Here is a 55,261-nt window from a genome sequence, read left to right on the forward strand (position 1 = left end):
GGCGCGCCCGCCGCCGGGCAGGCGGCCGCCGGGCCGGCGAGCGATGCCTATCCCCCGCGCAGCGCCAGGCGGAGCGCGGGGGTCGCCGCGAGGAGGAGCAGCCCCGCCGCGATCATGACGAGGCCCGCGACCGTCCCCTCGACGGCGCCCAGCTCGAGGGCGGTGGCGGTGCCCGCGCCGTGCGCGCCCATCCCGAGCAGCGCCCCGCGCGAGAGCGGGGAGCGGAGCGGGAGCCGCCGGACCAGCACCCGGCCCACCACGATTCCGACCAGCGCGGTGACGATCACGAAGACCGCGGCCAGGACCGGGGAGCCGCCGAGCGCGCTCGCCACGGTCATCGCGAACGGCGTGGTGATCGAGCGCGGCACCATGCTCGCCGCCTCGACGGCTCCCAGCCCGAGCGCGCGGGACAGCAGCGCCGAGCTCACCACCGCCACCGCGGAGCCGGTCCCGACGCCGGCCGCGAGCTCCACCGCGTGCCGCCGGAGGAGCGAGGCGTTCCGGTGGAGCGGGATCGCGAAGGCCACGGTGGTCGGCCCGAGCAGGGCCACGAGCCACCTCCCGCCGGCCATGTACGCGGCGTACGGCACCCCGGTGACGACCAGCAGCATCACCACCGCGGCGGGCACGACGAGGAGCGGCGACAGCCACACGGCCGGCCGGCGGCGGTACAGCGCGCGGGCCGCCGCGTAGAGCGCGCTGGTCGCGAGCAACCAGGCGAGCGCCCTCACCGGTCACCTCCGCGCCGGCACGAGACCGCGCACTCGACCGCGTACCCCGTCGCCACCATCACGGCCACGGTGCTCGCGGTCACCACCGCGAGCACCCGCAGCCCCTCGGCGCCGAGCAGCTCGGGGTACTGGACCGCCCCGACCGCCGCGGGGACGAAGAACAGCAGCATGTGGCGGAGGAGCCAGTCCGTGCCCGCCTCGAGCCACTCCGCGCGCACGACGCGGAGCTCCAGCGCGAGGAGCAGCAGCGCCATCCCCGACACCGGCCCCGGGATCGGGACGTGGAGGAGGGCGGAGAGGACGGTCCCTGCGCCCCAGAAGGCGGCCAGCGCGGAGACCTCGAGCGCGATGCGGAGAGCGGATGGCACGGCGGAGGAACCTAATTCGGCCGGCCGCATGAATGAAATGAATTCTATGGATAGAATCCATCTCGATCTGGAATGAGAGGGAGCGAGCCCGTGGAGCTGCGGAACATGGAGGTCTTCGTCGAGGTGGTGCGCCAGCGCGGCTTCACGCGCGCGGGGGCGGTCCTGCACCGATCGCAGTCCGCGGTGAGCAAGGCGGTGCGGGCCCTCGAGGACGAGGTCGGGGTGCCGCTGCTGGTCCGGGAGGGCCGGCGGGTCGAGCCCACCGACGCGGGGCGCGTGGTGTTCGAGCGCTCCGAGGCGGTGCTCCGGTCGGTGCGGGCAATGGACGAGGAGGTGGCGGACCTCTCGGCGCTGCGCCGGGGACGGGTCCGAGTCGGGCTGCCGCCGATGGTGGGCGCCGCCTTCTTCCCCGGGGTCCTGCGGGCGTTCCGCGACCGTCACCCCGGGATCACGCTCGAGCTGCGCGAGCAGGGGGCGCGCGAGATCGAGGCCGCGCTGGAGCGGCGCGACCTCGATCTCGGCGTGACGGTGCTCCCGTGCGACGAGGAGCTGTTCGATCCCCTCCCCTTCGTGCACGACGCGCTCGCCGCGGTGCTCCCCCCGACCCACCCCCTCGCCCACCGGAAGCGGCTCCGGCTCGCGGAGCTCGCGACGACGCCCCTCGTCCTGTACAGCCGCGACTTCGCCCTGCACCCGCGCATCCTCGACGCGTGCCGCGCGCGGGGGTTCTCGCCGCGCGTCGCGAGCGAGAGCGGGCAGTGGGACTTCATCGCCGCCATGGTCGCCGCGGACATGGGCGCCGCGCTCCTCCCCTGGACGATGTGCCGGCGGCTCGATCCCGGCCTGGTGCGGAGCGTCGAGCTCACCGACCCCACCATCGGCTGGAACCTCGCGCTCATCCGCCGGCGCGGCGCCCCCGCCTCGCAGGCCGCGCGCGCGTTCGTCGAGACCACGCGGGAGGTGCTCGCGGCCGGAGTGAAGAGCCGGTGACCTCCGAGCGCCTGCTGCGGCGCGTTGTCGCGGGGGTGCGACGATCCGTGGTAGGCATGCTCTTGGTGGACCTGATCGAGAGCACGCGGGCCCCGGAGCGCCGCCACCCGTGGGAGCGGGCGCGGTTCGCCTTCTTTCGCGAGGTGCTCGGAAGCGCGCGGCTCGACGCGGACGGGATGACCTTCCTCGACGTGGGCGCGGGGGATGGGTGGTTCGCGCGGCAGGTGGCGGCCACCGCTCCCGGGGTCGCGGTGCTGTGCTGGGACATCGGCTACGACGCCGCGGAGCTCGCCCCCGCCATGGGCGCGGGCGGTGCGGTCCGCTTCACGCCGGCGCGCCCGGACGGGCTGTTCGACGTGGTGCTCCTCCTCGACGTGCTGGAGCACGTCCCCGAAGACCGTGCGTTCCTGACGGATCTCGTGGCCACCAACCTGCGCCCCGGTGGACGGCTCCTGTTGAGCGTCCCCGCCTGGCGTTGCCTCTTCTCGTCACATGACGAGAGGCTCCGGCACCACCGGCGCTATACACCGGGCGATTGCCGGCGACTCCTCGCGTCCGCCGGCGTGGAGATCGAGCGAGCTGGGGGACTGTTCCACTCCCTCCTCCCCGCTCGCGCGCTCCTGGCGTCGGCCGAGCGTGTCAAGGTCGCGCGTCGCCAGCGCCATGCCGGCGAGTGGAGCGCCCCGCCGAGGCTCACCCGCCTTGTCGAGCGTCTCCTGGAGTGGGACACTGCCTTCTCCCTCGCCGCCAGCGCTCGCGGATGGGAAGTTCCCGGCCTGAGCTGGTGGGCGCTATGCCGAAGATCGTCCTGATCGTCCCCTGCTACGACGAGGCGGCGCGGCTGGATCGGGCCGAGTTCCTGCGGCTCGTCCGCGCTCGCCGCGATCTCGGGCTCCTGTTCGTGGACGACGGATCCCGCGACGGCACCGCCGAGGTGATCGAGTCGATGCGGGCACTCGAGGCGCGCGTCGCGCTGCACCGGCTCGAGCACAACCGCGGCAAGGCCGAGGCGGTCCGGCAGGGGCTCGCCGCCGCGCTCGAGCGCGGCGCCGAGGTCGTCGGGTACGCCGACGCGGACCTCGCGACGCCGGTGGAGGAGCTCCTCAGGCTCGTGCGCTCCATGGAGGAGAGCGGCGCCGCCGTCGTGCTGGGCTCGCGCGTCCGCCTGCTCGGGACCGCGGTCGAACGCCGGCCTTGGCGGCACTACCTGGGACGCGTCTTCGCGACGGTCGCGTCGCTCGCGCTCCGCCTGCCCGTGTACGACACCCAGTGCGGCGCGAAGCTGTTCCGCCGGACGGAGGCGCTGGCTCTGGCGATCGCGGCACCGTTCCGCTCGCGGTGGGTGTTCGACGTGGAGCTCCTCGACCGGCTCCTCTCCGGCTCGGGCTCCGCCCCGCCGCTCCAGGCGAGCGACTTCCGCGAGGTCCCGCTCCGCGCCTGGCGCGACGCCCGCGGCTCGAAGCTCGGGATCCGCGCGATGGTCCTGGCTGCGATCGAGATCGTCGGCATGCTCCTGCGGAGCCGGCTCCGCCGGCGACGCGCGGCGGTGGGGACGGAGCCGCACCTGGGCGACGACGTCGCGTGAACGCGCCGCCAGCGGTCCCGATGACCGCGTTCACTCCCCCGGCCGGGGATCGCGAGGCCGCGGCGGCACGATCGGCGGCGCAGCGATGGTCGGCGCGATGCGCTCGAAGCGGTCGTCCGCCGGCGCCCCGGCCTCGAGCGAGCGCCACAGCCACTCGACGGCGCCCTCCGCCGAGAAGCGGCCGGCGATCCCCGACGCCCGCAGCCGGACGCGCCGCTGCGCCTCCGGGGTGGTGAGCTCGGCGACCGTGGCCCGGAACGCCTCCGGGTCGTACGGGACCACCGCGCCGATCCCGTGCGCGGCGACGAAGCGGGCCGCCGCGGTCTTCGGGCTGCCGAGGACGATCACCGGCGCGTGCGCCGCCGCGACGGCGAAGACGATCCGGCTCGGCAGGCTGAAGCGCGAGATCCCCGGCCGGTCGTCCACCTCGTCGAGCGTCCCCGACGGGACCACGACGAACGGCGCCGCGCGGAGGCGCTCGACGAACTCCGGCTCGGGGAGCGCTCCGACCGCCTCGACGCCGTCCGCGGCGAGCGCGTCCCGGTCGAACCCCTCCCAGAAGGTCGCGAGCCCCGCCGGGCTCGACCAGTCGAGCCGGACGCCGGTGCCGCGCACCGTGCGCCGGAGGTCCTGATACCAGCGCGCGCCCCAGATGTTGCCGATGACCATCGGCCGGCCCGTGACCGGCACGTCCTCGGCGCCGGGCGGGCGCACGCGGTCGGCGGCGACCAGCGGCGGGGCGAGCCAGACCGGGCGGCGGTACTTCTCGGCGTACGCGTCCCGGAGCTCGGGCGAGATGGCGAACGCCACGCCGCTCTTGGCGAGCAGCTCGGCCATCAGGTCGTCGGGGATGGACGGCTCGAGGATGTTCTGGTCGTCCATGATCCACGTGACGAGCGGGGCGCCGCGCGCGTCGTGCAGCGCGATCGCCGTCATCACGTCGTCGGGGTAGTACGGCACGCAGAGGACGCGGCGGATCCCGACGCCGCGGAGGGCCCGCGCCACCCGTCGGCGCGCTGCGCCGCGGGAGCCGCGGCGGTGCCGCACCCGCACCGCGCGCGCGCCGAACTCCTGGCGGCCGCCGTAGTCGTCCCGGGACCGGACCGCGACCACGTCCTCGCCCGCGCCGAACAGGGTCCGGAGCAGCACGCCCACGCCGTGGCGGTCGTTCACCTCGCAGTGGCTGACGATCGCGTCGAGCGGCCGGCCGGGACCGCGCGCCGGACCGAGGCCGAAGAGGGCGGCGAGGCGACGGAGAACTGGGTGTCGCGGCGCACCCTGAGTGTGGATTTCGGTGGTGATTCGGCGAGTCATGAGTGCGGCCCGGGCTCACGCGGAGCTGAAGCGTACCAGTCCATGCCCGAGGCACTCAAGGAGCTTCCGGGACGGAGCGCCCCTAAACGCGACGCGGCGATCGGCGACTCCGCCGTCGAGATTCTCCTGCGTGCGCGCGCGTGACTTGCATCCCCCCGAGAAGAGCGCAACCGCGAGCGTACCGACGGTATAGTGACCGAATGTCTTCGACCGTTGTCGGTGCTCTGAAACGATTCTTCCCGTCGAAGCGTCCCGCGCCGACGCCAGCGCCCGGCCCGGATGACGTTGCTCGCAGGCTCGGTGAGGCGCTGCTCGAGCGCATGCAGGTCGACGCGTCCGCGCAGCCCGATCGCCTCGCGTTCGTGGAGGTGTCGAGTCTCGCCGAATATCAGGAATATCTCGGCAAGGCGGGCCCGGCGCTCCGGAACCGTGCCACGCTCGAGCGTCTCCTCGCCGCCCCCGGCGTCCCGTTCGAGTATCTCGGGTACGACGCTTGCGTAGGACAGTTCGTGGAGTACCCCGTCGATTTCGACTATGCGTGGCAGCGCGACGACGACGGGCTGCTTCTCCCGAACTACCGCGAGCGCCTGCTGAGTCCCCTCACGAGCCTCAACTGCAGACAGAGGGCGACGGTGCTTGCGTTGCGCCACCTGCTCGAGGAGCGAGATCCTTCCACGATCGCGATCTACGCCACCGAGGCGACGACGCCGGTCTTCGGTTTCCTCCAGCGCGTTTACCCGAAGCTCACGGGGAGCGAGTACCTCGGCGCAGACGTTCCGTCGGGGAGCATCCGGGACGGCGTGCGGCACGAGGACGTGACGCGCCTGACGTTCGCCGATGCGTCATTCGACGCGGTCGTCACGTGTGACGTGCTCGAGCACGTCCCCGCCTACGAGGACGCGCTGCATGAGTTCAGGCGTGTCCTCGTACCGGGCGGGTTCCTCCTCGCCACGGCCCCATTCCGCGCGGACCGACACGACCACCTCATCCGCGCTCGGCATTCGCGGTCGGGGGATATCGAGCACCTCGAGCCCCCCGAATACCACGGCGACCCGGTGAACCCCGCCGCCGGCATCCTCTGTTACCAGCACTTCGGCTGGAAGATCATGGAGGATCTCCGCGCAGCCGGCTTTCGTAGCGCGCGGGCGCTCCTCGTCTGGTCGTACTTCCATGGCATCTTGGGCGGGAACCAGATCCTGTTCCACGCGGTCGCCTGACCGCTCGCGGCCCGCCAGATCCGAGCATCGGCACCGATATTCCCGGTCGCGCTGGCCTCGATCCGGAGGCCTGTGACCGAGCGTCCACGTCATCGCACGAGTCGAACAGGGTCCGGAGCAGCACGCCCACGCCGTGGCGGTCGTTCACCTCGCAGTGGCTGACGATCGCGTCGAGCTGAGGGGTGGCGTCACGCAGGCGGTCGGCGCCGCCGAACCCCAGGAGCGACGTCAGCCTCCGACGGAGCGCCGCCAGCGGCGCGCCTGCGATGCGGACTGTTTCGGTGGATGGGTGGGTCATGGATCGGCGCGGGCGCCCGGGGCTCGCGCGGCGCTGGAACGTACCAGCCTGCCCGTGGGCGCTCAAGGAGCGCACCGCGGGACACGAGCTCGAGGAGCATCGCGCGCGCTGCGATGAGCTCTCATCCGATGCCAGGCCGCACCCCTGTCGAGATCCACCGGCGCCATGGAGCTCACGAAGCTCGTCCCGCCTCCCCCCAAGCCACGGGTTTCCCAGCACGTGCCGACGGATCCCATGGCAGTATTCACTCCGTGCTCAATCGCTCCGGCATCGCCAGCGCGCTCGCCCTGACCATCGCCAGCGTCTTGTGGCTCCGCGCGGTCAGGGATCCTCTTCCGCCGCGCGGCCCGGACCTGGCAGATGGCCTCGATCCGAAGTTCGAGCTCCTTCGCAAGGCGCTGCCCGACCACGCACGCGTGGGGGTCCTCTTGCCGACGGACACGATCTCCTCGATCGCGGGGGACCCAGCGCCCTACTATCTCGCGCAGTACGGGCTCGCGCCGCTCCTCGTTCATCGCGTCATCGTCGGCGATTGCGTGAGGGACGGGGCGAAGGCGTGCGGTGCCGACCGACTCGACTTCCTAGTCGAGGGCCTCGGCGGCCCACGGCAACCAGAGGTTGCCGGGCTGAAGACGCAGCTCCGACTCGGTCCGGTGGCGGTGACGGAAGGGCTTTCCCTCAGTCGGAGGCAGCCATGACCCGCGTCCTTGCAGTGGCGGCGGCCGTGGCGCTGCCCACTGTTGCGGCCTGGCCGCTCGTCTCTGGGCTCTGGGCTGCCGGCCGGCCTTGCGCGCTGCAGCGCCTGGGCAAGGTCGCCGCCGCGGCGATGGCGGGACTCGGGATCGTGTCGCTGGCGTCGTTCTTCTGGCTCCTCGCGGGCGGGACCCTCGGCCGCAGCTACGTGGCCGCCGAGGTGCCACTCCTCATGCTGCTCTGGCTGGCGCTCACCGCCTGGCGCCGGCGGGTGACGCGACGAGAGCAATCGCAGGCCTCCGCGGCACGAGAGCCCGTGCTGCCCTCCGGCAGCGTGGTCTGGAACGTCCTCGCGACCGCGCTGGTCGGAGTCGCCCTCGCGTTCGCGCTCTGGCGCCTGATCCGCATCGGGGCGGACCACCCGCACGGTGGGTGGGACGCGTGGGCCATCTGGAACCACCGTGCCCGCTTCATCTTCCGGGCCGGCGAGGATTGGCGCGAAGCGTTCGTCCCCGAGCTGTCTTGGAGCCACGTCGACTATCCGCTTCTCCTTCCGCTCTCCGTCGCACGGATCTGGGCATATGCCGGCGAGACGACGCTCGCGCCTGCAGTCGTCGCGGCCCTTTTCACGCTCGCGGCGGCCGCCACGCTCGCCGCGGGGGTGGCGGCGTCCGCGGGACCGGTCGCCGGCGCCACCGCGGCCATCCTCCTCCTCGGCACCCCCGGCTACGTCCACATGGGCGCTTCCCAGTACGCCGACGTTCCACTCGGGGCGCTCCTCGTCGTCGCGCTGGTGGCTTTGCTCGAGGCCGAGCGGACCGGTTTCCCCGGGCGAGCGCGGGCCCTCGTGCTGGGCGGGCTCTTCCTGGGCTTCGCCGGCTGGACCAAGAACGAGGGGCTCACGGCCGCGGCGATCGTGGTGCTGGCGCGGACCCTGCTGTCCTGGCGCGTCCGCGGGCTCGCGGCCTCGCTCCGGGAGCTCGTTCCCCTCGCGGCCGGCGCGGCGCTTCCCGCCGCGGCGTGGCTCGCCTTTCACTGGAGCGTCGCGCCACCATGGGCGGAGGAGTTCATCGGCCAGAACCGCACGGCACTAGCGCAGCACCTCATGGACGGTGACCGATGGAGCCTCATCCTGAGTGGGGTCGCGAAGGTCCTCCCCGGCGCGGAGCTCCACCTCCTCGCCGTGGCCGCGGGCCTCGCGATCCTGCTCGGGGCCCGCCCCCGCGGCGTCCTCCGGTCCCCGGCATTCGTCTCGGCCGCGCTGCTCTATGCGGCCGTCGTCGCCGGGTTCCTGGTGACGCCGAAACCGCTCGCGTGGCACCTCGCGACGGCCGCGGATCGGCTCGCCATGCAGCCCTGGCCCGTCCTGCTGCTGGGACTGCTCGCATCCGCGGCCCCGGAGGCGGGGCGGGCCGCAAGGGAGAGCAACCTAGAATGAACGCATCGATGGTGAACCCCGCTCCCCGATCGCGAGCGCGGCCTCCGGGCGCTCGGCCGCGGCCCCTCGCGCCGCTCGAACGCACAGGCTCGGCAAGCGCATGAAGGTCTGCCTCGTCACCTACGGCACGTTCTTCGATCCTGCCGCCGTCGTCGCCGGCAACAGCGTCCGCGCGTACTACCTCGCTCGGGCGCTCGTGGAGCGCGGCGTCGAGGTCGTCCACCTCTACCCCGACGTGCTCGCGCGGCACGCCCGGGCCGATGCGGCGGTGCCGGCGGGGATCCGCGTGCGGACCTACCGGGACGGTCCGGACCTGCTCGCCGAGATCGAGCGGGAGCGGCCCGCCGCGGTCCTCGTCGGGTACTGGGAGCTGCTGGAGCATTTCCCCGAGCGGTACGCGTTCCCCATCATCGTGGACGTGGTGGCGCCGCGGATCCTGGAGAACCTGTTCGAGGACCGCGATCTCACGGCGGAGGCCGATCGCCTCGTACGGCTGTATCGCCGCGCCGACCTGTTCCTCGCCGGCAACGAGCGCCAGCGCCACTTCCTCCTGCCCTGGCTCATCCTCGCCGGCTTTCGGTGCGCGACCGGCGCGCCCGTGGCGGTCGTGCCCATCTCCACCGAGCCGAGGGCGGCGGAGCCGCGCGCGCCCGGGGACGGCGAATGGCGCTTCGTCACCGGCGGCGTGAGCTGGCCGTGGCGACGCACCGAGGCCTACTTCGAGCCGCTCGTCGCCGCGCTCCCACAAGGACCGGCGCGGCTGGATCTCTTCGAGGGGCGATACGTGTACGGCGGCGCCGACGCACAGCCGCGGCGCTGGAGCTCGGAGCGGGTCACCTCGCACGACCTCCTCCCGTACGGCGAGATGCAGACGTTCCTCGCCACGACCGGCCACGTCGGGGTCGAGCTCGCCGACTACAACCTCGAGCGGGAGTTCAGCCAGTCGTTCCGTTCGGCCGACTTCCTGCGCAACGGGCTCCCGGTGCTCTGCAACAGGTACACGGAGCTCGCCGGCTGGATCGAGGCGTACGACGCGGGCTGGGTAGTGGACGATCCCGGGCAGATACCGGAGGTGATGCGCCGCATCTTCACTTCGCGCGAGGAGTGGACCACGAAGTCCCGGAACGCTCGCCGCCTCGTGGAGGAGCGGCTCCACTATGCGCGGACGATCGAGCCGGTCCACGCGTTCCTGCGCGAGCCGCGGCGACCGGAGCGCGGGCTGCGCCCGCTGCTCACGGCCTCGCTTTCGGCTCCCGAGCGCCATGCTCCGACGTTGCCTGCCTTCCCCTCTGTCCCGCTCCGTCGCCGCCTGCGCGGCGCGACCGCGTCCTTCTTGCGCGCGCTCCTTCCGACACGGAGCGACGCCATCCTGATGGTCACGCGGAGCGACGTCTTCCCGGCCGATCACGGTGCAGCGGTCAAGATCGATCGGACCGCCCGTGGGCTCGCCGAGAGCGCCTCGGCCGTGTATCTGGTGACCGACGATCCGAAGCGGTACCACCGCTACCAAGGCGGGCGTCACGACGAGCTGCGTTACCCGTGGCTCATCCGGAAGGTCACGCCGCGTCGGGAACGGGTACGCAAGCGCCTCCTCGCGGCGGGCCTCCCATCGGACGACGCCTTCCTCTATCACGCGGCGGTGGACTGGGGCTTCGTGGTCCGCGCGCTCTACATCGCCGTTCGCCACGGCGTGCGGCGGTACCAGGCGGAGTTCCCTGCGTACGCGAAGCCCTGCCTGCGCGCGCGACGCCTCCTCGGGGGCGTCGCCGCGATCGTCGAGCACAACGTCGAGTACCAGCGGATCGCGGCGCAACACCCGGATCTCCCGGAGAGCGTTCGTCGTTGGCTCCGGGGGCTCGAGCTCCGGCTCTGTGACCGCGTCGACGTGGTGGTGGCGGTCTCGAACGATGACCGGGACGCCCTGGTCCGCGACGGCGTACCGCCGGAGAAGGTCCGCGTCATCCCTCACGGCGTCGATCTCGCCGCGTTCGAGCGCGCGGCGCGCCTCGACACGCGGCGCCTCCTTGGGCTCCCGCCGGACTGCCCGCTCCTCGTCTACCACGGTACGTATCAGTACCCGCCGAACCTCGACGCCGTGCAGGTCCTCGCCGACGAGATCCTGCCGCGCCTGCACCAGCGGGGGATCCGTCCGAAGGTGCTCGCCGTGGGTCCGTTCCCGCCCGCCTCGTCGCCGCACGCGGACATCGTGTTCACCGGCTCGGTGCCCGAGGTGGCACCCTACCTGCTCGACGCGGACGTCGCGGTGGTGCCGCTCCGCAGCGGCGGGGGAACCCGCATGAAGGTGCTCGACTACTTCGCCGCTCGCGTCCCCGTGGTCGGCTCGTCGAAGGGGCTCGAGGGGCTCGCGCTCGTGGACGGCGAGCAGGCGCTCATCCGCGACGATCCCGACGCGTTCGCCGCGGCCGTCGCGGAGCTGCTCGGCTCGCCGGCGCGACGTGCCGCGCTCGCCGAAGCGGGGCGCAAGCATGTCGCGGCGCTCGACTGGTCACGGATCGCCGAGCGATATCTCGCCGAGTACCGCGCGCGAGAGATGTCCGGCGCGACGGCGAGACCGCCCGCGCGATCCGTCGAGAAAGGCGGTGCCGGCACGGCGGCAAGCTGAGGACAGGGCGCGGGCCAGGCGGGGCCAGCCCGACGCCCGTGAAGACGTTGGGGGGGGGACAATGAAGGATTCGTCGAGCTTTCCAGTCGAGAGCATCGTGCTGGACGTGCCGGAGCGTCTCTCCGACGTCACGTCGTGGCACGGCCACATACCGTTCGCCTTCTGGTGCGTCGAGGCGCTGCGCCCCCGGGTGCTGGTGGAGCTCGGCACGCACCGCGGCGACAGCTACTCCGCGTTCTGCCAGGCCGTGCAGCGCCTTTCGCTGCCCACCTCCTGCTTCGCGGTGGACACCTGGGCCGGCGACCCCCATGCCGGGTTCTACGGTGAGGAGATTTACAAGGAGGTCCGTCGGTACCACGACGAACGGTTCGGGTCCTTCTCGAGTCTCATCCGCTCCACCTTCGACCAGGCGGTCTCGAGCTTCGCGGACGGGTCGATCGACCTCCTCCACGTGGACGGATTGCACACCTACGACGGAGTGAAGCACGACTTCGAGACCTGGCTCCCCAAGCTCAGCCCGTCGGCGGTGGTGCTCTTCCACGACACGAACGTCCGCCTCCCCGAGTTCGGGGTGTGGCGGTTCTGGGACGAGATCAGCGGCCGCTACCCGCACTTCGCCTTTCCGCACTCGCACGGCCTCGGCGTGCTGCTCGTGGGAGGGGCGCCTCCGGAGAGCGCGCTCCGGCTGGCGTCGGCGTCGCCAGAGGACGCGGCCCGGATCCGCGCGACGTTCGCGCAGCTCGGTGGCCGGATGACGGACATCGCGGAGCGCCGTCGGCTCGCGCTGGAGTTCGCGGCACTCCGGCGGACGGTCGAGCAGCAGTCTGCCGCGTCGGAACACTGCGTGGACTCGTGCGCCCGGGCGCACGCCGAGCACGCACGGCAGTCCGCCGCTGCGCGGGACCGCATCAAGGCGTGCCAGCAGGCGCTCGCCGAGACGCGGCGGGATCTCGCCCGGGTGAACACGGGGCTCGATTCGCTGCGGGAGCGCACCGAGGCGCTCCACCCGGTCCGCGGGCGACCGCGATGGCGCACCGCGCTCGAGCGCGCCGCGCAGGCCCTCGCCTCGCACGGGCCGCTGCGCATGGTCCGACTCCGGAAGTACTCGGCCCTGATCCGCTCGTCGGGCCTGTTCCAAGCCGATCACTACATCGCGCAGCTCCAGCTTGGCGACCGCGGCCGCGCGCGAAAGGATCCCGTCCGGCACTACCTCGTGCATGGCGCGGCTGCAGGCGTCGAGCCGAACCCGTTCTTCGACACCGCCTGGTACGTGGCACGTCACCCCGAGGCGGGCGCGCCGGGGAAGAACCCGCTCGTCCACTATATCCGGAACCAGCGGTGGACGGATCCGGGCCCGGGGTTCGACACCAAGTACTACCTCGATCGCTATCCGGACGTCGCCGCCTCCGGGGCGAGCCCCCTCGCCCATCACCTCGCTCACGGCGTGCAGCAGGGTCGGATCACCACCCCGCTCCCACAGCCCTCGCGCGCGCTCGCTCTCTCGAACGAGCTCGTAGGGCGTGCGCCCCAGCTCGTGCCGGACCCCGGCCCGGGGCGCGTGCTCGTCTGTGACGTCTGGGTGCTGACGCCCGACCAGGACTCGGGGTCGGTGCGAATGTTCGCGACCCTGAAGCTGCTGCGGGCGCTCGGTCACGAGGTGACGTTCGTCTCGATGAGCACGGAGCCGAGGCCGCGCTACGCGAACGACATCCGCGATCTCGGGATCGAGGTCATCCAGGGGCTCGCCGATGCCTTCGCCCACCTCTCCGCCGAGGGGCACCGGTACCGGTTCGCGGTGCTCTCCCGCCCGGATGTGTACCTTTGCTTCCTGCCCGCGGTGCGGGCGTTCGCCGTGCACGCGACGGTCATCTACGACACGGTGGATCTCCACTGGGTGCGCCTGGAGCGCGCCGCCGCGCTGAGCGGCGACCCCTCGCAGCGCGCCGAGGCGGCGCGCTTTCGCGCGATCGAGCGGCTCGCCGCGAGCACCGCCGATCGTGTCCTCGCCATCTCGGCGGAGGAGCAGCAGACGCTTCGCGCCGAATGCCCGGGCGTCCAGGTGGACGTCCTCCCGAACATCCACGAATGCCGCCCGACGAGCCGCTCGTGGGCGGATCGCAAGGACCTGATGTTCATCGGCGGATACGATCACACCCCCAACGTGGACGCGGTGGAGTGGTTCGTCTCCGAGATCCTGCCGCGCGTGCGGCAGCGCCTCCCCGAGGTCGTCCTGCACGTCATCGGGAGCAAGCCGCCGGCCAAGTTGCTGGCGCTCGCCTCTCCATGCGTGGACGTCCTCGGCTACGTGCCGGACGTCGAGCCCTGGTTCGATGCGACGCGCGTCTTCGTCGCCCCCCTGCGCTTCGGCGCGGGCATGAAGGGGAAGATCGGGCAGGCGATGAGCCATGGGGTGCCGCTGGTGACGACCCCTATCGGCGCGGAAGGGATGCAGCTCGCGCATGGCGAGAACGCCCTCGTCGCCGGGGACGCCGAGGCGTTCGCCGAGGCGGTCGTTCGGCTGTACCAGGACGAGCTCCTGTGGGCTCGCATCGCGAAGAGCTCGCTTCAGCACCTGCAGCGGCGCTTCTCGGAACACGCCGTCCGGGACGCGCTCGCCGCGCTGTTCACCGTCGCCGAGACGCCCGCCGGAACCGTCGCGGGCGCCCCTGCGGAATACATCGTCTGATCGGACCAATCGTCTGATCGGACCATCGGGCCACGGAGCAAGCATGTCGAAGACGACTCCATCGCTCAGCGTCGTGATCTCCGCCGATGTGGGCGCCGAGCTCCTCCGGAGCAAGCTCGAGAGCCTGCGCGACCAGACGCTGGATCCTCGGGCGTTCGAGATCCTGATCATGGACGCGCGCGGGGACGAGGGCCGGCAGCTCGCGCGCTCGTTCGAACGCGCGCTGCCGCTCCGCGTCGAGCGCCCCCCCTCCCCTGGGCGGGCCGCCGCCCGCAACCACGCGACGCTCGCGGCGCGTGGCGAGGTCGTGCTCTTCTTCGACGACGAGGGCGTCGCCGATCCGGGCCTGCTCGAGGTCCACGTCCGCTCGCACCGCGCCGCGCCGGCGGTGACCCACGCCGTCCTCGGAGCGACCGCGGTCGCCCCCGCGCAGGCGACGGAGCCGCTCGCCCACTTCGTCACGCACGTCGAAGGCTTCCCCGTCTCGTACGCCAGCCTGCAGGACGGAGCCCCGCTCGACTTCACGTCCTTCTGGGGCGCACGGTGCTCCTGCAAGCGCGGCTTCCTCGTCGAGGGCGGGCTGTTCGACCCGTCGCTGCACGATGGCTGCGAGGACGTCGAGCTCGGGTACCGGCTCGCGGAGCGGGGGCTGGACCTCCGCTACTACGCCGGCGCGATCACGAGGCGCACAGGCCCGATGCTCCTCGAGGCCGAGCTCGCGCGGCGGCGCCGCCACGGCGCCGCGCGTCGTGCGCTGACGGATCGCGGCGGCGCGGAGGCGCTCCGCCGCTGGGCGGGGATCGCGGCCTCCGAAGATCTCTGGGCGAAGGTGAAGGATGTGCACCGCCAGCTCGTGCGCTCCGCGCTGGAGCTCGACCGCCTGGCGCGGCTGCGAAGCGCGGCCGGGCTCCCGATGGAGCCGTGGGATGTGGCGCTGCTGCACCGAGGATACTGGACCGCCCTGCGCATCGCGCATGCGCAAGGGGCGGTCACAGGAGAAGCGAAATGAGAGCGCGTCCGAGAGTCCTGCTGCTCAACAACTACCCGATGGAGAGCGCCCTGCGCGGATGGCGCGCCGGGACCTACCCTGGGCATCACCTCTGGGGCGCGGCCGGGCTCGACGAGCACGGCTTCGACGTCGTCATCCCGCCGTACACGGGGCTGCCGAGGCTCACGCGCTTCCTCGAGCCGCACACGCCGAAGACCTGGGGTGACCTCGATCAGCAGCTCCGCGCCTGGCTCCAAATCGACTGCGACGTCATCTACTCGGCGTGCCAGTACACGAGCGGGCTGCTCGCGCGGCTCCACACGCGCCGGCTGCTCCGGACGCCCGTCGTCGCTCTCGCGCATCACGAGATCGCGCACGATCGCGCCGGCGAGGCGTTCGTCGCCGGCCACACGCGCCTGCTGTGCCTCAGCCGCGAGGTGCAAGCGCTGCTCGCGGGACGGTTCGCCGTCCCCGAGGAGCGGACGCGCGTGCTGGACTGGGGGCCGGAGCTTCGCTTCTACGGTGAGCCCACCCAGGGGAACGACGAGCTCCCGGCGGAGCCGCTGATCGTCAGCGTCGGGAAGAGCTTCAGGGATCACGACACGCTGGCCTCGGCGGCGGACGCCGAGGGGCTCTCGACCCTCGTCGCCGGAACGCCACCTCGCCCACCGTTCGCCTCGAAGCACGTCCGGGTCATGCCCGTCTACGAGGCCGGCCCCCACATCCCGTACCCGGAGGTCCTGAGGCTCTGCCGTGGCGCACGCGTCCTCGCGATCCCGCTCGTGAACACCCCTGGCCTCGCGGGGCTGACGAGCCTCGTGGACGCGCTCGGGCTCGGCAAGCCCGTGATCATGACCCGGAACAGGCTCGTGGACATCGACGTCGAGGCGGAGGGGATCGGCCTGTGGGTCGAGCCCGGCGACGTCGCGGGGTGGCGAGACGCATTGCGCACGCTCGCGTCGGACGAGCCGCGCTGTCGCGAGATGGGGCGGCGGGCCCGCGAACTCGCCGAGCGCCGCTACAACCAGGACACGTTCACGGAGCAGCTCGCGCACGAGCTCTCGCTCGCCATCTCGGATCCTCGCCCCATCGGCCGGTGCTGAGCGGGCGAACGCCCCCGCACCCCCGCCCTCACCGCCGCGCGAGGTCGTCCGACCACGCGAGGATCTGCTGGAGGAGCCGGGGCAACGCGAACCGCTCCAGGACCGCGCTCCGTCCACTCGCGGCGATGACTCGGCCCTGCGCCGGATCTCTCCGGAGCCGCGCGATGGCCTCGGCGAGATCCAGCTCGTCCCGGTAATAGACGAGCTCCACGCCCTCCCGGAACAGCGCGTCCAGCGCGGGCACCCCGGTCCGGTTCGTGAGGACGCAGCAGCCGCAGGCGAGCCCCTCGAGCACGCGCGTGGGGTGGCTGCCGAACACGGACGGGAGGTTCACCGCGAGCTGATAGCGGTTGAAGTCCCGCGCGAGCGCCGACGGCTTCACCGGCTTCGGGGCGTACGGGATGAAGGTGACGAGGTCCCGGCGCAGGAGGTGGTCCAGGATCCGGCGCCGGTCCGAGTACTCGGCGTCGTGCGCGAACGCCTCGGTCTTCCCCCGGAAGAACGCGCCGGCGACGCGCTCCTCGTACGGCACCACGGGGCGGAAGAGGTTCGCGTCGGCGCCGAACGGTTGCCAGAGGCTGGGCCGACCGGCGGCCTCGATCAGCGGTCGGTCCGCCACGTCGGTGAACACGATCCCATCGCAGAGCGACGCGGCCGACTGGAAGGCCTGCGCCATCGCGTTCGTCCCGGTGAGGCGGCCGGCGTTCGAGATGGACTCCTGGACGTAGAGCACCCGCCTCGCCCGGGTCCCTCTCCACAGCGAGCGCCACCGCTCCGATCGGTGCAGCATCTGGGAGTGCCAGTCGAACCCGAGCAGCAGGAGCACCCGATCCGGTCCAGCGCACGCGAGGAAGTCGGCGAGCCCGTCGTCGTCGTCCACGTCCTCGGCGCCCCACCTCGCCCTCGGCCGGAACGCCGTCCCGAGGACGTGGAGCGCGCGGCCCGCGGCCACCCACCCGCCGGAGACCGCCCACGCGTGGCTGCCCGTCGCCTGCAGCACGACGGCCAGCCTGCCGTCCCGTTCGCCCCGGAGCGACCTCGCCAGGGCTCCGAGCCTGGACCGGACGCTCACAGGGTCGGCCACCCGGGCTCGAGCACCGAGCGACTGCGACCTGAGGGGCCCGCGGACATCGGCGCGGGCCCGCCGCGGCGCGCGTCGAGCGCGCCTCGCCTCGGACGGACGGAGGCGCGAGCATCGAGGAGCGTGCCGGGGGACATGGTTCTCCGAGGACGGGCCGCCATCCTACCCGCACGCTCGAACCCGCGACAATGGGATCGCGCGTGCACGGCCATCGCGTGCCGGAGCGCGGGCGCGAACGCCGCGCGCGCCGGCCCGGTCGTCGCGATACCGGTTGCGCGCGGTCGGACCGCCTGCGAAGGTTCACGGCCACCACTCCGATGAAGATCGCCTTCTGCGGCCACTCGTACCACCGGACCACCGGCTCCTCGGCCTTCTTCCGCGACCTGCTGCGCGAGCGGGCCGAGCTCGTGGACTTCTGGTACGACGGGTGGCGCACGGGGGAGCCGTTCGACGCGGCGCCGTTGACGTCGAGCGAGCTCGACGCGGTCGTCGTGTGGCAGGCGGAGCCGGTGGCTCGCCAGCTCGCCGCGGCGAGGCTCCGGAACGTCACCTTCTTCCCGATGTACGACGGCTGTCACGCGATGCCGGACTCCTTCTGGCGCGCCCTCGACGGCGTCAAGATCGTCTCCTTCAGCAGCACGCTGCACGAGCGGCTGCAGCGCCTCGGCGCGCGCGCCCGCTTCGCGCGCTACGCCCCGGACCCGTCGCGGCTCGGCCGGGCGAGCACGGCGCCGGAGCTGGCCGGCTACTTCTGGCAGCGGCAGCAGGACGTGACCTGGGAGACGATCCGGCCGCTCCTCGGCGACGCCCCGTTCCGCCCGTTCACGATCCATCGCGCGATCGATCCCTCCGCCGGCGCCTTCGTCGCGCCGTCGCCGGAGGACGTCGAGCGCTACGCGATCCGGACCACGGCGTGGTTCCCCTCCCGCGCCGAGGCAGTGGCCGATCTCGTCCGGCACAACGTCTACTTCGCCCCGCGACTTCGGGAGGGCATCGGGCTGTCCTTCCTCGAGGCGCTCGCGATGGGGTTCCTGGTGGTGGCGCCGGATCGCCCGACGATGAGCGAGTACATCGTGTCCGGCGTCAACGGCCTCCTCTACGACCCGGCCCGTCCGCGGCCGCTGGACTTCTCCCGGCGCGCCGAGCTGGGCGCCCGCGCGCGGTGGGAAGCCCTGCACGCCTGGCGGAAGTGGACGCGCTGCGCGCCCGCGCTCCTCGACTTCGTCTGCGCCCCGACCGCCGACGTGCAGCCGACCGCGCCGCTCGACGCCTTCGATCCGCTCGCGATCCCCGCCGCGCCGCGAGCCGCACGCGCGGCGCCGGGCGCGCTCCCGGCCGGCAGCGCGGCTTCGTCCGCTGCCGCGCCCGCCCCCGCCGCGACCGTACCCATCGTGGCCGTCCCCGGCGCGACCACCTCCGCCGCGGCCGACGCAGTCGCGCAGCCGGGAGCCGAGCCGCTCGTCACCGTCGCGGTGGTCGTCTCCAGGCGAGGCGACGACGCGGCGGCGCTCGCGGCCACGCTCGAGAGCGTCGAGCGCCAGGACCTCGCGCGCCGCGAGGCGATCCAGATCGACGGCGCGCCCGGTGCCGATCGCGCCGGCGCGCTGACCGCAGCGGCGGCCGCCGCCCGGGGCCGCTGGGTGCTCCTCCTCGACGCCGGCGACACGCTCGCCTCGACGGAGGCCCTCTCTCGCGCCCTCGAGGGCGCGCCGCCCGACGCGGACGCCATCCTCGGCCACCACCTCGAGCGGCACGCCCGCGGCGACGAGGCGCTCCGCGTCGCGGCCGACCTCGGCGACGCCTGCGCGCGGCTCCGCGAGGGGCGCGTGGACCTCCGCTGGCTCCAGGGGATCCCGGCCCGGCAGGCGACGCTCCTCCGGACGGAGTGGCTCCGCGCGAACCGGTCCGGCCCCGCCCTCGGCGGCGCGGCGCACGACGACCTGCTGCACCGCCTCGCCGCCGGCGGCGCGCGGGTGCACCACTCCGTGGCGGTCCTGGCGGTCTGCAAGCCCGACGCCCCCTCGCGACGTCGACGCGAGCGCCGCCTCGCCGAACGCCTCCGCGTGGCGCTCGCGCACACCGATCATCCGGCGGCGGTCGCCGCGGGCTTCGAGGCGATCCGGGCCGAGCTCCGGCGCCTCGAGCTGCCCAGGCTCTCGGCCGCGGCGCTGCTCCTGGAGGTGGGCCGGACGCGCGGCGCGTGGAAGGAGCTGCGGGGTCGGCTGAAGCGGTTCCTTCGCGGGGGCCGCCGCGTGTAAGATGCGCGACCTTCCTGCCCGGCATGCGCACCTCGGTCGTCCTCCTCACCTACGAGCGCCCCGACGCCCTCGCCCTCGCCCTCCGCGGGCTCGCCCGCCAGCGCCTCGCGCCCGACGAGGTGATCGTCACCGACGACGGCTCGTCGCCCTCGACCCGCGCGTGCGCCGTGCACGAGGCGCGCGACTTCCCCTGCCCGGTCGTCTTCCTGACCCAGGAGAAGCGGGGCGCCCGGATGTCCCGCGCGCGGAACCGCGGAATCGCCGCGGCGCGCGGCGACTACGTGATCTTCCTCGACGGCGATCAGGTGCCGGCGCGCGACTTCGTCGCCGACCACGTCGCCTTCGCCCGCCCCGGCAGCTTCGTTCAGGGCTCCCGGATCCTCGCGTCGGCGGAGACGACCGCGCGGCTCCTCGCCGTCGGGGGCCTCGACGTGAGCCCCTTCGAGCCCGGGCTCGAGCGGCGACGCCACGCCCTCCGGGCGCCGGCGCTCTGGTGGCTGTTCGGGTGGCGCCGGCGGAGCCGCCGGGGGCTGAAGAGCTGCAACTTCGCGTTCTGGCGCGACGACCTCGTGCGGATGAACGGCTTCGACGAGGACATGATCGGCTGGGGCCTCGAGGACGGCGAGCTCGCCGAGCGCGGCTACCACCTCGGCCTGTGGCGGCGCGATCTCCGGCTAGGCGGCGGGGTGATCCACCTCTGGCACGGCCCGCCGAGCGTGCTCTCCGCCGACAACCCGAACCGGCGGATCTACGACGCCACCCTCGCGTCCGGGCGCGTGCGCTGCGAGCACGGCCTGGACGCCCACCTGGCCGAGCTCGCTGGACCGCTCCCGGACCTGCGCGAGGAGGCGGCCCGGGCCGCCTCGCCTCGCTGACGGTCGCGTCAGGTCAGGCCGCCACCTCGCCGCGCTGGCGGGCCTCCCCCTCGAAGATCCGCCACAGGCGCGCGTACTCGCCGCCGCGGTCGAGCAGCTCCTCGTGGCGGCCGACCTCGACGATCCCGCCCTCCATCAGGACGACGATCTTGTCGGCGTTGCGGATCGTCGAGAGGCGGTGGGCGATGACGAGGGTGGTGCGGTGCCCCCCGCCCTCGAGCTCCATCAGCGAGTCGAGCGCGCGCTGCACCTCGCGCTCGCTCTCGGCGTCGAGCGCGCTCGTCGCCTCGTCGAGGATCAGGATGGGCGCGTCCTTGAGGAACGCCCGGGCGATGGCGATGCGCTGGCGCTGGCCGCCGGAGAGGAGCACGGCGCGCTCGCCCACCCGCGTGTCGTACCCCTGCGGGAGCTGCATGATGAAGTCGTGGGCCTGCGCCATCCGGGCCGCCCGCTCCACCACCTCCTGCGGCAGCTCGGGGCGGCCGTAGGCGATGTTCGCCCGGACCGAGTCGTTGAAGAGCACCGTCTCCTGCGTCACGACCGCGAGCTGCGACCGGAGGCTCGCGAGCGTCGCGTCCCGCACGTCCACGCCGTCGATGGTGATGCGCCCCTGGGTCACGTCCCAGAAGCGCGGGAGCAGGTTCGAGATGGTGGTCTTGCCGCCGCCGGACGGGCCGACGAGCGCGACGACCTCGCCCTTCGCGATGGTGAGGTCGAGATCGTGCAGGACCGGGCGATCCCCATAGGTGAACCCCACGCCCTCGAACCGGATGACGTCGTGGAACGGCGCGAGCTCGACCTTCCCCGCGTCGGGCACGGAGGACTCCGCGTCGAGGATCTCGAAGACGCGGGCGCCCGAGGCGGCGCCCATCATGGCGAGCTGGCCGACCCGCCCGAGCTGCTTCACCGGCTGGTACAGGAGCATCACCGCCGCCACGAACGAGAAGAACTTCCCGGCCTCGAGCTGCCCGGAGAGGATCTTGCCGCCCACCCACCAGATCGTGAACGCCATCCCCGCCGCCGCCATCACCTCCATGAGCGGCGAAGAGAACGCCCGGAGCGCGGTGATCCGGCGCTCGAACCGGAGCAGGTTCGAGTTGGCCTTGGCGAAGCGCTTCCGCTCCCACCTCTCCATCCCGAACGCCTGCACGACCCGGATCCCAGCGAGGGCCTCGAGGGCGATCTCCGAGATGATCCCGAGGCTCGCCATGGAGTCGCCGGTCGAGTGGCGCATCCGCTTGGCGATCCGGACGACCGGGAGGAGCGTCAGCGGCACCGCCCCGAACGCCATGATGGAGAGCTTCCAGTCGAGCAGGAAGCAGTTCACCAGCATGACGACGACGGTGATGCCGTCGCGGAGGTAGGAGGAGACCGCGTCCGTCACCGCGATCTGCACCATCTGCACGTCGGTGGAGAAGCGCGAGAGGAGGTCGCCGGAGTGGTGCTTCGAGTGGAAGGCGGGGGGCAGCCCGACGAGCCGGTCGAACAGCGCGCGCCGGACGTCGGCGACCAACCGCTGCGAGATCACGCCCATCAGGAAGAACTGCCCGAAGTAGGCGAGCCCCTTCACCAGGGCCACGCCGAGGATCACGAACGGCAGGATCGCGAGGAGCTGGTGCCGATCCACGGCAGCGAGCTTCGCGGCGAGGTCGAACCGGGCCGGGAGCATCCGCGCGACGGCCTGCATCGAGGAGGTCCGGCCCGTGAAGAGGAAGTCGAGCGCCGGGCCGAGCAGGTTCACGTAGGCGGACGTCGCGCTCGCGAGGACGATCATGCAGACGAGCGCGACGACGAAGTGCCAGCGGTACGGCCAGCCGAAGCGGAAGAGGCGGAGGTAGGTGCGCACGAGGGGGTTCCCTTTACCGCGACGGCGGCGGCGAGGCGAGGCCCGTCACCGCGGGGGCCCGCCACGGGCGGGGGGCGGCCTGACCGCGCAGGAAGGCCCAGCGGGCCACCTTCTTCAGCACGACCACCGCGGGCACGAGGCGGCGCGGCCGGAGCCGCCGCGTGGCGGCCCGCCGGTACGCCGCCGGGTCCCGGGGCGGGCACGGCGCGAGCACGTCCGCCGCCGCGCACGCCTCGGAGGGCACGCCGCGGAGCTCGGGGTGCTTCTCCCACAGGAGCGGGTCGGCCTCGCCGTACCGGCGGAAGAGGCGCGCGAACGCGGGCAGCCCCCGCAGCGTGCTCGCGTAGCCGAAGTCGTGGCGGACGACCGCCGCCGTCGCGAGCCCGATGGTGCCGAGCGCGCGGAGGCGATGGCTGAAGTCGAAGTCCTCGCCCGCGGCGCCCGGGAACCGCTCGTCGAAGCGGACCCTGGCGAGCGCCGGCGCGCGCACCGCCATGTTGCAGGTGTTCGCGTACAGGAGCGAGGCGTGGCCGGGGACGATCCAGCGCCCGTTCAGGGAGCCCGCGAAGTCGTGGTACCGGTCGAGCAGCGTCTCCCCGAGGGCGCAGGTGACGCCGCCGGCCGCGACGTGATCGGTCGAGTCCAGGAACGCCGCCATGGCATCGCTCCAGCCCGGATCGGGGACGCAGTCCACGTCCGTGAAGAGGATTACCTTGGCGCCGAGCTCGAGCGCCCGCGCGACGCCGCGGTTGCGCGCGGCCGCGGGGCCGGCGTTGGCGAGCTGGCGCAGCACCTCGGCGCCGGGGGGGAGCGCCGGGATCGGGAGAGGGCTCCCGTCGTCCACGACGACGACGCGCTGCACCCGGGGCTGCGCGAGGACCGCCGCCACGCAGCGGGAGAGCTGGTCGGGCTCGCGGGGACGCGAGAGGAACGCTGGGATGACGGCGACGAGCATGGGATCTCCCGGGCCGCGCAGTGTACCCGGACCGGGGCACGGACGACGAGCCGCCGGGCGCTTGCGCGCACGCGCCCTCTCGGGATAAGCCTCGGCGGCTCGATGGGGGATCGACATGCGTCTCGGCGGGTACGTCATCCATAGCAGCAACGCCGGAACGCTCCGCCCCTGCCTCGACTCGCTCGCGGCGGTCTGCGACGACCTCGTCGCGGTGGACACCGGCTCGACCGACGGGTCGGACGCGCTCGCGACGGCCCGCGGCTTCCGCGTCGTGCGCTGCCGCTGGGAGGGGTACGGCGCGGCGCGCGCCCAGGCTGTCGCCGCGCTCGCTCCCTGCGACTGGATCCTCTTCCTCGACTCCGACGAGTGGCTGGAGGAGCCCGCGCTCGAGGCCATCCGGCGCTTGAAGGCGGCGCCGCCCGACGCGCCGTACGTGGAGCTGATCCGACGGAACTGGGCGGAGCTCGGCGGGAAGCGCTTCCTGTACCGGCGCGAGCACCCCATCCGGCTCGTGCGGCGCGACCACGCCCGCTGGGACCGCTCGATGATCGTCCACGAGTCGCTGCCGCCGGGGCGCACCGCGTCGATCGGCGCCTCGGTCGAGCACCTGTTCGCGACGTCGCTGGACGGGATGCGAACCAAGGTGGACCGATACGCGCTCCTGTGGGCGCTGCGCCACCACCTCGACGGGCGCCGTGCCAAGTGGCCACCCGCCCAGTGGATCGCGCACCTGTTCCGGGAGCTGGTGATGAAGGGCGTCCTGCTCTCCGGCCGGACCGACGCGTGGCGCCTCGCGGTGGCGTTCGCCAGGTACCACGTCCGGAAGTACGAGCTCCTGCGCGAGGTCGCGGCCGGCCGCCACGACGACCTGCTGAAGCTCCTCCGCGAGGACCGCCTCGGTGAGCTGTTCGACGCGCTGGCCGGTACGGCCCAGCCCGCGCTCGCGCCGCCGGCGGCGCCCGGTGCGAATCGAGGCGCCGTTCCGGCCGCGCCCGGGGCGCGCTACGAGCCGGGCGCGGGGGCGTTCGAGGGGAAGTGACGCGGGCGGTGCCCGGCGCAGTCGGGTAGTCGCCGCACGCTAACGGCGCCCGCCGCCGGAGTATGCTGCCGGGTGTGGCGGCCCGGGTCGCGGAGACGCAACCGACGGATCGTGCCTGGCGTCGCGCGCTCGCGCTCCGGGTCCTCGCCGCGATCGGAGCCGCCGCGGTCGCCCTCTTCGGGATCCGGTGCGCCGGCGGCGACGACTTCCTCGCCTTCTACGACGTGGGCGCCCGCGCCTTGCAGCACGGCGACATCTACGCGCCCTCCGCGAAGAACGGGATGTACGTCTTCTACGCGCCCCACTTCGCGCTGCTCATGATGCCGTTCGCGGTCCTGCCGCCGATCGTCGCCGGTTACGTCTGGTTCGCCCTCAAGGCGTGGGGGCTCGCCTGGATCGTGCGCGAGGCGTCGGGCGAGATCCGGCGGGCGACACGCGGTGGACCGCTCCCCCGAGGCTGGCCGGCGCACCTCGCGCTCCCGTTCCTGCTCGCCGCGAACCCGATCCTCGGCGAGCTCAAGCTCGGGCAGGTGAACCTGTTCGTCTTCCTGTTCTCCCTGCTCGCGTTCGAGGCTGCGCGGTCGGGGCGGCCCTGGCGGGCTGCCGCGCTGTTCTCGGTCGCGCTCGTCAAGGTGACGCCCTGGGTCTTCGTCCCCTGGTTCATCTTCCGCCGTCAGTGGAAGCTGCTCGGCGCCCTCGCCGCGGTCGGCGTGGGCTGGGTCGCGCTGCTCGCGGCGTGGTTCGGGCCCACCCGGATCGGGGAGACCCTCCGGTCGTGGGAGACCGTGTCGCGCACCCAGAAGCTCGGCCTCGCGTCCGTGGCGTACTTCGAGAACCAGTCGCTCCAGGGCGTGTCGGCCCGCCTCGCGACGGTCCACCCGGCGCTCCTCGATCCGCTCCTGGGGGTGCCGCTCTACCGGGTCCTCTGGGTGCCCGCCGCGGCGCTCCTCTTCGCCGTGCTCGCCGCCCTCGCGTGGCGCGACCGGTTCCGGCAGGCGCTCCCGCGCACCGAGTTCGCGTTCGTGTGCCTCGTGATGTACCTCTGTTCCCCCGACTCGCGCTGGGCGCACCAGATGCAGCTCATCGCTCCGTTCACCGCCCTCGCCGTCCTCGCGGTGCGGACGAACCTGCTCGCGCGCGACGGCGGCGAGCCCGCCCCGGCCCTCTGCGGCCACTGGAGGACCGCCGTCGCCGCCGTCATCGGGATGGGCCTCCTCTTCCAGGTGGTGCTCACCCGCGACGTCGTCGGGAAACGGCTCGACAACCTCTCGCGCTGGGCGGGGACCCACTTCCTGTTCGTCGTGTCGGCGACCGCCCTGCTCGCGGCGGTCTCGCTCCGGCGGCACCCGTCTCGCGTCGGCGCCGACGGCGCGAAGTAGGCCGCGACGAGCGAGCCGGCGTGAGATAGGCCGCGGTCTGGGGCTGCCGGGGACCCGGATTCGGGCTAGCGACTGGGGCGGGGCGAGAGCGGTTTCCGCACCGGCGGGAGAAGCCCCGGATCGACCTCCACCGTCGGTCTGAGTGAACTCCTCTACCAATGGCTTGCGAGATCCCGGCTTCTGCGGCAGCGACGAGCGCCGCGCGCTCCGAGATACCGACAGGCGGCAATTCACCGCACCAATCGCGCAATTCACGAACCGATCGAATGTCAGACCCTCGTGCAATCGTCCGGACGATGTGCGAGGCCGCTTCCAGCTCGAGCGCAACCTCGGCGGTGCCGCCGCCCGAGGCGCTCGCGCGCGCCGCGTGGCAGCTCGACCCGCCCATGCCGCACGAGCGGCCGCACGTCCTTCGCGAGGAGGCGGCCCTGCTCGTAGACGGCCTCCTCGCCCGGGCGGCGCGGGGGCGGGGTGCGCTGGACGTCGCGCTCGGGGAAGGGATGTTGGCCCTGGCCCAGGGCGACCGGACGCTGCGACTCGGGTACTCGGGGATCGCCGACTACGCCCGCGAGCGGCTCGGGATCGCCGGCCGGACCGCGCAGGTGATGGCCCAGCTCGCGCGCGCATTGCACGCGCGCCCACGACTCCGCGAGGCGGTCCGCTCCGGCGCGGTGAGCGCGCGGAAGGCGACCACGATCTTGCGGGTGGCGCTCGGCGAAGCGGAGGTGGAGTGGGTCGAGCGTGCGCGGACCGCGACGGTGCGGGCGCTCGAGGTGGCGGTACGGGCGGCGGGTACCAGGGATCGCCAGGAGGGCGCGACCGAAGTGATTGACGCAATGGGCGCGCCCAGCGCGACGGCTGGCGCCGAATCCGAGGAGGAGCGGTTCGATCGAGTGGACGTCGCCCTCGGCCCGGAGGCGCGGGCCCGGCTCGACGAGGCGCTCGCCCTGGCAGGGAAGCTCCTCGGGGCGACGTCGCCCCGGTGGGCGCGGCTCGAGTCGATCTGTCAGGAGTTTCTCGGCGCGCACCCGGTGGACGCGGCCGAGGAGGCGGACGAGCGGAGCGTGGAGGCATCGCGCGCGGAGTGGTTCGACGCCGCGCGAGAGGCGCTCGAGGAAGAGACGGCGTGCTGGGCCGCGCTCGACCAGGTCGAGCCGGTGCCGGCGCCGGTGATCGGCGTCGTGACGGACGGCGTGGGCCTGGACGACGCGGACCCGGATGATGCAGGCCATGCTCCCCCGAGGGAGCCCGCAACGGCCCCCGCGGAGCTCCTCGACGAGCAGCTTCGGCACCTCGCCTCCATGCGCGAGCGCTGGGACGAGCTGGTCGGCCACCTCGCCATGCTGGTCCTGAACGTCGGGCTCTGGCGCGACATGGGCTTCGCGACCTTCGGCCACTACTGCGCCGAGCGCCTGGGAATGGCGGAGCGGACCGTCGCGCAGCGCGCCGCGCTGGAGCGCCGGCTCTACGCGCTGCCGGCGCTCCGGCAGGCGCTCCGGGACGGCCGGGTCAGCTACGAGCAGGCACGGCTCGTCGTTCGCGCGGCGGGAGCGAGCACGGACGAAGACACGGTCGAGGCGCTGATTGCCCACGCCGAGGCCTCGACCTGCATCGCGTTCCGGCGTGAGCTCGAGGACGAGCTCGCCGCTCGGGCAGATTTCGAGGCGCGGGCCGCGGCGCAGATGTGTGCGCCGTCCGGGCGGACCGACGACTCCGCGGCGGAGCCAGCGCAGATGTGTGCGCCGTCGGGCCGGACCGACGACTCCAGGGCGGAGGCGAGCGCGCCGAGCAAGCCGGCGGATTCCTTCTCCGCGCAGATGTGTGCGCGCGCCTGGCTGACCCTCCACGTCCCGCGCCGGGTGGCCCTCCTCATCGACGCTTCGTTCCGCGCCGCTCGGGCTGCTGCAGGTCACTGGCTCACCCCGGAGGAGTGCGTCGTCCGGATCGCGGACGAGTTCATCGAGACCTGGCAGGAAGCCGTGAAGCAGGCGGAGCGCTCGCGCCCTCCGCGGCAGCGGAAGGTCCTGGCGCGCGATCGGGGCCGGTGCCAGGTCCCCGGGTGCAGCCGCCCCGCCGCGCACGTGCACCACGGCTGCTACCGTTCGCACGGCGGCGACGATTCGGAAGAGAACCAGATCGCCCTGTGCGCCGCGCACCACCTCCACGCCCTCCACCGGGGATGGATCCGGGTCCGCGGCCGGGCGCCGGACGCGCTCCGGTGGGAGCTCGGGGTGCGTCGCGACGGGAGCGCGCTGGCCCTGTTCGGGCCGGAGGTCTGACCGTCGGGTCGCTCAGCATGACTCACCATCAGCCGCCCGGCATGCAGCGCGTACACGAGAGCAAATGCGCGCAGTGACGGCGGTGCCAGGCGAACTACCACGCCTTGGCAAACGGCTGGTGTGCCTCAGCCAGCATGTCAAACTCGTTTCGGTGCCGCCGTACAAACTTCTCGAGGTTGGTCCCGCAATGCGGGCAGAAGTGGATGGGAATGCGCATTTCCACGACCACCGCTTGTAGTCCTCCGGCCTCGTTGCGGAACAGTGGGGCCAGCTGAATCTGCTTCGGCTCAGCGTGTAGCAAAATGTCCCAAGTCCGTTCCTGCTGCCGAGTGAGTGCGCGCGCCTGGATGTAGAAGCCACGGCTCTCGCCGTCTCGGATGGCGACAGCAGCCGTCCCTTGTTCGCCGGCCCTCGCGATCATGTTCTTCAGCCACTCGCAACACGTGTTCATCGACCGGAACCTACGACGCGGCGCGCGACAGAACTTCGTCCACCGTCATCGACGCGCACTGCGCCGGATGGAGTTCCACGGCGCTCCAGTCTCCGACCCCCGCGTCGTCGAGAAGAAGCTGCGGTTTCGGGAGAAAGGCTCGAAGCAGGCGGCGATCCCGAGTTGGTCGGCGACTTCCCGCGCGTACGCGGCCCCGCCTCGGCTCCAGCAGTAGAGCATGGCGCCCTTCTGCCGCAGCGCCTTCACGAGAGCGACGGTTGCCGGAATCGGGATGCGCTTCGTCCCGAAGGTGCGAATCAGGGTGTCGTCGACGTCGACGTAGATGGCAGGCGGGCGGCTCGTCATGTGACGTGGCCGACCCTATCACGCGATCGCTCCTGAACGACGCCGCCGGCGGCGACGGAGACGGCGGGGGCGCGTACTACCCCGGACCACGGCTGAGATCGACTCGACGACGCCCTCGCTCATGGTGAGCGCTGGGCCTTCGTCGTTCATGGCGGCGTGCACATCTGGTGGACTGCACCACGCCCGTGAGGCCGCTCGTGGACCCGCCTCCCAGGGGCCGAACGGCGGCGGCGAGCGTCAGTCCCGTCGCGCCGGACGCTCCCCCTCCCCCGCCTAGAACGCGTGCACGAACAGCCCGGAGCGCAGCTTCGGCTCGAACCAGGTGCTCTTCGGCGGCATGAGCTTGCCGGCGTCGGACACGGCGATGAGCTGTTCGATGCGGGTCGGGTACAGGTGGAGCGCGAGGGACCAGCCCTCCTCCTTCACCCGCCGCTCCAGCTCGGCCGCGCCGCGGATCCCGCCGACGAAGTCCACGTCCTTCGAGGTGCGCGGGTCCTGGATGCCGAACAGCGGCGCGAGGAGCTGCTCCTGCGCGATGGAGCAGTCGAGGGCGGCGACGGGATCCTTCGCGTCGTAGGTGCCGGGCCGGACGCGGGCGCGCCACCAGCGGCCGCCGAGGTACACCCCGAACGAGAGCGGCGACTCGGGGCGCGGATCGCTCGCGGGCTCGAGGTCCATGACGCGGCGGAGCGCGGCGAGGAGCGCCTCCGGCGTCCGGCGCTGGGGATCGCGGACGAGCCGGTTGTAGGCGAGGATCTGCATCTGGTCGTGCGGGAACACGACCGCGAGGAAGGCGCCGTGGTCGCCCGGCTGCCCGCGCCGCCGCGCGTGGACGCGCGACGCGGCCGCCGAGCGGTGGTGGCCGTCGGCCACGTAGAGGGCGGGGACGGCGCGGAAGAGCGCCTCGATCCGCGCGCCGATCGCCGGCGGCACCACCCAGAGCTGGTGGCCCACCCCGTCCGGCGTCACGAGGTCGTACTCCGGCGCCGCGCGCTTCACCTCCTCCACCGCGCGGTCGATGTCGGCCACCGCCCGGTACGTGAGGAACACCGGCTCGTCGTGCGCCGAGAGCGTGTCGATGTGGCGGACGCGATCGTCCTCCTTGTCCGCCCGCGTCTTCTCGTGCTTCTTGATGACGTCGCGGTCGTACTCGTCCACCGAGGCGCAGGCCACGAGCCCGGTCTGCCGGTGCTCGCCCATCCGCTGGGCATAGACGTAGAGGCGCGGCTCGGGGTCCTGCCGGAGCACGCCGCGGCGCACGAGGTCCGCGAGGTTCTCCGCCCCCTTCGCGTAGACGGCGGCGGAGTGCTCGTCGGTCCCCTCGGGGAGGTCGATCTCGGGCCGGGAGACCCGGAGGAAGCTGTCGGCGTTCCCGGCGGCGAGCGCCCGCGCCTCCTTGGTGGAGACGACGTCGTACGGCGGGGAGGCGACCTGGGCTGCGAGGGTCGCGGGCGGGCGCAGGGCGCGGAACGGGGAGAGGGTGGCCATCGGTTGCCTCCGGAGTCGCCGGCGCACGCGCGCCGCAGCGGCTTCTCTTAACAGAACGCGATCCGCCCGACATCCCCTCTTCCTTCCACGGCGTTCCGCCGGCCCGGCCGCCGGCCTCACCGGCTCGCCTTTGCGCCAGCGACCCGTGGTAAGACCTTGGCCATCGACTGCTCCGGAGCACGCACGCCATGACCGTGGCCCCCCTGGCCCTCGCCGCCGCCCTGGGTCTCTCCCCCGTCGCTTCCAAGGCGCCGCCCCCCCACCGCGACGTCCCCATGAGCGCCGAGGAGAAGGCGTTCTGCGCGGACGAGCTCGGGGTGGTGGAACGGCGGGCCCGGCTCTTCCAGGCGCAGGGGCTCTCCGCCGCCGAGATCGACCGGCGCAACGAGGGGGTGCAGCAGAACGTGGCCGAGTGCCGGCAGCGCTTCGGCGCGGAGCAGCGCCGCGCCGCGGAGAAGCAGGCGGACCTCGCCGAGCTGGAGCGCCGCGTCGGGCCGGACGCGACCGAGCTCGAGCGGCAGCGGGCGTGGCGGCAGCTCCGCCGCGAGCGGCTCGCCGTGAAGCCCGCCTCCGCGCTCACGGCCGACGAGCGGGCGGAGCTGCAGGCGGGCACGCAGGAGGAGCTCGCGGCGACCCACCGGACGCTCGACACCACCCACGCCCGCGACCCGCGCTTCATGCGCCAGGTCCACTCCGCCCTCGCCTGCTACCACGGCGAGCGCCGCGCCGCGCTGGAGCTTGAGATCGCGCACGAGGAGAGCCTCGCGAAGGTGGGCGGCGGCGACCGGACCCGGCTCTACGTGCTCCGCTCCGACCTGCGGCAGTCCGACGAGGTGCTCGCGCGGAGCCGCGAGGCGGCGCGGGAGCTCCCGGACGGCCTCGCCCGCTGCTCCGAGCCCCAGACCGCGGTCCTCGCCCACTGCCTCGGCATCCGCGCCGAGGGCAAGAAGGCCGAGCCGGCCTGCGAGTCCGAGGAGCTCCAGCAGTACCTCCGCTTCGTCAGGTAGACGCGCGTTCCGGCCGTGGACGAGGCGCGGCGAGAGCTCGACGCCGCGAACGTGAGCGTCCCGGCGGCCGGGACCGGGTACGCCGTTCGCCCTATAGGCGCGTGCAACGCGCCGGAGTCGAAGGGCGAGCAGCCGTCGCAACGGCGAGAAGACCGAACGTGACGGTCACCCTGGGTGGGTCGCCCGACCAGCCCGCGAGGTCCTCCCTTCGAGGAGGAGGCCTGGTGTAGAGTCGGCGTGCCGTGCGCGCTGCTGCCCGCAGCGACACAGCCCCCGCCGAGCCGCGCCATTTTGAGCGCGGTCAATCCACGGACGGGCCGAGCAGGGCATTCTCCGACGGTATTTCCGCCGTCCCGGGGGTCATCGACGACCCGCCGAGGGAGCGAGGAACCCACGACATGCGCATCGAACGACTCGCATCACTGGCGGTGCTGACCGCCGCCGCCGCCCTCTCGGCCTGTGACAACACGCGGCCGCTCGCGAAGACCGGGGGTAACTGCACCGGCTGTCACGGCGGCAAGGACAACCAGACCGGCGCGCCGCCGTTCGACCGGAACGGGAGCGCCACCTCGCCGGCCGTCGGCGCGCACACCAAGCACGTCCAGTTCGGCGTCGCCTGCAACTCGTGCCACGTCGTGCCGGACAGCGCGAACACCCCCGGCCACATCGAGGGGAAGCCGGCCCGGGTGGTCTTCGGCGGGCTCGCGACCGCGAACGGCGCGACGCCGAGCTACGACCCCGCCACCATGACGTGCTCCTCCACCTACTGCCACGGCGCCACGCTGAACGGCGGCAAGGAGACCACGCAGACCTGGGACGGGCAGATCCTCCAGGGCTGCCAGTCCTGCCACGGCTACCCGCCGGGCGGCGGGCACCCGACGGACTCGAACTGCGTGGGCTGCCACCCGACCACGGTGAACACGGACAACAGCCTCAAGGCCGGCGGCACCCACCTGAACGGCACGATCGACGTCGGGTCCGGCGGCGGCGCGGTTCACCCGGCCGGCTGGGTGACCCAGACGAGCAACGCGAACGGGGTGACCACCCCGCACGGCCTCGCGGTGAACTTCCACGACCCGGCGTACCCGAAGGGCGTCGCCAACTGCACGGGCTGCCACGGCCAGAACCTCGAGGGCTCCGGCGCGGCCTCGGCGTGCACCAAATGCCACCCCGGCAGCGGCGGGGCCTACTGGACGGGCTGCACCTTCTGCCACGGTGACGCGAACCGGACGGTGCCCACCACGGGTGTCAACGCGAACGACGCGAACCTCTTGGCCGCGCCGCCGATGGACACCGCGGGCAACACCGCCGCGGGCACGGGCGCGGTGGGCGCGCACCAGGCCCACCTGGCCGGCAAGGCGATCTCGAGCGGCGTGACCTGCGATCGCTGCCACACCGTGCCGACCGACATCGCCCACGTCACTGCCCCGGGCACCAACCCCGACAAGGTCGTCCTGAAGCAACCGGGGACCACCAACACGGTCGGAACCTTCAACTCGTCCGACGGCTCCTGCTCGAACGTCTACTGCCACGGCAACTTCACGAACGGGAAGGCGCAGACCACCACCGCGACGCCGAACAAGCCGGTCTGGACGGCGACGGCCGGCCAGAGCGACTGCGGCGTCTGCCACGCGTCCCAGACCGGAAATGACGCGACCTGGGGGCATCTCAAGTCCGCGCACATCGCGATCCTCGGGTGCGCCCCCTGTCATCTGAACGGCTACGGCTCGACGACGAACACGTCCCTCGTGAACGCCCCGACGCACGCGGACGGCACACTGAACATCGACAACGCGATCAAGAACTACGGCTACAGCACCACGACGCACACCTGCTCCACCGCAGGGTGCCACGGAGCCGACCTCGCCCACGACTGGACCACCGTTACCGGTCCGTAGCGTCTGGCAAGGCGTTGATCCGCAGAGGCCGGGGGCCCGCTCCCCCGGCCTCTTCTCTTTTTTTCCGGCCCCCGCGCGCCCGCCTCGCGCCCCGCCGGGGGAGACGTTTTCCTTGCGCCCGCCCCCCGGGCCTGCCACGTTGCGCCGCATGAGGCACGAATCCGGCGATCTTCGCATCGCCCTCTTCATCGACTTCGAGAACCTGGTCACCCGCACTGGCATCGCGGCCGAGACCTTCGACCTGCAGCCCGCCCTCGACACCCTGCTCGAGAAGGGCAAGGTCGTCTTCCGCCGCGCCTACGCCGACTGGACCCGGTTCGCGCCGGCGACGAAGCGGCTGCACGACAAGGGCGTCGAGCTGGTGGACGTCCCGCCCTCCACGCAGGCCGGGAAGAACGGCGCCGACGTGCGGCTGGTGGTGGACGCCCTCGAGCTCTGCTACCTGCGCGAGCACATCGACACGTTCGTCATCGCCTCCGGCGACTCCGACTTCTGCCCCCTCGCCTACAAGCTGCGCGAGAACGATCGGACCGTGATCGGGATGGCGGTGAAGGACGCGACCAGCCCGCTCTTCGTGAAGGCCTGCGACGAGTTCATCTACCTGCGGCCCGGCGCGGCCAAGCGCCGCGACGGGGCCGGCGCGAGCGCGGCGAAGGAGAGGGACCGGGAGAAGGAGAAGGAGCGGCCGAAGGACAAGGTCATCCCCGAGCTCGCCCGCGACGCGGTGGCGTCGATCCTCTCCCGCGCCGCCGGCCCGGTGAACCCCTCCGCGATCAAGGCCGCCATCGTCCGCAAGGAGCCGGATTTCGACGAGCGCGACCACGGCTTCTCGTCGTTCACCCGGCTCCTCGAGGCGATGGAGGCGGACGGGCTCCTCCGGCGCGAGCAGGGCGCCAAGGGGCAGTGGTACGTGCTGCCGGCCTGATGTTCACACGGGGGCTGCGCCCCCGCCCCGCCGAGCGAAGCTCGTCGGGGCCCCACCCCGGCTGCGCGGGGCCCGTGACCTCGCGCGCTTCGCTTCGCGATGGCGCGCGAGGTCCCCGCGCGGAGGGGCTGCGCCCCTCCCCCCGCCTACGGCGTGGTCCCCCCACCCTGCGTGATGGCTTCGGGCTACGCCCGAAGCTCCCGGCAAGCGAAGATCATCGAGCCATTGAGCGAATGGACGCCGGGCCCTCCGACCACCGCGGGGCGCCGCCGCCCGGGGCCGTACCGCGCACGCGGCCGGGGGCGCACCTTGCAGCGGTGCAGCCCACCTCGCCGCGGCTCGGCGCCCTGACCGGCCTCCGCTTCGGGGCGGCGGTCGGGATCCTGCTGTTCCACTACGGGGGGCCGCTCGTGGCGGGCGCCCCCGGGTGGCTCGGGCGTCTCCAGCGCGGCGGCTACGCCTGGGTGGGGCTGTTCTACGTCCTCTCCGGGTTCGTCCTCGCGCACGCGAACCCGGAGCCGATGGGCCCGGCCGAGCGCCGCGCCTTCCTCTCCGCCCGCCTCGCGCGGCTCTACCCCGCCTACCTCGTCGCCTTCGCGCTCGCCGCGCCCTTCGCCGTGCAGCGCTGGTGGGACGGCGGCCCCGCGGCCGCGGTGAAGATGGCGGTCGTCGCGACCGCGACCCTGCTGCTGGTCCACGCCTGGGCGCCTCCCCTCGCGCGCCTCTGGAACGCGCCGGGTTGGTCCACGTCGGTGATCGCGTCGTTCTACGCCGCGTTCCCGCCGCTCGCCGCGCGCCTCGGCCGGCTCCGCCGGCGCGGCCTCCTCGCCGCGCTCGCCGGCGCGTGGGCGCTCTCGCTCGCGTTCCCGCTCGCGTACCTCGCCCTCGCGCCGGACGGCCCGGGCGCCGCCGACCTGGCGCACGAGCCGCCCTGGCTGCTCGCCCTCAAGTTCCACCCGGTGCCCCGCGCCGGCGAGTTCGTCGCCGGCGTCGCGCTGGGGCTCCTCCACCGCCGCGGCCTGGCCCTGCCGCGCGCCGGCGGCGCCGCCGCGATCGCCGCGCTCGCCGTTGCGGTCGCGGTGATCGCGTCGGGGCGCGCGCCGTACGTGCTCCTCCACAACGGGCTGCTCGTGCCGCTGTACGCCGTCGCCCTCCTCGGCCTCGCCCGGGGCGACGGCCTCGCCGGGCGTGCGCTCGCGTCGGCGCCGGCGCGCGTCCTCGGGGACGCGGCGTTCGCGCTGTACGCGCTCCAGGAGCCGCTCTGGCGCTGGGCGCGCCTCGTCGGCGGCGATCGCGCCCCGGCCTCGCCGGCGTTCGTCGCGGGGTTCTGCGTCGCCGCGACGGGGATCGCGGTCGCGGTGTCGCTCGCGGTCGAGCGGCCGGCGCGGCGGTGGCTGCGCGCACGGCTCGCCGCGGGTCCCCGGCGCGCCGTCGAGGCGGTCGCCGGGGGGGCGCGCCGCGGCTCCGCGCCGTGACCGACGTCGCCGGGCGATCAGGCCTTCGTGGCGCCGTTCCGCTCGAGCCGCTTCGCCAGCCGATCGAGCTCGCGCGCGAGGCCCTGGACCGGGGCGCGCGAGCCGCTCGCCAGCGCGGAGACGGCGCTGCCCGGCAGCTCCGCGACGCGCCGGAGCGCCGCCGCCCGGAGGTTCTCGGCGCGCGCCCGCAGCAGCCCGAGCCGCCGCCGCACCCCCTCGACCGTCCAGTCCTCGCTCGAGACGCGCGCCAGCGCCTCGTCGAGCTCGCGCAGCGCGCCGTTCCCCGCGCCCAGCGCCCGGCCGAGGCGCTCCCTCGCGTTCGCCTCCAGCGTCCCCAGGCGCGTCTGGAGCTGCTCGAGCGCCGTGCGGCTGGCGGCGGCGGCCGTGGCGGTGGCTTCGCGCGCGACGTCGTGGATCGGGATCTCGGCCATGATGTTCCTCCGCTCGCGTCGCGCCAGGGTGGTCCCAGGATCGAGAGCCCTTGGGCCGCCGCGAGGCGTCGCTGATGGTGAATGATGAGACGCGGCGATCGTAGAGGCTCCGCGCCGTGACGCGGCGCGTTCAAAGGGGTGTGGTCCGGGCGGCGGGTCGCTCTGATGGGGGCTCTCGCTGTCATGTCAGACCAGCCTGCGACAGTGTTCGCGTGCGCAGGTTCGTCACGCTCGACCTGGAGACCGTCCCCGACGAGGCGCTCGTCTCGGCGGTGGACGGCGAGCCGACCCGCCCGTACGCGGAGCAGCTCCGGCGCGTGGTAGACGCCCGCCGCGCGCGGACCGGCGGCCGCAGCGACTTCCTCCCCCTGCCCTATCACCGCCCGATCGCCGCCTGCCTCCTCGAGGCGATCGAGGACGACGGCGTGCTCCACGTGACCGACGCCGACGCGTGGACCGAGGCGCGCGCGCCCGAGGCCGACTTCCTCGAGCGGATCTGGCAGCGGCTCGAGGGGGCGTCGCTCGTCACCTTCCACGGGAAGGGCTTCGATCTCCCGGTCCTCGAGCTCCGCTCCCTCAAGCACGGCGTGCCCACGCCGGCGTGGTTCGCCCCGGCGCGCCGGACCGGCGCCGGCCACCACGACGTGAAGGAGCTGCTCGCCGGGTGCGCGACGCCGGCCCCCCTGGACCTCTACGCCAAGCTGGTCGGGCTGCCCGGCAAGGAGGACGTCGCGGGCGGGGACGTGCAGGCCCTCTACGCCACCGGCGCGCTCGACCGGATCGCCGCGTACTGCATGACCGACGTCGTGCAGACGTTCCTGCTCTTCCTCCGCCTGCGCCTCGTCGAGGGATCGCTCACGCCCGACGGCTACGCCGAGAGCGCCGCGGGGGCCCGCCAGGCGCTGCCGCGGCTGTTCGCGCGCAGGCTCCGCCCCGCCGAGCGGACCGCCCTCGACGGCTTCCTCGACCGCTGCGCGCGGTTCTTCGTGGCCACCGGCGAGCCCGCGCGCGCCCGGGTCGGCTAGGTCCGGGGCGCCCGCGTCACTCCGGGTGCCGCTCACCCCGGCCGTCACCGTCCGGCGTTCGCGGGGTTCCGGTGGCACCGCCGGTGCATGGTCCGGCGCCGATGCCGCTCTCCGCTCCGCGCAGATCGAGGCCGTTCACCGCAGCCTTGCACCGGCTCGCCGCCGATCGCGATCCCGGCTGTCTCCTCGACACCGACGGCGCTTTCCTGTTCGTGAACGACGCGTGGGAGCGGTTCGCGCTGACGAACGGCGGCGGCTCCCGATGCACCGCGTCGGCGCTGATCGGGACGCGGATGCTCGATCACGTGACGGGGGACGCCCCCCGGCGGATGCTGCGGCAGCTCCTCGAGCGCGCGCTGCGCGCGCACGTGACGCAGACCTCCGAGTGCAACGGACCGGACGTCGCGCGCCTCGTCGCGGCGCAGCTCGAGCCCGTCACGACGGGGGGCGGCGCGCCGGTCGGGATCGCCGTGGTGTACCGGGTCGTGCGCGAGCGGCCGATCGGGGACGTCTACCCGCTCGAGGACGCGACCTCGCGGAGTTGGCGCGGCCCCGCGGGGCTCGAGCAGTGCAGCACCTGTCGCCGCACCCGGCGACCGGACGTGCCGGACGAGTGGGACCTCGTCCCGGGGCTCGTGGCGGCGCCGCCGCGCGACACGCAGTTCGGGTGCTGCCCGCGCTGCCTCGCCCTGCACCACGGGGAGACCGCGGCGGAGGCGACGCGAGCCTCGTCCAGGGACGCGTGAGGCCTCGCCGCCCGAAGCGCGGCGCCGGCCCCCGCGCGGTCTGGCGCGGGGCCGGGCCCGGGGAGCGCGCGCCTACTTCGTCGACCGCTTCGCGCGGCGCTTCCGCTTGACCGAGAGGCCGCGCTTCCCCTTCGCGGCGACGCGCTTCGTCTTCGACCGGTTCGACAGCTTCCGCTTGCTGCGGTTTCCAAGCTTGACGGGCATCCGACCTCCAGAGGGCTTCCGGGTTGACGGAGGCGTTCTACACCGGACCGCGCTACTCGAGCCAGTCGCGATCGCGCAGCTTCCGGGGCAGGTACTCCTCCGTGATGAAGCTGATGCCGCGCCGGGAGAGGGCCTCGAGCTCGAACTTCTGCCCCGACCGCACCATCTCCTGGATCTCGCGCTGCCACTTCGGGTTCTGGAACCACGGATACGCGAGCATCTGCCGGGCGCGCGAGTGGTCCTGGTCGTTCATCGGGATCGACACGTTGGCGGGCAGCTTGTACTTGCCCTTGTCGAACGACGAGAGGCCGATGAAGCGCGCGTCCGGCACCGCCATGCGCATCGACTCGTAGGCGAGGTTGATCGAGCCCTGCTTCATCACCGAGTAGATGTAGAAGCCCCACGGATCGTTGTCGACGAGGACGTAGACCGGGAGCCGGAGCTCGGTGTGGAGCCGCTGGACCAGCCGCCGGACGCCGCGGGGCGGCTGCCCCTGCCCGGTGACGATGACGCACTTCTCGCGCGCCCAGAACCGGTCCTCGTTGAAGCGCCGCCAGACGGCGTCCTTCTCGACGAGGAGGACGTACTTCGCCTCGCTCTTCCCGAACTGGACGACGTGCTCCTCGACGATGGACGGCACCGACCAGCCGCCCGAGCCCATCCGGCGGAGGTCGATGGTGTCGCCGGAGTCGCGGATGGTCATCGGGCCGACCATGGAGCCGCGCCCGGTCGCGAAGAGGTGCAGTTCCTCGCGGAGCGAGTCGATGGCGACCTCGAGATCCTCGATGATCGGGTCGGACTCCTCCTGCTCCTCGAAGGTGTTCTGCTTCGTCTCGCCGAGGCCGTGCTTCGTCATGTAGTAGAGGTCGCGGATGCTCGTGGTCTTGCCCGAGTCGATCAGCTCCTTGCAGGCCTCCGAGACGAGGAACGTCTGCATGAACTTCTTCGCCATGCTGACGTTGAAGAAGTAGCGCTTCTGCTTCTGCCCGCCGAGCTCGATGAGCCGCCGCCGCGGGTTGAACTTCACGTTCGCGAGCGAGCGGATCGGGATCTCCACGAAGGGGCTCTTCCCGCCCTTCACGCTCTTCAGGACCGTGTCCGCGAGGTGCTCGATCTTCTGGACGGTCTTCTTGTCGATCTGGTCGAGGCGCGCCATGGCTTACTCCTGCTCCTCCTCGGCGCGCCGCGGCCGCCGGGTGATCTTCCTCGACTGCTCCTCCAGCGCCGCGTCCTGCTCGGCCAGCTCCTGCTCGGTCACGCGGTCGGCGAGGCGGAGGAACTCGCGCCTGATGGGGTCGGGGCTCTTCTTCGTGATCTTGCCGATCGCCGTCGCGACCTCCTGGATGTAGAGCTCGAAGAGGCTGCGGCGCTGGAGCTGGTAGTCGGCGTGCTGCTTCTTCCGGATGTGCGCGGCGAGCTTGCGGCCGCACTCCTGGGCGGCGAGCTGGATCTCGCGCGTGATCTCCGGGTAGTGGGCGACCGCCTCCTTGGCCTCGCTGGTGAACGGGACCCAGACGCTCGCGATGTGGACGAGGAGCGCCATCGGGCCGACCGGCAGCGCGCCCTTCGGCTGCGAGAGGAGGTAGTTCCGCCAGTCGGTCTTGACGATCGCCTCGGTCATCCCGCAGGCGCCGCGCTGGAACAGGAGCGGCACCCGGTTCGCGAAGCGGAAGAGCTCGATGGGCTTGTCCGCCGGCCACGAGCCGCCGTAGGCGAGCCCGACCTCCACCTGGAAGGGGTTGCCGCGGTAGACCTTGGGCGGGCGGGTGACCGTCGCGATGAAGTAGTTGTGCCCCTTGATCTTCTCGACGCCCTCCTCGGGCGGCGCGTCGGGCACGGCGGGCGCCTCCGCCTTCGCGACCTTCTCCTTCTTCGACGCCTTCTTCTTCCGCGCGGCGTCGAGGTCGAGCTGCTCCTCCTCCTCCGGCCCCTCCGTCTCGATGACGTTCAGGAAGGAGACGAGCCCCTTCTTCATGAGCGCGTCGCCGATCGGGGAGAGCACCTGGGTCGGCGGCGCCATGATCTTGGTGGCGCCGATGGCGTCGTGGAGCCGCTCCGCCAGCTCGCGGTCCTCGGCGAGGTCGCGCGGGCGGACCCTCCCGTTGAGCCCGGCGCGCTTCACGATCTCGTCGGCCACGGCGGGCGACACGCGCGAGAAGGCGGACTGCAGGAACCCCCTCACGTCGTGGCTCTTCGAGTCCTGCGCCATGAGCATCAGCGCGCCGAGCTCGACGCCGTGCGGGTGCGGCTTGATCTCGAGGGCCTCGCGGGGCAGCTCCTCCACCGCGCGGGGGAAGGTGAGCGCCTCCTGGCGCGGGCGGAGGTAGCGGAACGTCGCGTGCGGGTTCGAGAGCGCGGTGTGCTCGACGTAGCGGTTCACGAACCGCTGCCCCTGCTGCCAGTTCGCGACGATCTCCAGCTCGATGCGCGTCCCGTGCTCCGAGGGCCAGTCGGGGAGCTGGCGCTCCTCGGTGACCACCGGCTCGTTCCGCCGGGTGTCGATCTGGATCTCCATGAAGAGCGCGGGCTTGCCCTTGCCGATCCGCGTCGTCATGCGGATGGGGCGCCCGGTGGTGAGCTGGCCGTACATCGCGGCGGCGCTGATGCCGATCCCCTGCTGGCCGCGCGACTGCTTCAGGCGGTGGAACTTGGAGCCGTAGAGGAGCTTGCCGAAGATCTTCGGCGCCTGGGCCTTCACGATGCCGGGGCCGTTGTCCTCGACCACGACGACGAACCGCCCCTCGCCCTTGGTGGGCTCGCCCTCGCCCTTCGCGTCGAGCGCGAGGTCGAGGACCTCGACGGTGATCTCGGGGAGGATGCCCGCCTCCTCGCAGGCGTCGAGGGAGTTGTCCACCGCCTCCTTGATCGTGGTGAGGAGCGCCTTCGAGGCGTTGTCGAACCCGAGGAGGTGGCGGTTCTTGGTGAAGAACTCCGAGATGGAGATCTCGCGCTGCCGCGACGCCATCTGCTCGGCGGTGGCGCGGCGGCGCGGCGCCTGCGGGGCGGCCTCGGCGGCGGCGGCCGGATCCTCGCCGGCGGCCGGCGCCGCGACCGTCGGCGGCGTGCTCCCCCGCGCGCCGCGGGCTGGCCTCGCCACCAGCGAGCGCCCCTTCACCCTCGGCGCCTCGGCCGCCACGAGCTCGAGCTGACCCCCGCGGCGACCGGACGGCTTGCCCTTCCCGAGCTTCCCCACCTTCGCCGCCACCACCTTTCGACCCGCCATCACGCGTAACCTCGCGATATCGCCTGCCCATCGCCCCATAGCACGCCCCCGGTCGGTTCGCGAGAAACCGACGCCGGGCGGCCGTCCGGGCGTCCGCCCGGATTGACGTGCGCGGACCGGTGGTTAGAAGGAGGCCATGCCCTGGAACGATCCGGCCCAGCCCCGCGGGATGCCCACCTCGTCGTCGTTGCCCGGCGTCGGTCGCAACTACGCCAAGACCGCCATGCTCATGGCGTTCCTCATCGCGCTGCTCGCCATCGGCGGGAACGCGATCGGCGGCGCGCAGGGGATGCTCCTCTTCGGCGGCCTCGGGCTGGTCTTCAACTTCCTGTCCTACTGGTTCTCGGACCGGCTCGCCCTCATGGCGAACCGGGCCCAGCCGGTGACGCGCGAGCAGCTCCCGGAGGTCTACGAGATCGTCGAGCGGCTCACCCGCCGGGCGGGCATGCCGATGCCCCGCCTGTACGTCATCCCCACCGAGACGCCCAACGCGTTCGCGACGGGCAGGAACCCGTCGCACGCCGCGGTGGCGGTCACGGAGGGCATCCTCCGGATCCTGAACCGGCGCCAGCTCGAGGGCGTGCTCGCCCACGAGCTCTCCCACGTCCGGAACCGCGACATCCTCATCTCGACCATGGCCGCCGCCATCGCGGGCCTCATCTCGACCCTGGGCTACATGGTGCGCTGGGGCGCGCTCCTGGGCGGGATGCGGCGCGAGGACGATCGGGGAGGCTCGGCGCTGGAGATGCTGGCCTGGGCGGTGCTCGCCCCCATCCTGGCGCTGGTGATCCAGCTCGCCGTCTCCCGGTCGCGCGAGTACGGCGCGGACGCGTCCGGCGCCGAGCTGGTCGGCGACCCCGAGCCGCTCGCGGAGGCGCTCCTCGCCCTCGAGCGCGGGAACGAGGCGATCCCGTACCAGTACAGCGGCCCCGCGACGGCCCACCTGTTCATCGTGAACCCGCTGCACGGCGCGGCAGAGCGGGTGATGAGCCTCTTCTCCACCCACCCGCCCATCGAGGAGCGCGTCCGCCGCCTCCGCGAGATGCGGCCGGGCGTGCGGTTCGCGTAGCGGATCGCGTCAGAGCGTGCAGCTCGGGGTCACCGTGCTGCTCACGGTGAGCGTCCCGTTCACCGGACCGGTCAGGCTGATCGCGCTCAGAGTGTACGTGCCCTCGGCGGTCGGAGCCGTGAACGTGCACGACGGGCCGCTCACCGCGCACGTGGGCGCGCTCTCGGGCGTGCAGGACGACTCGCACGTCTCGACGATCGGGTCGAGGAAGATCTGCCCCTGCGAGAGGCCGCTCAGATCGACCTGGCAGGAGGTCGGGTTCTGGTTGCAGGTCGGGCACAGCTTGACCTTCACGTTGACCTGCGTGCCCGGCCTCACGGTGCAGCTCGCGACCTGCTCCACCTTCGGCACCTCGGTCGGACAGCTGCTCGACCCGCACCCGGCCGCGGCGAGCGCGGCGATCCCGATCCCGAACACTGCGAGCTTCATGGCGTTCGCCTCCTCCACGATCGACGCCGACGGGCGATACCACCGCACCGCCGACCTTGCCAGGGGCCCGGCCGGGCGGATAGACCTCGCCCGGGGCGGCGCGAGGTGAACCTGCCATGATCGTGCGGATCGACGTGGTCCCGATCGTCCTGGAGGCCCGGCGGATCGTGGTCGCCGAGGTGATCGGCGGCTTCCACGGCCAGGCCCAGCTCGGGCGGTTCTGGTTCCCCTCCGGCGTGCTCGGCCCCGGCGAGCAGCCCGGGGAACGGGCCGCGGAGATCGTCAAGGCGCAGCTCGGCCTCGACCTCGAGGGCGTGGTCGTCGTCGGGACGCGGGCGGAGCGGGTCGGCGACGAGGACCACCTGGCGCTCGTCTTCGCGGGCGCCGTCTCGGGGGGCGAGCCCGCGCCGGGACCGCCGGTGAGCGGCTTCTCGGCGCGCACCCTGGCCGAGCTGCCGGACCAGCTCGGCTTCTACCACCGCGACGTCGTGGAGGTGCTCGTGTCGCGCTACGAGCGGCTGCGGGCGTGAACGGCCCCGGGGTCCCCGTTGCCGGACCCCCGCCCCCCGGCTAAGGAAGCGCGCGGAGGCATCGCCCATGATGCTGCCGCTCATCGCCGCCCTGCTCGGGGCCGCGGGCGCCGCGCCGCTCCGGATCGGCGACCGGGCGCCCGACTTCACGCTCCCCGACACCGACGGCCAGCCGGTCTCGCTGTCGGGGCTGCTCGCGCGGGGCCCGGTGATCCTGGCCTTCTACGTGAAGGCGTTCACGCCTGGTTGAACCCGCGAGGTCCAGGCGTACCGGGACCGGTACGCGAGCGTGGTCGCGAAGGGGGCGCAGGTGGTCGGCATCTCGGTGGACGACGTGGCGACGCAGCGCCGGTTCCGGGAGGAGCACGGGCTGCCGTTCCCGCTCCTCTCCGACGCCGGCGGCGAGGTGGCGCGCCGCTACGCCGGGACCATCCCGCTCCTCGGCCTGGCCTGGCGCGCGACCTTCGTCATCGACCAGGATGGGACCGTGAAGCAGATCATCACCGGGAGCGCGGCGATCGATCCGGCGGGGGCGATCACCTCCTGCCCCGTGCACTGAAGGAGGACGAGGTCATGTGGCTGCTCGACACGCTGATCGCCGGGGCGCGGCGACGTCTGCTCGGGATCTCGCCGGAGGAGATCCGGTACACGTTCGAGGACGTGCGCGGCGAGCTGCGCGCCCTGCGGGCGGAGCTCGAGGCGGAGATCGCCCAGGTGCGCCGCGAGCTCGACGCGCTCCCCGAGCGGCAGGACCGCCCGCAGGGCCCCGAGACCCCGGTCGCCGAGGCCTGATCGTCATCATCAGATCCCCGCGGCGCCGGCGAGCCCGTCCTCCACGATCACCCTCCGGACCACCGCCTCTCCTCCCCCGGCGGCGAGCCGCTCGCCCTCCTTCCAGTGGGCGCGCCGCACGTACCCGAGGCCGATCCGCCCCTCCGGGGCGTCCACCGCGCTCGTGACGACGCCGACCTCCTGACCACCGGCCGCGAGCGGCGTCCCGGGCCCCGCGCCGGCCGGGAGCGAGAGCTGGACGAGGCCGCGCTGGAGGTGGCCGCGGGCGGTGGCCCGGAGCACCACCTCCTGCCCGACGTAGCAGCCCTTCGAGAACGAGATCGCCGCGCGGGTGAGGCCCGCCTCCATGGGCAGCCGGGTGGAGTCCAGGTCGGCCCCGAACCGCGCGACCCCCCCGAGGACCCGCAGCACCTCGAGGTCGCCGGCGGAGAGCGCGGCGGCGCCCTCGGCGAGCAGCGCGTCCCGGAGCGCGTCGGCCTCGGCGGGCGCGACCCAGGCGTCCACGCCGGCCGCGCCGCGCCGATCGGTGGGGATCAGGCGGGGAGCGCGCGCGCCGACGCGGGACGCGGCCTCGGGGCCGAGCACCGGCAGGACCCGGAGCGCCCCCGAGACGTCCTCGAAGGTGACCTCGTCCATGATCACGAACTTCTCGAGGTGCGCGCGCACCTCCGCGCCCGCCGCGGGATCGACCTCGAGGAGCACGGCGTCCGGCTCGACGAGGAGGTGCCCCTCGCCGAGGAGGTGCCCCTTCGCGTTCAGGACGGCCGCGTAGGCCGACTGGCCCGGCGCGAGGCGGAGCACGTCCTGGGTGCACATCCGGTGCAGGTAATCGCGGGCGTCCTTGCCGGTGGCGCGCAGGAACGTCCGCGCCAGCGCCGGCCCCACGGCGAGGCCGGTGCGGGCCGCGGCGATCGGATCGAGCTTCGCGGGCGAGGTCATCACCGCTGGATAGCACGCTGCCGCGGCGCGCGCCTTCAGGCGAGCCGCCCCATCGCCCACCGCGCCGCCTCCCGCACCCCCTCGTGCGGGCTCCCGAGGTGCGCCTCCACCGCCGCCCGGTAGCGCCGGTCCCCCGAGCGCCCCGCCGCGAGCAGGGCGTTGCGCACCAGCCCGTCGTACCGCGCCCGCGCCAGCGCCGTCCCGTGGAACCGGCGCCCGTACTCCTCCTCCCCGAGCGCGAGGAGGTCGTCGATCCCGAGGGCGGCCTGCTCCGGCCGCGGCGCGAGCCCCGGGTCGGCGGCCTCGGCCCCGCGGCGGTTCCAGGGGCAGACCGTCTGGCAGTCGTCGCACCCGAACATCCAGCTCCCCAGCTCGCCCGCCACGTCCTTCGGGATCGGCCCGCGCCGCTCGATGGTCCAGAACGAGATGCAGCGGCGCGCGTCCACCAGCCCGGGCGCGGGGATCGCGCCGGTGGGGCAGGCGGGGAGGCACGCCTCGCAGGTCCCGCAGCGCATCGGGTGCGGGGCGTCCGGCTCGAGGTCGCGATCGACGAGCGCGGTCGCGAGCACGACCCAGCTCCCGTGCTCGATCGTGATCAGGCAGCCGTTCTTCCCGACCCACCCGATCCCGGCCCGCTGCGCCCACGCCTTCTCCATGACCGGCGCCACGTCGGCGGTGGCGAGCACCCGCGCGCCGGGATCCACCTCGGCGATCCCGGCGGCGAGCTCCTTGAGCTTCCGCCGCATCACCGCGTGGTAGTCGCGGCCGCGCGCGTACCGGGCCACCTCGCCGGTGCCGGGCGGCGGCCCGTCCCCGCGCCCGCGCGCCGGCGCGCCGTACGCCAGGGCGAGGGCGACCACGCTCCGCGCGCCGGGCAGGAGCCGCGCGGGATCGAGCCGCTCCGCGCGGTGGGCCCCGAGCCACGCCATGTCCGCCTCCCCCCCGAGGGCGAGCATGCGGTCGAGCGGCGCCGGATCGAGCGGCTCCGCGCGCGCGACGCCGCACTTCGAGAAGCCGACGCGGCGCGCGATCGCCTTCACGGCGGCGGTGTCGAGGAGACCGGGCACGGCGCGGGTCTAACACCTGCGCGCCCGTCGCGCCGCGAATCACCCTCCGTGTGGCGAACCCGGCGAAAAAATGGACGCGATCGATATCGCCTCTACGATGGCACGATATGGCGCGATGCCTCGAACTCCACGCCTGGGACGAGCTCCCCGGCACCGCCGAGCGGGGCCCGGGCTGGGCCCTCGTCCAGGGTGACTGCCTGGAGGCGCTCGAGAAGCTGCCTCCGCACTCCGTGGACGTCGCCTTCGCGGACCCGCCGTACATGCTCTCGAACGGCGGCACCACGTGCCAGAGCGGCCGGCGCGCGAGCGTGAACAAGGGCAATTGGGACGCGTCCCGCGGCCTCTCGACGGACACGGCCTTCCAGTCACGCTGGCTCGCGGCCGTCCGCCGGGCGCTCAAGCCGTCGGGCACCCTCTGGGTGTCCGGCACGCAGCACGTGATCTTCTCCATCGGCTACGCGATGCAGGAGATGGGCTACCACCTCCTGAACACGGTGACCTGGTACAAGCCGAACGCCTCGCCGAACCTCGCCTGCCGCTTCTTCACCCACTCGACCGAGCTGCTCCTGTGGGCGAGCCCGTCGAGGTCCCGCCCCCTCGCGCACCGGTTCAACTACCGCGCGATGAAGGAGGCGAACGGCGGCAAGCAGATGCGCGACCTGTGGGCGATCTGCGAGCGCCCGGAGCCGGAGGGCGAGCAGGTGGTCTGGTCGGTGCCGACCCCGGGCCCGCGCGAGAAGGTCCACGGGCGCCACCCGACGCAGAAGCCGCTCGCCCTGCTCGAGCGGGTCCTCGCCGCGAGCGCCGCGCCCGGCGACCTGGTGCTCGACCCATTCGCGGGCTCCGGCACCACCGGCGTCGCCGCGCTCCGCACGGGCTGCCGCTTCCTCGGGCTGGAGCGCGATTCGGCGTACGTGGACCTCGCGGCGCGACGGCTGCGCGCCACCCTGCTCGATCCCGAGTAGGTCGTCGCTGGGCTCGCGCGCGGCCGGCCGCCCGCACCGCGTCCGGCCGGGCGGCACCCGACGCGCCGCGTGTCGGCGCGCCGCGAAGGTGGCTAGATTCGCGCCGTGAGCCCGCGAACGGCAGAGGCCCTCCTCCCGCTGCTCGGCCTCGTCGCCTTCCTGCTCGCGACGATGGCCGTCTTCGCGGCGCGGGCGGTCCTCTTCGGCCCGATGCACGATCCGGAGATCGTGAAGCGGCAGCGGACCATCCTCGCGAAGTTCTTCCAGGAGTGGTGGATCTGGCTCTGGGGCCCGGTCGAGCGGCTCTGCCTCCGGCTGCGGCTCCCCCCCGACGCGATCACCGTCGCGAGCGCGCTCGTCGCGGGCGCGGCGGCGGTGCTGATGGGGCTCGGCCACCTCTCGCTCGGCGGGTGGACGTTCCTCTTCGGCGCGAGCCTCGACTTCATCGACGGCCGCGTCGCGCGGGCCACCGGCCGCGTCAGCCGGGCGGGCGCGTTCCTCGACTCCACGCTCGACCGGGTGGGCGAGCTGCTGATCTTCGGCGGCCTCGCGATCTGCTACCGCGGCTCCATCGTCCTCCTCGCGCCGCTCGCGGCGGCGGGCGCGTCGCTCGTCGTGTCCTACGCGCGGGCGCGCGGCGAGGCGCTCGGCGCCGGCGACGTCGCGAAGATCGGCGGGATGCAGCGCCCCGAGCGCATCGTCGTGACCGGCGTCTCGTGCGCGCTGTCGCCGCTCTTCGACGTGGGCTGGGGACCCGGCACCGGGCGCGCGGTGGTGGCGAGCGCGCTCGCGGTGCTGGCGGTCCTCGCCGCCGGGACCGCCGTCCGCCGCACCTGGGTGATCTACCGCTCCCTCCGCGGCCTGGAGCCCGCCACGGAGTCGCGGCCGCCGTTCCGGCTCGCCGACGTCTTCCGGCTCGACGCCGCCCGGCGCCGCAAGGCCGCCCGCTGACCGGGCGCGCAGCGCCCCTCCGGCGCGCCGGCCGCCGCTCGGCGCCGCCGGCGACCGGCGAGGTCCCGGGCGGGCCGGATGGCGCCGCGACGCGGCCCGCGGGGCGATTGCCGGTGCCCGGATCGCATGGTAAAGCCGGAGACGTGAGAGGCCCCCCTGCCCGGCATCATGACGAGGCCCGCGAGCAGCTCCCCGCTCCCGAGGGCCTGATCGCCGATGCCTCCGAGCTGAAGCCGAACGACCGCGTCGTCTACCCGAGCCAGGGCGTCTGCGTCGTCGTCGGCGACGAGGAGATGGAGATCGCCGGCCAGAAGCAGCAGTTCGTGCGGATGGCGCGCGAGGAGGACGGGTCCGCGATCTCCGTCCCGAAGAACAAGGTCCCCTCCATCGGCCTGCGCCGCGTCGCGACGGGCGCCCAGATGGAGGGCGTCTTCCACTACCTCGGCGCGGTGTACGACGATCCCGAGCTGGACTGGAAGGTCCGCCACCGCGACAACGCCGACCGGCTCATCGCCGGCGGGGTGCTCGGCGTCGCCGAGGTGGTGAAGGGGCTCCACTCGCTGTCTCGCCTGCGTCCGCTGCCGACGAAGGAGCGGGAGCAGTACGACAACGCGCGGCACCTCCTCGTCCACGAGGTCGCGGTGTCGCTCGGCGTCCCGCCGGGCATCGCCGAGGACTACATCGACTACGCGCTCATGCCCCCGGCCGGCGTGAAGTTCGACCTCAAGCCGCCGCCGGCGCCGGTGCTCCTGCCGTCCCGCCCGAAGAAGCGCCTCCCCGTCGCCGAGGAGGAGGAGGGCGGCGCGCTCGCCGACCTCGGGCTCGGCGACCTCGGCATCGATCTCGGCGCGCTGGACGGCGCGCTCGAGGGCGAGGCGGTCGCCGGCGAGGAGGGCCACGGCGAGGGCGAGGGCGAGCGCGAAGGCGAGGAGGCGGGCGAGGGCGGCGCCGAGGGCGCGGAGGCCGCCGGCGAGGAGGAAGCGCCGCCGCCGCCACCGAGGCCCGAGCGGAAGCCGAAGGCGCCGCCGAAGGAGAGGAAGGCGGCCGAGAAGAAGGAGCGGCCGGCCGCGGCCGCGAAGCCGGCCGGCGCGAAGGTCGCCGAGAAGAAGGCGAAGGCCCCCCAGGCCAAGGCAGCCAAGCCGGCCAAGGCGGCGGCGAAGAAGGGTCCCACGAAGAAGGCGGCGGAGAAGCCTGCCCGGGCGGCGCCGAGGCGCGGGGGGAAGAAGAAGTGATCCGCATCGTCACGCTCGAGAAGCTCGATCCCGCGGACCTGGCGTTCCTCACGCGCACGCTGTACCAGGCGTTCGGCCTCGGGACCGAGCTCGCCGGCGAGCGGGCCGTCCCGAGCGACGTGGAGACCTCCGACGGCCGCCTCGACGCGGTGAAGCTCCTGAAGGAGGTCGCGCCGGTGCGGACGTTCGCCGACGACAAGGTGCTCTACATCGTCGGCGCGCCCCTCGCGCTCCCGCCGGGGCCGCTCGGCGAGCCGCCGTGCTGGGGGTTCGCCGAGTACGGCAAGGAGCGGGCGGTGATCACCACCGCGAACCTCCCGGCGCGCGGCGTCACCGAGGCGTCCATCGAGGCCTGGCGCCGTCGGCTCGCGCGCGAGGCGATCCACGCCGTCGGGCACCTCTGGGATCTCCACCACTGCTACGACGCGAAGTGCGCGATGCACCCGTCGTGGTCCCAGTCCCTGCCCGCGAACCCGGAGATGGAGCTCTGCAGCTTCTGCCGGGACAAGAGCGAGCGGAAGATCCGGCTCGCGAAGACGTAAGCCCGTGACGGTGGATCCCCAGCGAGGCGACGCTCCCGGGCGCGCGTGGTCCGGGCTCGCCGCGCGCCTCGCGCGCCACGCGTGCGCGTCCGCCGCCGAGCGGTGGCACGCCACGGGCGCGGCCGCGCGGCTCCTGTGGGCGCGGCGCCCGTCCGCGTCCCGGGCCGTCGCCGGCGGCTTCGCCGTCGTCCTCGCCCTGGCGGGCGCCGTCGGCGTCGTCTTCCAGGGCGGCCTCCCCGGCCGGCTCCCCGACCCCATCGACTGGGCCGCGCTCGGCGCGCTCCTCGAGCGCGACGCGCTCCCCGGCGACGCGGTCGCGGTGTCGCCCGGGTGGGCGGAGCGGGCGCGGCTCGCCGCGCCCGGCGCGGTGCCGCTCCTCTCGCCCGCGAGCTGGAAGGACGAGGATCTCCCCGGAGTGAAGCGGGTGTGGCTGGTGTCGCTCCCGCGCGCGCCCGGGTTCGGCTTCGGCGTCGAGCGGGCGCTCCTCGCGCGCTCGGCCCGCCCCGAGCCGGCGATCCCGCTCGGCGGCCTCGCCGTCACCCGCCACGCGCTCGCGACGCCCGAGCGCCCCCTCGCCTTCCTCCCGGACCGGCTCGCTCACGCCGAGGTCCGGCTCGGCGGCGCGCCGTGCGCGCGCGACGCCGCGGGGTTCCGCTGCCCGCTCGAGGGCGGCGGCGCCGCCGAGGTGCTCCGGACGGTCCGGCAGGTCGGGGGCGCGCCGCGCCCGTGCGTCGCGGTGCCGGCCGGCGCGGGCGCCGCCCTCACCGTCACGTTCCCCGCCGCACCCATGGGGCGCCAGCTCCGCGGTCACGCCGGCCTCGCCGGCGATCCTCCGCGCGCGCGCGACGCGGCGATCCGGATCGCGCTCCGCGTGGACGGCGAGGAGGCCGGCGCGGTCGATCTCGCCGGGGACGGCTGGCGGTCGTTCGCCCTCGACACCGCCCGGTCCGCCGGGCGCATGCGTGAGCTCGCCCTGTCCGTCACCACCACCGCGTCCACCGGGGCGCTCTGCCTCGACGCGATGACCCTTCGATGACGTCCGCCCTCTTCACCGCCGGCGCGCAGCCGCCGGCCCCGTCGTCGCGCGCGGGCCGCCTCGAGGAGCTCGCCCGGGCGCTCCGCCCCGGCCGCCGACGCATCGCGCTCGCGTGGGCGGCGGCCGCGTTCCTCGGGCTCGCCGCCGTCGCCGGCGGCGCGGGGATCACCGCCGACGAGGCCGCGGTCCTCTCGGCGGCCCGCGGCGGCGCGGAGGGCGACGCGTCCGCGCCGCCCGTCCTCGACCGCGGGCCGCTCGCCCCGCTCCTCGCGCGCGCCGCGGACGCCACCGCCAGCCGGATCGGGCTCCCGCACCGCGTGGCGGTCCGGCTCCCGGCGCTGCTCGCCGGGGCGCTGCTCGCCGCGCTCCTCGCCCTGCTCGGGCACGACCTCGCCGGCCCGGCGGGCGCGCTCCTCGCCCCGGCGCTCTGCCTGCTCGTGCCGCGCGAGCTCGTCCTCTCCGCGACCGCGACGGCGGACGGCCTCTCGGCCGCGCTCGGCCTCGGGGCGATCTGGGCCTACCGGCTCGCGGGGCGCACGCGCCGCCGCCTCGGCGCGTCCGTCGCCGCGGGCCTCCTCCTCGGCCTCGCGGTCGCGGCGCGCCTCGACGCGTGGATCATCCTCCCCGTCGTCGCGGTCCACGCCCTCCTCGAGCGCGCGCTGCGCCGCGGCTCCACGGAGCGGAGCACGGACGCACCCGACGGGCCGGGCGGCGAGGACGGGAGCGACGATCCCAGGGCGGCGGCGCTGGAGGCGCGCCTCCACGGCGTGCCGCTCGCGGTGGCCGCGATGGCCCTCGTGGCGCCGCTCGTGCTCGCCGCGATCTGGCCGTCGCTCCTCGTCCCCCCCCTCCGCACCTTCGCCGCCGCCGTTCCCTCCGGCGCCGGGCTCCCCTACCTCGGCGCGCCGCTGGCCCCGCCGCGGCCGCCCCCCGGCTACCCGCTCCTGCTGACCGCGCTCTCGGTCCCGCTCGGGATCCTGCTCGCGGAGGCCGGCGGGCTGGTGCACGCGGTCGCGCGGCTCTGGCGCGCGCGCCGACCCGGGCCCCCCGCGCTGGACGCGGGCGACGAGCTGCTCCTCCTCGCCGGCGCGATCGCCCCGCTGGCCGCGGCCCAGACCGGGATCGCGCCGCTCCTCGGCGGCGTGCGCGCCTGGGCCCTCGCGTTCCCGTTCCTCGCCCTGCTCGGCGCCCGCGCGATCCTCGCCGCGGCGCGCACCGCCTGGCCCGCGCGCGCGCGCCCGCTCGCGGCCGCCCTCGCGCTGCTCGTCCTGTATCCGGCCGCGCGGGCGGTCGCGCGAGGCTGGCCAGCGCTCGGCGGGACCTGGAACGAGCTCGCCGGCGGCGCGCCCGGCGCGGCGTCCTTCGGCCTCCAGCGGCAGGAGCGCGGGGAGGCGGCCCACGCGATCCTCCCGGAGCTCGAGGCACGGGCGCGGCCGGGCGCGCGCGTGGTCTGGCTCGGCGTCGCCCCCGAGGCCGTCGCCGTGTACGCCGCCGACGGCGCGCTCCGCCCGGACCTCTCGACCGTCGCCGATCCCGCGGACGCGGATCTCGCGGTGGCCGTGCTCGACGGCGGCTCGCGCGACGCGGAGTACCGCACCTGGGCCGCGTTCCGCACCTCGCGCCCGGTCTCCGGCGTCTTCGTGGACGAGGTGCCGCTCGTGCTCGTGTACGCGCGCCCGGGCGCGTGGCGCTGATCGCCGCGCCGTGACGCGCCCGCGCTTTACGCTCCGCCCCGGTCGGGATACAGCATCGGCATGATCCGCCCGCGCATCGTCCGGGAGGTGATGGCCCGGGCGCCCCGGACCGCCCTGCCGTCCACCACCCTCGCCGAGGCGTGGGAGCTCCTCGTCGAGGGCGGCTTCCGCCACCTGCCGGTCGTGGAGGCCTCGGGGCGCCTCGCCGGCATCGTCTCCGATCGCGACCTCCTCGCGGCGATGCCGCCGCCCGGCGCGACCCCGGCGCTCCTCGCGGCCTCCGCGGCGTTCGCCAGGAGGCCGCTGCGCGAGGTCATGGCGCAGGCCGTGCTCGCGGTCCGGGAGGACGATCCGCTCGAGGTCGCCATCGACCTGCTCATCGCGAACCGGGTGAGCGCGCTCGCGGTGGTCGATCCCGGCGACCGGCTCTGCGGCATCGTCACCCTCGTGGACGTCGCCCAGGCGTTCATGAACCTGCTCCGGACGTTGCCGGACTGATCGTGACCCGGATGGGCGTCCTACGCGCGACGACCCACTGCAAGTCACCGGATGAAGGGATTACCGGCGCCACGCCATCGTGACACCATGCCGGCGCTCTACGTTGCCGGAGGGGGACGGGGGGGCAAGGCGGTCGGCGGTGGCGCACCGGGGGGGAGCGCGCCGCCAGACCGCCGTTTTTTCAGGCTCGGGTACCGACGGGTGGCCGCGCGCCCATCGCGCCGTCCGCTCGTGTAGGTCTTCGCCCTATCATCGCCGCGTGAGCCGTTCGTCTCGTACATCGGGCGCCGGCGGTGCGTGCCGACCCGGCATGGGGCGGCCGCCGTGACGCGCCGCCACACCGCCGGCGAGCTCGAGCGCGCCGCGGCCCGCCGCCGCGCGCCGCCCGCGATCGAGCCGCTCCCCGGGGGCGAGCCCCTCGCCATGCTCGTCCGCCGCGGCCTCCACCCGCGCCTCGCGGCCCCCGACCTGCCCTTCCCGCCCGGGGTCGCCCCCGCCGCGGCGGACCGGATCGCGGAGCGGCTCTCGCACTACGCGTTCCGGCTCTTCCTCCGCGGCGCGATCCTGGCGCGGGGTCCCTTCCGCCCCGCCGAGGCGACGCGCTACCTGACCCCGGCGCAGGCGGGGCGCATGGCGGTGGACCTCTTCCGGCTCGGGCTCGCGGAGCCGACCGGCGACGGGCGGTTCCGGCTGCGCCACCCGGCGCGCTCGTTCGGCGGCACGCTCGAGTGGTGGGTCGGGCGCGAGCTGGCGCGACGGCTCGACGTCGCGGTGGCGACGGGGGTCCGGTCCGGCGCACCGGGGGTCGGCGGAGATCTCGACCTCGTCGCCGCCCTCGAGGGGAAGCTCCTGTACGTGGAGCTCAAGTCCTCTCCGCCGAAGCACGTGTCGCGCGAGGAGCTGCGCGCGTTCATGGCGCGGATCCGTGCGCTGCGGCCGCACCTCGCGATCCTGGCGGTGGACACCGCGCTCCGGCTCCGGGACAAGGTGCTCCCCGACCTCGCCGCCCTCGTCCCCGGCGCGCGCCCGGTCCGGCTCCTCCGCGAGAACCACCGGATCGCGCCCGGCCTCTACGTCGTCAACGCGCGGCAGGACCTCGTGGAGAACCTCTGCGTCGTCGTCGCCGACCGGCTGAAAGCCCTCGCGCCCGAGCCGCCGTGACGTAGCGTGACGGTTCCAGGGGCAGCGGCGGCCCGACCTGACCGCCCTCCGCGCCCCTCGCGCCCGGTGGGCCGCCTCGCCGTCAGGGCTTTCGCTCCCCGGCGGCCGCGATGGCGCGGTCGAGCAGCTCGATGGGGTGCGCCGCCTCGACGGTGGCGCCGCGCTCGGCGAGGTGCCGGCGGAGCTGGAGCGTGCAGCCGGGGTTCGCGCTCACCACGAGGCGCGCGCCGGTCGAGAGGACGTTCGCCGCCTTCCGGCGCCCGACCTCCGCCGCGCTCTCCGGCTCGACGAGGTTGTAGACGCCGGCCGAGCCGCAGCACTGATCGCCGTCCGGGACGTCGACGAGCTCGAGGCCGGGGATGGTCGCGAGCATCCGGCGCGGCTCGTCCACCACCCCCTGGGCGTGCGCGAGGTGGCAGGGGGCGTGGTACGCGGCCCGGGCGGCCAGGGGCGCGCGCGGAGCGCGCGGCGTGAGGCCGGCCACCAGCTCGGTCACGTCCCGGACCTTCGCGGCGATCGCCCGGGCGCGCGGCGCGAACGCAGGATCCCCGGCGAAGAGGTGGCCGAGGTCCTTCAGGTGCGAGCCGCACCCGGCCGCGTTCACCACGAGCACGTCGAACTCCTCGCGCTCCAGCCGCTCGACCAGCGCGCGCGCCAGCCGGAGCGCCTCCCGCGTCCGGCCCGCGTGCACCGACAGCGCGCCGCAGCAGCCGAGCCCCGGCGGCGCGATGACCTCCACGCCCTCCGCGGCGAGGACCCGCACCGTCGCGCCGTTCACGTTCGGGAAGAAGACGCGCTGCACGCAGCCGCAGAGGAGGGCCGCGCGGAGCCGGCGCTCGCCGCGCGGCGGGGTCCGCGCGGGCACCCGCGCAAGCGCCTCGCGGAGCGAGAGCGGCGGCGCGAGCGCCTCGAGGCGGGCGAGCCGGGGCGCGAGGCGGAGGAGCCCGAGCCGCCGGGCCAGTCGCGCGAGGCCGCTCGCCTGCCACGCCCAGAGCAGCACCGCCGCGGCCCGGAGGCGGCGCGGGTACGGGAACAGCGCGAACACCAGCCCGCGGAAGAGCCGCCCGCCGAGCGGGCGCCGGAGCCCGCGCTCGACCCGCTCGCGCGCGTCCTCGATCACGTGGTCGTAGCGCACCCCGGACGGGCAGACCGGGACGCAGCCCATGCACCCGAGGCACCGGTCGAAGTGCTCGGCGACCGCCGGCGTGAGCGCGACGCGCCCGTCGTCCAGGGCGCGGAAGAGGTCGATGCGCCCGCGCGGGGAGTCCATCTCCTCCTGCCAGCTCTGCCACGTCGGGCACGCCGGCAGGCAGAAGCCGCAGTGGATGCAGACGTCCGCGGCGGCGCGCCCGCCGCCCACGTCCCCCGGCCCGCCCTCGCGCGGGCCGCGCG

The 55,261-nt window shown here is 73.9% G+C and carries 51 protein-coding genes; 34 read left to right on the forward strand and 17 right to left on the reverse strand.

Annotated elements, in window-relative coordinates:
- Positions 1 to 47: 47 nt before the first annotated feature.
- Together MNZ27_RS11370 and MNZ27_RS11375 are read right to left on the reverse strand one after the other, a co-directional pair.
- Positions 48 to 731 (reverse strand): LrgB family protein, encoded by a 684-nt coding sequence (locus tag MNZ27_RS11370; RefSeq protein WP_242394182.1) that lies wholly within the window; start codon positions 729 to 731, stop codon positions 48 to 50.
- Positions 728 to 1,099: a CidA/LrgA family protein gene (locus MNZ27_RS11375; RefSeq protein WP_242394183.1), complete on the reverse strand. Its 372-nt coding sequence runs from the start codon at positions 1,097 to 1,099 to the stop codon at positions 728 to 730. The genes MNZ27_RS11370 and MNZ27_RS11375 overlap by 4 nt, the downstream gene beginning before the upstream one ends.
- Positions 1,100 to 1,171: 72 nt before the next feature.
- Here MNZ27_RS11375 and MNZ27_RS11380 point away from each other — a divergent pair, with 72 nt between their 5' ends.
- The 3 genes from MNZ27_RS11380 to MNZ27_RS11390 are packed head-to-tail and all read left to right on the forward strand — an operon-like array spanning position 1,172 to position 3,674.
- Positions 1,172 to 2,089: a LysR family transcriptional regulator gene (locus MNZ27_RS11380; RefSeq protein WP_242394185.1), complete on the forward strand. Its 918-nt coding sequence runs from the start codon at positions 1,172 to 1,174 to the stop codon at positions 2,087 to 2,089.
- 56 nt (positions 2,090 to 2,145) lie between these two features.
- Entirely contained in the window at positions 2,146 to 2,901 is a 756-nt protein-coding gene (locus MNZ27_RS11385; RefSeq protein ID WP_242394186.1) for a class I SAM-dependent methyltransferase, read from the forward strand.
- The gene (locus tag MNZ27_RS11390) at positions 2,883 to 3,674 is read left to right on the forward strand and encodes a glycosyltransferase (protein ID WP_242394187.1); all 792 of its coding nucleotides are present in this window, start codon (positions 2,883 to 2,885) and stop codon (positions 3,672 to 3,674) included. Before MNZ27_RS11385 ends, MNZ27_RS11390 begins: the two co-directional genes overlap by 19 nt.
- A gap of 30 nt (positions 3,675 to 3,704) precedes the next feature.
- On the opposite strand, the gene MNZ27_RS11395 is transcribed toward MNZ27_RS11390, so the two are convergent.
- Positions 3,705 to 4,847: a glycosyltransferase family protein gene (locus MNZ27_RS11395; RefSeq protein WP_242394188.1), complete on the reverse strand. Its 1,143-nt coding sequence runs from the start codon at positions 4,845 to 4,847 to the stop codon at positions 3,705 to 3,707.
- Between MNZ27_RS11395 and MNZ27_RS11400 the strand changes: the two genes are divergently transcribed.
- From MNZ27_RS11400 to MNZ27_RS11435, 8 genes are all read left to right on the forward strand, one after another.
- On the forward strand, positions 4,833 to 5,132 hold the full coding sequence (locus MNZ27_RS11400; RefSeq protein WP_242394189.1) for a hypothetical protein: 300 nt from the start codon (positions 4,833 to 4,835) through the stop codon (positions 5,130 to 5,132). The two genes, MNZ27_RS11395 and MNZ27_RS11400, sit on opposite strands and share 15 nt — an antisense overlap.
- Before the next feature lie 176 nt (positions 5,133 to 5,308).
- Positions 5,309 to 6,205 (forward strand): class I SAM-dependent methyltransferase, encoded by an 897-nt coding sequence (locus MNZ27_RS11405; RefSeq protein ID WP_242394190.1) that lies wholly within the window; start codon positions 5,309 to 5,311, stop codon positions 6,203 to 6,205.
- A 549-nt stretch (positions 6,206 to 6,754) separates the two neighbouring features.
- Entirely contained in the window at positions 6,755 to 7,201 is a 447-nt protein-coding gene (locus MNZ27_RS11410; protein ID WP_242394191.1) for a hypothetical protein, read from the forward strand.
- Positions 7,198 to 8,634, forward strand: a complete 1,437-nt coding sequence (locus MNZ27_RS11415) for a hypothetical protein (RefSeq protein ID WP_242394192.1) — start codon at positions 7,198 to 7,200, stop codon at positions 8,632 to 8,634. The genes MNZ27_RS11410 and MNZ27_RS11415 overlap by 4 nt, the downstream gene beginning before the upstream one ends.
- 100 nt (positions 8,635 to 8,734) lie before the next feature.
- Positions 8,735 to 11,257: a glycosyltransferase gene (locus MNZ27_RS11420; protein ID WP_242394193.1), complete on the forward strand. Its 2,523-nt coding sequence runs from the start codon at positions 8,735 to 8,737 to the stop codon at positions 11,255 to 11,257.
- A 61-nt stretch (positions 11,258 to 11,318) separates the two neighbouring features.
- Entirely contained in the window at positions 11,319 to 13,943 is a 2,625-nt protein-coding gene (locus tag MNZ27_RS11425) for a glycosyltransferase (RefSeq protein WP_242394195.1), read from the forward strand.
- Positions 13,944 to 13,986: 43 nt separating this feature from the next.
- Positions 13,987 to 14,952, forward strand: a complete 966-nt coding sequence (locus tag MNZ27_RS11430) for a glycosyltransferase (RefSeq protein ID WP_242394197.1) — start codon at positions 13,987 to 13,989, stop codon at positions 14,950 to 14,952.
- The gene (locus tag MNZ27_RS11435) at positions 14,949 to 16,034 is read left to right on the forward strand and encodes a glycosyltransferase (protein WP_242394199.1); all 1,086 of its coding nucleotides are present in this window, start codon (positions 14,949 to 14,951) and stop codon (positions 16,032 to 16,034) included. The genes MNZ27_RS11430 and MNZ27_RS11435 overlap by 4 nt, the downstream gene beginning before the upstream one ends.
- Positions 16,035 to 16,062: 28 nt before the next feature.
- Here the strand turns inward: MNZ27_RS11435 and MNZ27_RS11440 are convergent, their stop codons facing one another.
- Positions 16,063 to 17,034, reverse strand: coding sequence for a glycosyltransferase family protein (locus MNZ27_RS11440; RefSeq protein ID WP_242394201.1), 972 nt, complete (start codon positions 17,032 to 17,034; stop codon positions 16,063 to 16,065).
- A 398-nt stretch (positions 17,035 to 17,432) separates the two neighbouring features.
- Between MNZ27_RS11440 and MNZ27_RS11445 the strand changes: the two genes are divergently transcribed.
- Both MNZ27_RS11445 and MNZ27_RS11450 read left to right on the forward strand, forming a co-directional pair.
- Positions 17,433 to 19,373: a glycosyltransferase gene (locus MNZ27_RS11445; RefSeq protein WP_242394204.1), complete on the forward strand. Its 1,941-nt coding sequence runs from the start codon at positions 17,433 to 17,435 to the stop codon at positions 19,371 to 19,373.
- Positions 19,374 to 19,396: 23 nt separating this feature from the next.
- The gene (locus MNZ27_RS11450; RefSeq protein WP_242394205.1) at positions 19,397 to 20,248 is read left to right on the forward strand and encodes a glycosyltransferase; all 852 of its coding nucleotides are present in this window, start codon (positions 19,397 to 19,399) and stop codon (positions 20,246 to 20,248) included.
- 13 nt (positions 20,249 to 20,261) lie between these two features.
- On the opposite strand, the gene MNZ27_RS24020 is transcribed toward MNZ27_RS11450, so the two are convergent.
- Both MNZ27_RS24020 and MNZ27_RS11460 read right to left on the reverse strand, forming a co-directional pair.
- On the reverse strand, positions 20,262 to 22,094 hold the full coding sequence (locus MNZ27_RS24020; protein WP_242394206.1) for an ABC transporter ATP-binding protein: 1,833 nt from the start codon (positions 22,092 to 22,094) through the stop codon (positions 20,262 to 20,264).
- A 13-nt stretch (positions 22,095 to 22,107) separates the two neighbouring features.
- Positions 22,108 to 23,049, reverse strand: coding sequence for a glycosyltransferase family 2 protein (locus MNZ27_RS11460; protein WP_242394207.1), 942 nt, complete (start codon positions 23,047 to 23,049; stop codon positions 22,108 to 22,110).
- 115 nt (positions 23,050 to 23,164) lie between these two features.
- On the opposite strand from MNZ27_RS11460, the gene MNZ27_RS11465 reads away from it, so the two are divergent.
- The 3 genes from MNZ27_RS11465 to MNZ27_RS11475 all read left to right on the forward strand — a co-directional run bounded on the left by MNZ27_RS11465 (position 23,165) and on the right by MNZ27_RS11475 (position 27,746).
- On the forward strand, positions 23,165 to 24,088 hold the full coding sequence (locus MNZ27_RS11465; protein WP_242394209.1) for a glycosyltransferase family 2 protein: 924 nt from the start codon (positions 23,165 to 23,167) through the stop codon (positions 24,086 to 24,088).
- A 74-nt stretch (positions 24,089 to 24,162) separates the two neighbouring features.
- Positions 24,163 to 25,467 (forward strand): glycosyltransferase family 87 protein, encoded by a 1,305-nt coding sequence (locus MNZ27_RS11470; RefSeq protein WP_242394211.1) that lies wholly within the window; start codon positions 24,163 to 24,165, stop codon positions 25,465 to 25,467.
- A gap of 296 nt (positions 25,468 to 25,763) precedes the next feature.
- Positions 25,764 to 27,746 carry an HNH endonuclease signature motif containing protein gene (locus tag MNZ27_RS11475; protein ID WP_242394213.1) on the forward strand — a complete coding sequence of 661 codons (1,983 nt, stop codon included), beginning with the start codon at positions 25,764 to 25,766 and terminating at the stop codon, positions 27,744 to 27,746.
- A gap of 94 nt (positions 27,747 to 27,840) precedes the next feature.
- Here MNZ27_RS11475 and MNZ27_RS11480 read toward each other — a convergent pair whose 3' ends face one another.
- The 3 genes from MNZ27_RS11480 to MNZ27_RS11490 form a co-directional block, all read right to left on the reverse strand.
- A complete protein-coding gene (locus MNZ27_RS11480; RefSeq protein ID WP_242394214.1) occupies positions 27,841 to 28,197 on the reverse strand; it encodes a hypothetical protein in 357 nt (118 codons plus the stop codon).
- 45 nt (positions 28,198 to 28,242) lie between these two features.
- Positions 28,243 to 28,542, reverse strand: a complete 300-nt coding sequence (locus tag MNZ27_RS11485; RefSeq protein ID WP_242394215.1) for an HAD family hydrolase — start codon at positions 28,540 to 28,542, stop codon at positions 28,243 to 28,245.
- A gap of 273 nt (positions 28,543 to 28,815) precedes the next feature.
- Entirely contained in the window at positions 28,816 to 30,030 is a 1,215-nt protein-coding gene (locus MNZ27_RS11490; protein WP_242394216.1) for a DUF1015 domain-containing protein, read from the reverse strand.
- Between the two features lie 188 nt (positions 30,031 to 30,218).
- On the opposite strand from MNZ27_RS11490, the gene MNZ27_RS11495 reads away from it, so the two are divergent.
- The 4 genes from MNZ27_RS11495 to MNZ27_RS11510 all read left to right on the forward strand — a co-directional run bounded on the left by MNZ27_RS11495 (position 30,219) and on the right by MNZ27_RS11510 (position 35,335).
- Positions 30,219 to 31,037: a hypothetical protein gene (locus MNZ27_RS11495; RefSeq protein ID WP_242394217.1), complete on the forward strand. Its 819-nt coding sequence runs from the start codon at positions 30,219 to 30,221 to the stop codon at positions 31,035 to 31,037.
- Between the two features lie 398 nt (positions 31,038 to 31,435).
- Entirely contained in the window at positions 31,436 to 32,935 is a 1,500-nt protein-coding gene (locus tag MNZ27_RS11500) for a CxxxxCH/CxxCH domain c-type cytochrome (RefSeq protein WP_242394218.1), read from the forward strand.
- A gap of 148 nt (positions 32,936 to 33,083) precedes the next feature.
- On the forward strand, positions 33,084 to 33,860 hold the full coding sequence (locus MNZ27_RS11505) for an NYN domain-containing protein (protein ID WP_242394219.1): 777 nt from the start codon (positions 33,084 to 33,086) through the stop codon (positions 33,858 to 33,860).
- Between the two features lie 317 nt (positions 33,861 to 34,177).
- Positions 34,178 to 35,335 (forward strand): acyltransferase family protein, encoded by a 1,158-nt coding sequence (locus tag MNZ27_RS11510; protein ID WP_242394220.1) that lies wholly within the window; start codon positions 34,178 to 34,180, stop codon positions 35,333 to 35,335.
- Between the two features lie 17 nt (positions 35,336 to 35,352).
- Here the strand turns inward: MNZ27_RS11510 and MNZ27_RS11515 are convergent, their stop codons facing one another.
- A complete protein-coding gene (locus tag MNZ27_RS11515) occupies positions 35,353 to 35,766 on the reverse strand; it encodes a hypothetical protein (protein ID WP_242394221.1) in 414 nt (137 codons plus the stop codon).
- Positions 35,767 to 35,978: 212 nt separating this feature from the next.
- Here MNZ27_RS11515 and MNZ27_RS11520 point away from each other — a divergent pair, with 212 nt between their 5' ends.
- A complete protein-coding gene (locus tag MNZ27_RS11520; RefSeq protein WP_242394222.1) occupies positions 35,979 to 36,791 on the forward strand; it encodes a 3'-5' exonuclease in 813 nt (270 codons plus the stop codon).
- 146 nt (positions 36,792 to 36,937) lie between these two features.
- A complete protein-coding gene (locus tag MNZ27_RS11525) occupies positions 36,938 to 37,537 on the forward strand; it encodes a PAS domain-containing protein (protein WP_242394223.1) in 600 nt (199 codons plus the stop codon).
- Between the two features lie 72 nt (positions 37,538 to 37,609).
- On the opposite strand, the gene MNZ27_RS23585 is transcribed toward MNZ27_RS11525, so the two are convergent.
- The 3 genes from MNZ27_RS23585 to MNZ27_RS11535 are packed head-to-tail and all read right to left on the reverse strand — an operon-like array spanning position 37,610 to position 40,964.
- A complete protein-coding gene (locus MNZ27_RS23585) occupies positions 37,610 to 37,741 on the reverse strand; it encodes a hypothetical protein (protein ID WP_277957852.1) in 132 nt (43 codons plus the stop codon).
- A gap of 52 nt (positions 37,742 to 37,793) precedes the next feature.
- Positions 37,794 to 38,897: a DNA topoisomerase IV subunit A gene (locus MNZ27_RS11530; RefSeq protein WP_242394224.1), complete on the reverse strand. Its 1,104-nt coding sequence runs from the start codon at positions 38,895 to 38,897 to the stop codon at positions 37,794 to 37,796.
- 3 nt (positions 38,898 to 38,900) lie between these two features.
- Positions 38,901 to 40,964: a DNA topoisomerase VI subunit B gene (locus tag MNZ27_RS11535; RefSeq protein ID WP_242394225.1), complete on the reverse strand. Its 2,064-nt coding sequence runs from the start codon at positions 40,962 to 40,964 to the stop codon at positions 38,901 to 38,903.
- A 136-nt stretch (positions 40,965 to 41,100) separates the two neighbouring features.
- On the opposite strand from MNZ27_RS11535, the gene MNZ27_RS11540 reads away from it, so the two are divergent.
- A complete protein-coding gene (locus MNZ27_RS11540) occupies positions 41,101 to 42,033 on the forward strand; it encodes a zinc metalloprotease HtpX (RefSeq protein ID WP_242394226.1) in 933 nt (310 codons plus the stop codon).
- A 9-nt stretch (positions 42,034 to 42,042) separates the two neighbouring features.
- On the opposite strand, the gene MNZ27_RS11545 is transcribed toward MNZ27_RS11540, so the two are convergent.
- Entirely contained in the window at positions 42,043 to 42,462 is a 420-nt protein-coding gene (locus MNZ27_RS11545; protein ID WP_242394227.1) for a hypothetical protein, read from the reverse strand.
- Positions 42,463 to 42,578: 116 nt separating this feature from the next.
- On the opposite strand from MNZ27_RS11545, the gene MNZ27_RS11550 reads away from it, so the two are divergent.
- The 3 genes from MNZ27_RS11550 to MNZ27_RS11560 all read left to right on the forward strand — a co-directional run bounded on the left by MNZ27_RS11550 (position 42,579) and on the right by MNZ27_RS11560 (position 43,784).
- The gene (locus MNZ27_RS11550; RefSeq protein ID WP_242394228.1) at positions 42,579 to 42,992 is read left to right on the forward strand and encodes a hypothetical protein; all 414 of its coding nucleotides are present in this window, start codon (positions 42,579 to 42,581) and stop codon (positions 42,990 to 42,992) included.
- A 70-nt stretch (positions 42,993 to 43,062) separates the two neighbouring features.
- Positions 43,063 to 43,551, forward strand: a complete 489-nt coding sequence (locus MNZ27_RS11555) for a peroxiredoxin (protein WP_242394240.1) — start codon at positions 43,063 to 43,065, stop codon at positions 43,549 to 43,551.
- A gap of 14 nt (positions 43,552 to 43,565) precedes the next feature.
- Complete coding sequence (locus MNZ27_RS11560) at positions 43,566 to 43,784, forward strand: hypothetical protein (RefSeq protein WP_242394229.1); 219 nt, start codon at positions 43,566 to 43,568, stop codon at positions 43,782 to 43,784.
- A gap of 9 nt (positions 43,785 to 43,793) precedes the next feature.
- Here the strand turns inward: MNZ27_RS11560 and ygfZ are convergent, their stop codons facing one another.
- Both ygfZ and queG read right to left on the reverse strand, forming a co-directional pair.
- Entirely contained in the window at positions 43,794 to 44,723 is a 930-nt protein-coding gene (ygfZ, locus tag MNZ27_RS11565) for a CAF17-like 4Fe-4S cluster assembly/insertion protein YgfZ (RefSeq protein WP_242394230.1), read from the reverse strand.
- A 35-nt stretch (positions 44,724 to 44,758) separates the two neighbouring features.
- A complete protein-coding gene (gene queG / locus MNZ27_RS11570) occupies positions 44,759 to 45,790 on the reverse strand; it encodes a tRNA epoxyqueuosine(34) reductase QueG (RefSeq protein WP_242394231.1) in 1,032 nt (343 codons plus the stop codon).
- Between the two features lie 107 nt (positions 45,791 to 45,897).
- Between queG and MNZ27_RS11575 the strand changes: the two genes are divergently transcribed.
- From MNZ27_RS11575 to MNZ27_RS11610, 8 genes are all read left to right on the forward strand, one after another.
- Entirely contained in the window at positions 45,898 to 46,755 is an 858-nt protein-coding gene (locus MNZ27_RS11575; RefSeq protein WP_242394232.1) for a DNA-methyltransferase, read from the forward strand.
- A gap of 105 nt (positions 46,756 to 46,860) precedes the next feature.
- A complete protein-coding gene (locus MNZ27_RS11580) occupies positions 46,861 to 47,706 on the forward strand; it encodes a CDP-alcohol phosphatidyltransferase family protein (RefSeq protein WP_242394233.1) in 846 nt (281 codons plus the stop codon).
- A gap of 143 nt (positions 47,707 to 47,849) precedes the next feature.
- Positions 47,850 to 48,938 carry a CarD family transcriptional regulator gene (locus tag MNZ27_RS11585; RefSeq protein WP_242394234.1) on the forward strand — a complete coding sequence of 363 codons (1,089 nt, stop codon included), beginning with the start codon at positions 47,850 to 47,852 and terminating at the stop codon, positions 48,936 to 48,938.
- Positions 48,935 to 49,480 (forward strand): zinc metalloprotease, encoded by a 546-nt coding sequence (locus tag MNZ27_RS11590; RefSeq protein WP_242394235.1) that lies wholly within the window; start codon positions 48,935 to 48,937, stop codon positions 49,478 to 49,480. Before MNZ27_RS11585 ends, MNZ27_RS11590 begins: the two co-directional genes overlap by 4 nt.
- Positions 49,481 to 49,484: 4 nt before the next feature.
- Positions 49,485 to 50,516, forward strand: a complete 1,032-nt coding sequence (locus tag MNZ27_RS11595; protein ID WP_242394236.1) for a hypothetical protein — start codon at positions 49,485 to 49,487, stop codon at positions 50,514 to 50,516.
- Positions 50,513 to 52,210: a glycosyltransferase family 39 protein gene (locus MNZ27_RS11600; protein ID WP_242394237.1), complete on the forward strand. Its 1,698-nt coding sequence runs from the start codon at positions 50,513 to 50,515 to the stop codon at positions 52,208 to 52,210. The genes MNZ27_RS11595 and MNZ27_RS11600 overlap by 4 nt, the downstream gene beginning before the upstream one ends.
- Before the next feature lie 60 nt (positions 52,211 to 52,270).
- On the forward strand, positions 52,271 to 52,708 hold the full coding sequence (locus tag MNZ27_RS11605; RefSeq protein ID WP_242394238.1) for a CBS domain-containing protein: 438 nt from the start codon (positions 52,271 to 52,273) through the stop codon (positions 52,706 to 52,708).
- A 324-nt stretch (positions 52,709 to 53,032) separates the two neighbouring features.
- Positions 53,033 to 53,869: a hypothetical protein gene (locus MNZ27_RS11610; protein WP_242394239.1), complete on the forward strand. Its 837-nt coding sequence runs from the start codon at positions 53,033 to 53,035 to the stop codon at positions 53,867 to 53,869.
- Between the two features lie 82 nt (positions 53,870 to 53,951).
- On the opposite strand, the gene MNZ27_RS11615 is transcribed toward MNZ27_RS11610, so the two are convergent.
- Entirely contained in the window at positions 53,952 to 55,229 is a 1,278-nt protein-coding gene (locus MNZ27_RS11615; RefSeq protein ID WP_242394241.1) for a (Fe-S)-binding protein, read from the reverse strand.
- Positions 55,230 to 55,261: the final 32 nt, after the last annotated feature.

This window comes from Anaeromyxobacter oryzisoli, assembly GCF_022690765.1.
Classification (GTDB): domain Bacteria; phylum Myxococcota; class Myxococcia; order Myxococcales; family Anaeromyxobacteraceae; genus Anaeromyxobacter; species Anaeromyxobacter oryzisoli.

Bases quoted from the DNA above. Each gene is read 5' to 3' on its own strand.
- MNZ27_RS11430 (WP_242394197.1), top strand. From the start codon at position 13,987: ATGTCGAAGACGACTCCATCGCTCAGCGTCGTGATCTCCGCCGATGTG.
- MNZ27_RS11465 (WP_242394209.1), top strand. From the start codon at position 23,165: ATGCGTCTCGGCGGGTACGTCATCCATAGCAGCAACGCCGGAACGCTC.
- MNZ27_RS11550 (WP_242394228.1), top strand. From the start codon at position 42,579: ATGATCGTGCGGATCGACGTGGTCCCGATCGTCCTGGAGGCCCGGCGG.
- MNZ27_RS11450 (WP_242394205.1), top strand. From the start codon at position 19,397: ATGCGCACCTCGGTCGTCCTCCTCACCTACGAGCGCCCCGACGCCCTC.
- MNZ27_RS11435 (WP_242394199.1), top strand. From the start codon at position 14,949: ATGAGAGCGCGTCCGAGAGTCCTGCTGCTCAACAACTACCCGATGGAG.
- MNZ27_RS11380 (WP_242394185.1), top strand. From the start codon at position 1,172: ATGAGAGGGAGCGAGCCCGTGGAGCTGCGGAACATGGAGGTCTTCGTC.
- MNZ27_RS11385 (WP_242394186.1), top strand. From the start codon at position 2,146: ATGCTCTTGGTGGACCTGATCGAGAGCACGCGGGCCCCGGAGCGCCGC.
- MNZ27_RS11600 (WP_242394237.1), top strand. From the start codon at position 50,513: ATGACGTCCGCCCTCTTCACCGCCGGCGCGCAGCCGCCGGCCCCGTCG.
- MNZ27_RS11560 (WP_242394229.1), top strand. From the start codon at position 43,566: ATGTGGCTGCTCGACACGCTGATCGCCGGGGCGCGGCGACGTCTGCTC.
- MNZ27_RS11420 (WP_242394193.1), top strand. From the start codon at position 8,735: ATGAAGGTCTGCCTCGTCACCTACGGCACGTTCTTCGATCCTGCCGCC.
- MNZ27_RS11415 (WP_242394192.1), top strand. From the start codon at position 7,198: ATGACCCGCGTCCTTGCAGTGGCGGCGGCCGTGGCGCTGCCCACTGTT.
- MNZ27_RS11535 (WP_242394225.1), bottom strand. From the start codon at position 40,964: ATGGCGGGTCGAAAGGTGGTGGCGGCGAAGGTGGGGAAGCTCGGGAAG.
- MNZ27_RS11445 (WP_242394204.1), top strand. From the start codon at position 17,433: ATGAAGATCGCCTTCTGCGGCCACTCGTACCACCGGACCACCGGCTCC.
- MNZ27_RS11545 (WP_242394227.1), bottom strand. From the start codon at position 42,462: ATGAAGCTCGCAGTGTTCGGGATCGGGATCGCCGCGCTCGCCGCGGCC.
- MNZ27_RS11495 (WP_242394217.1), top strand. From the start codon at position 30,219: ATGACCGTGGCCCCCCTGGCCCTCGCCGCCGCCCTGGGTCTCTCCCCC.
- MNZ27_RS11530 (WP_242394224.1), bottom strand. From the start codon at position 38,897: ATGGCGCGCCTCGACCAGATCGACAAGAAGACCGTCCAGAAGATCGAG.
- MNZ27_RS11390 (WP_242394187.1), top strand. From the start codon at position 2,883: ATGCCGAAGATCGTCCTGATCGTCCCCTGCTACGACGAGGCGGCGCGG.
- MNZ27_RS11500 (WP_242394218.1), top strand. From the start codon at position 31,436: ATGCGCATCGAACGACTCGCATCACTGGCGGTGCTGACCGCCGCCGCC.
- MNZ27_RS11485 (WP_242394215.1), bottom strand. From the start codon at position 28,542: ATGACGAGCCGCCCGCCTGCCATCTACGTCGACGTCGACGACACCCTG.
- MNZ27_RS11405 (WP_242394190.1), top strand. From the start codon at position 5,309: ATGCAGGTCGACGCGTCCGCGCAGCCCGATCGCCTCGCGTTCGTGGAG.
- MNZ27_RS11425 (WP_242394195.1), top strand. From the start codon at position 11,319: ATGAAGGATTCGTCGAGCTTTCCAGTCGAGAGCATCGTGCTGGACGTG.
- MNZ27_RS11490 (WP_242394216.1), bottom strand. From the start codon at position 30,030: ATGGCCACCCTCTCCCCGTTCCGCGCCCTGCGCCCGCCCGCGACCCTC.
- MNZ27_RS11460 (WP_242394207.1), bottom strand. From the start codon at position 23,049: ATGCTCGTCGCCGTCATCCCAGCGTTCCTCTCGCGTCCCCGCGAGCCC.
- ygfZ (WP_242394230.1), bottom strand. From the start codon at position 44,723: ATGACCTCGCCCGCGAAGCTCGATCCGATCGCCGCGGCCCGCACCGGC.
- MNZ27_RS23585 (WP_277957852.1), bottom strand. From the start codon at position 37,741: ATGCCCGTCAAGCTTGGAAACCGCAGCAAGCGGAAGCTGTCGAACCGG.
- MNZ27_RS11540 (WP_242394226.1), top strand. From the start codon at position 41,101: ATGCCCTGGAACGATCCGGCCCAGCCCCGCGGGATGCCCACCTCGTCG.
- MNZ27_RS11605 (WP_242394238.1), top strand. From the start codon at position 52,271: ATGATCCGCCCGCGCATCGTCCGGGAGGTGATGGCCCGGGCGCCCCGG.
- MNZ27_RS11505 (WP_242394219.1), top strand. From the start codon at position 33,084: ATGAGGCACGAATCCGGCGATCTTCGCATCGCCCTCTTCATCGACTTC.
- MNZ27_RS11475 (WP_242394213.1), top strand. From the start codon at position 25,764: ATGTGCGAGGCCGCTTCCAGCTCGAGCGCAACCTCGGCGGTGCCGCCG.
- MNZ27_RS11515 (WP_242394221.1), bottom strand. From the start codon at position 35,766: ATGGCCGAGATCCCGATCCACGACGTCGCGCGCGAAGCCACCGCCACG.
- MNZ27_RS11480 (WP_242394214.1), bottom strand. From the start codon at position 28,197: ATGAACACGTGTTGCGAGTGGCTGAAGAACATGATCGCGAGGGCCGGC.
- MNZ27_RS11575 (WP_242394232.1), top strand. From the start codon at position 45,898: ATGGCGCGATGCCTCGAACTCCACGCCTGGGACGAGCTCCCCGGCACC.